At 66.0% G+C, this 57,671-nt stretch carries 45 protein-coding genes and 4 tRNA genes (1 of these 49 running past the window's edge); 27 read left to right on the top strand and 22 right to left on the bottom strand.

All coding sequences use genetic code 11. The features are described 5' to 3' along the window. Together ACJ7C5_RS08950 and ACJ7C5_RS08955 are read left to right on the top strand one after the other, a co-directional pair. On the top strand, positions 1-297 hold a 297-nt coding region (locus tag ACJ7C5_RS08950), incomplete at its 5' end, for a transposase (RefSeq protein WP_412703692.1). After that, positions 294-1,154 carry an IS3 family transposase gene (locus tag ACJ7C5_RS08955; RefSeq protein ID WP_412703693.1) on the top strand — a complete coding sequence of 287 codons (861 nt, stop codon included), beginning with the start codon at positions 294-296 and terminating at the stop codon, positions 1,152-1,154. The genes ACJ7C5_RS08950 and ACJ7C5_RS08955, both read left to right, overlap by 4 nt. 312 nt (positions 1,155-1,466) lie before the next feature. On the opposite strand, the gene ACJ7C5_RS08960 is transcribed toward ACJ7C5_RS08955, so the two are convergent. Continuing rightward, positions 1,467-2,891: a sugar porter family MFS transporter gene (locus ACJ7C5_RS08960; protein ID WP_412703694.1), complete on the bottom strand. Its 1,425-nt coding sequence runs from the start codon at positions 2,889-2,891 to the stop codon at positions 1,467-1,469. Between the two features lie 192 nt (positions 2,892-3,083). Between ACJ7C5_RS08960 and fdxA the strand changes: the two genes are divergently transcribed. Continuing rightward, on the top strand, positions 3,084-3,407 hold the full coding sequence (gene fdxA / locus ACJ7C5_RS08965; protein WP_004153066.1) for a ferredoxin FdxA: 324 nt from the start codon (positions 3,084-3,086) through the stop codon (positions 3,405-3,407). Between the two features lie 173 nt (positions 3,408-3,580). Here the strand turns inward: fdxA and ACJ7C5_RS08970 are convergent, their stop codons facing one another. Together ACJ7C5_RS08970 and dapA are read right to left on the bottom strand one after the other, a co-directional pair. Next, positions 3,581-4,096 (bottom strand): hypothetical protein, encoded by a 516-nt coding sequence (locus tag ACJ7C5_RS08970; protein ID WP_305098759.1) that lies wholly within the window; start codon positions 4,094-4,096, stop codon positions 3,581-3,583. Positions 4,097-4,128: 32 nt separating this feature from the next. Beyond that, on the bottom strand, positions 4,129-5,022 hold the full coding sequence (dapA, locus tag ACJ7C5_RS08975; RefSeq protein ID WP_094000025.1) for a 4-hydroxy-tetrahydrodipicolinate synthase: 894 nt from the start codon (positions 5,020-5,022) through the stop codon (positions 4,129-4,131). 164 nt (positions 5,023-5,186) lie between these two features. Here dapA and ACJ7C5_RS08980 point away from each other — a divergent pair, with 164 nt between their 5' ends. The 10 genes from ACJ7C5_RS08980 to ACJ7C5_RS09025 all read left to right on the top strand — a co-directional run bounded on the left by ACJ7C5_RS08980 (position 5,187) and on the right by ACJ7C5_RS09025 (position 11,094). Next, on the top strand, positions 5,187-5,747 hold the full coding sequence (locus ACJ7C5_RS08980) for a glycine cleavage system transcriptional repressor (RefSeq protein ID WP_005409051.1): 561 nt from the start codon (positions 5,187-5,189) through the stop codon (positions 5,745-5,747). A gap of 79 nt (positions 5,748-5,826) precedes the next feature. Continuing rightward, complete coding sequence (locus ACJ7C5_RS08985; RefSeq protein WP_049445310.1) at positions 5,827-6,306, top strand: peroxiredoxin; 480 nt, start codon at positions 5,827-5,829, stop codon at positions 6,304-6,306. An 84-nt stretch (positions 6,307-6,390) separates the two neighbouring features. Further along, a complete protein-coding gene (locus ACJ7C5_RS08990) occupies positions 6,391-7,791 on the top strand; it encodes a PhoH family protein (RefSeq protein WP_010484287.1) in 1,401 nt (466 codons plus the stop codon). Beyond that, positions 7,788-8,294 (top strand): hypothetical protein, encoded by a 507-nt coding sequence (locus ACJ7C5_RS08995; RefSeq protein WP_097047841.1) that lies wholly within the window; start codon positions 7,788-7,790, stop codon positions 8,292-8,294. Before ACJ7C5_RS08990 ends, ACJ7C5_RS08995 begins: the two co-directional genes overlap by 4 nt. Positions 8,295-8,306: 12 nt before the next feature. Further along, positions 8,307-8,975, top strand: coding sequence for a YoaK family protein (locus ACJ7C5_RS09000; protein ID WP_097047840.1), 669 nt, complete (start codon positions 8,307-8,309; stop codon positions 8,973-8,975). 64 nt (positions 8,976-9,039) lie between these two features. Next, positions 9,040-9,849: a bifunctional hydroxymethylpyrimidine kinase/phosphomethylpyrimidine kinase gene (gene thiD, locus ACJ7C5_RS09005; protein WP_412703695.1), complete on the top strand. Its 810-nt coding sequence runs from the start codon at positions 9,040-9,042 to the stop codon at positions 9,847-9,849. Continuing rightward, entirely contained in the window at positions 9,846-10,772 is a 927-nt protein-coding gene (locus tag ACJ7C5_RS09010) for an alpha/beta hydrolase family protein (protein ID WP_412703696.1), read from the top strand. Before thiD ends, ACJ7C5_RS09010 begins: the two co-directional genes overlap by 4 nt. Continuing rightward, positions 10,763-10,839 (top strand) — tRNA-Arg (locus ACJ7C5_RS09015). Before ACJ7C5_RS09010 ends, ACJ7C5_RS09015 begins: the two co-directional genes overlap by 10 nt. Before the next feature lie 69 nt (positions 10,840-10,908). Continuing rightward, positions 10,909-10,985, top strand: a tRNA-Arg gene (locus ACJ7C5_RS09020). Between the two features lie 32 nt (positions 10,986-11,017). Then, positions 11,018-11,094 (top strand) — tRNA-Arg (locus ACJ7C5_RS09025). A gap of 676 nt (positions 11,095-11,770) precedes the next feature. Here ACJ7C5_RS09025 and ACJ7C5_RS09030 read toward each other — a convergent pair. Further along, positions 11,771-12,691: a LysR family transcriptional regulator gene (locus ACJ7C5_RS09030; protein ID WP_097049880.1), complete on the bottom strand. Its 921-nt coding sequence runs from the start codon at positions 12,689-12,691 to the stop codon at positions 11,771-11,773. A 140-nt stretch (positions 12,692-12,831) separates the two neighbouring features. On the opposite strand from ACJ7C5_RS09030, the gene ACJ7C5_RS09035 reads away from it, so the two are divergent. Further along, a complete protein-coding gene (locus ACJ7C5_RS09035) occupies positions 12,832-13,533 on the top strand; it encodes a pirin family protein (RefSeq protein ID WP_046985863.1) in 702 nt (233 codons plus the stop codon). Between the two features lie 113 nt (positions 13,534-13,646). Here the strand turns inward: ACJ7C5_RS09035 and ACJ7C5_RS09040 are convergent, their stop codons facing one another. Together ACJ7C5_RS09040 and ACJ7C5_RS09045 are read right to left on the bottom strand one after the other, a co-directional pair. Further along, the gene (locus ACJ7C5_RS09040) at positions 13,647-15,851 is read right to left on the bottom strand and encodes a TonB-dependent siderophore receptor (RefSeq protein WP_412703697.1); all 2,205 of its coding nucleotides are present in this window, start codon (positions 15,849-15,851) and stop codon (positions 13,647-13,649) included. A gap of 132 nt (positions 15,852-15,983) precedes the next feature. Then, positions 15,984-16,679, bottom strand: a complete 696-nt coding sequence (locus ACJ7C5_RS09045) for an alpha/beta hydrolase (RefSeq protein ID WP_412703698.1) — start codon at positions 16,677-16,679, stop codon at positions 15,984-15,986. Between the two features lie 184 nt (positions 16,680-16,863). Between ACJ7C5_RS09045 and ACJ7C5_RS09050 the strand changes: the two genes are divergently transcribed. After that, positions 16,864-18,003 (top strand): MFS transporter, encoded by a 1,140-nt coding sequence (locus tag ACJ7C5_RS09050; protein WP_097049882.1) that lies wholly within the window; start codon positions 16,864-16,866, stop codon positions 18,001-18,003. 81 nt (positions 18,004-18,084) lie between these two features. Here ACJ7C5_RS09050 and ACJ7C5_RS09055 read toward each other — a convergent pair whose 3' ends face one another. Next, entirely contained in the window at positions 18,085-19,203 is a 1,119-nt protein-coding gene (locus tag ACJ7C5_RS09055; protein WP_094000035.1) for an alpha/beta fold hydrolase, read from the bottom strand. A gap of 185 nt (positions 19,204-19,388) precedes the next feature. On the opposite strand from ACJ7C5_RS09055, the gene ACJ7C5_RS09060 reads away from it, so the two are divergent. Further along, positions 19,389-20,735, top strand: a complete 1,347-nt coding sequence (locus tag ACJ7C5_RS09060) for a c-type cytochrome (RefSeq protein ID WP_412703699.1) — start codon at positions 19,389-19,391, stop codon at positions 20,733-20,735. Beyond that, positions 20,732-21,658, top strand: a complete 927-nt coding sequence (locus tag ACJ7C5_RS09065; RefSeq protein WP_412703700.1) for a c-type cytochrome — start codon at positions 20,732-20,734, stop codon at positions 21,656-21,658. The genes ACJ7C5_RS09060 and ACJ7C5_RS09065 overlap by 4 nt, the downstream gene beginning before the upstream one ends. Before the next feature lie 12 nt (positions 21,659-21,670). On the opposite strand, the gene ACJ7C5_RS09070 is transcribed toward ACJ7C5_RS09065, so the two are convergent. Further along, entirely contained in the window at positions 21,671-23,200 is a 1,530-nt protein-coding gene (locus ACJ7C5_RS09070) for an OmpA family protein (protein WP_412703701.1), read from the bottom strand. Positions 23,201-23,350: 150 nt separating this feature from the next. Between ACJ7C5_RS09070 and ACJ7C5_RS09075 the strand changes: the two genes are divergently transcribed. Both ACJ7C5_RS09075 and ACJ7C5_RS09080 read left to right on the top strand, forming a co-directional pair. Continuing rightward, complete coding sequence (locus ACJ7C5_RS09075) at positions 23,351-25,729, top strand: TonB-dependent receptor (RefSeq protein WP_412703702.1); 2,379 nt, start codon at positions 23,351-23,353, stop codon at positions 25,727-25,729. Positions 25,730-25,737: 8 nt separating this feature from the next. Then, positions 25,738-27,846 (top strand): phosphocholine-specific phospholipase C, encoded by a 2,109-nt coding sequence (locus ACJ7C5_RS09080; protein WP_412703703.1) that lies wholly within the window; start codon positions 25,738-25,740, stop codon positions 27,844-27,846. 100 nt (positions 27,847-27,946) lie between these two features. Here the strand turns inward: ACJ7C5_RS09080 and ACJ7C5_RS09085 are convergent, their stop codons facing one another. The 4 genes from ACJ7C5_RS09085 to ACJ7C5_RS09100 form a co-directional block, all read right to left on the bottom strand. Continuing rightward, positions 27,947-29,542 carry an alkaline phosphatase D family protein gene (locus ACJ7C5_RS09085; protein WP_412703704.1) on the bottom strand — a complete coding sequence of 532 codons (1,596 nt, stop codon included), beginning with the start codon at positions 29,540-29,542 and terminating at the stop codon, positions 27,947-27,949. A gap of 10 nt (positions 29,543-29,552) precedes the next feature. Beyond that, on the bottom strand, positions 29,553-32,486 hold the full coding sequence (locus ACJ7C5_RS09090; protein ID WP_412703705.1) for a TonB-dependent receptor: 2,934 nt from the start codon (positions 32,484-32,486) through the stop codon (positions 29,553-29,555). A gap of 141 nt (positions 32,487-32,627) precedes the next feature. Further along, a complete protein-coding gene (locus ACJ7C5_RS09095; protein WP_412703706.1) occupies positions 32,628-33,650 on the bottom strand; it encodes a FecR family protein in 1,023 nt (340 codons plus the stop codon). Further along, a complete protein-coding gene (locus ACJ7C5_RS09100; RefSeq protein WP_088025619.1) occupies positions 33,647-34,162 on the bottom strand; it encodes an RNA polymerase sigma factor in 516 nt (171 codons plus the stop codon). The genes ACJ7C5_RS09095 and ACJ7C5_RS09100 overlap by 4 nt, the downstream gene beginning before the upstream one ends. A 138-nt stretch (positions 34,163-34,300) precedes the next feature. On the opposite strand from ACJ7C5_RS09100, the gene ACJ7C5_RS09105 reads away from it, so the two are divergent. Beyond that, positions 34,301-34,600, top strand: coding sequence for a hypothetical protein (locus tag ACJ7C5_RS09105; RefSeq protein WP_412703707.1), 300 nt, complete (start codon positions 34,301-34,303; stop codon positions 34,598-34,600). A 244-nt stretch (positions 34,601-34,844) separates the two neighbouring features. Next, positions 34,845-37,517 carry a pyruvate dehydrogenase (acetyl-transferring), homodimeric type gene (gene aceE / locus ACJ7C5_RS09110; RefSeq protein ID WP_412703708.1) on the top strand — a complete coding sequence of 891 codons (2,673 nt, stop codon included), beginning with the start codon at positions 34,845-34,847 and terminating at the stop codon, positions 37,515-37,517. A gap of 51 nt (positions 37,518-37,568) precedes the next feature. On the opposite strand, the gene ACJ7C5_RS09115 is transcribed toward aceE, so the two are convergent. Then, on the bottom strand, positions 37,569-38,051 hold the full coding sequence (locus ACJ7C5_RS09115; RefSeq protein WP_412703709.1) for a hypothetical protein: 483 nt from the start codon (positions 38,049-38,051) through the stop codon (positions 37,569-37,571). Positions 38,052-38,241: 190 nt separating this feature from the next. Between ACJ7C5_RS09115 and ACJ7C5_RS09120 the strand changes: the two genes are divergently transcribed. From ACJ7C5_RS09120 to ACJ7C5_RS09135, 4 genes are all read left to right on the top strand, one after another. After that, a complete protein-coding gene (locus tag ACJ7C5_RS09120; RefSeq protein ID WP_412703710.1) occupies positions 38,242-39,471 on the top strand; it encodes an MFS transporter in 1,230 nt (409 codons plus the stop codon). Beyond that, positions 39,468-40,625 (top strand): ROK family protein, encoded by a 1,158-nt coding sequence (locus tag ACJ7C5_RS09125; protein ID WP_412703711.1) that lies wholly within the window; start codon positions 39,468-39,470, stop codon positions 40,623-40,625. The genes ACJ7C5_RS09120 and ACJ7C5_RS09125 overlap by 4 nt, the downstream gene beginning before the upstream one ends. A gap of 86 nt (positions 40,626-40,711) precedes the next feature. Further along, positions 40,712-43,207 (top strand): TonB-dependent receptor, encoded by a 2,496-nt coding sequence (locus tag ACJ7C5_RS09130; protein WP_412703712.1) that lies wholly within the window; start codon positions 40,712-40,714, stop codon positions 43,205-43,207. Then, positions 43,207-44,313 (top strand): YdcF family protein, encoded by a 1,107-nt coding sequence (locus ACJ7C5_RS09135; RefSeq protein ID WP_412703713.1) that lies wholly within the window; start codon positions 43,207-43,209, stop codon positions 44,311-44,313. Before ACJ7C5_RS09130 ends, ACJ7C5_RS09135 begins: the two co-directional genes overlap by 1 nt. A 17-nt stretch (positions 44,314-44,330) precedes the next feature. Here ACJ7C5_RS09135 and fauA read toward each other — a convergent pair whose 3' ends face one another. Together fauA and ACJ7C5_RS09145 are read right to left on the bottom strand one after the other, a co-directional pair. Beyond that, entirely contained in the window at positions 44,331-46,502 is a 2,172-nt protein-coding gene (gene fauA / locus ACJ7C5_RS09140) for a TonB-dependent alcaligin siderophore receptor FauA (RefSeq protein WP_412703714.1), read from the bottom strand. Between the two features lie 111 nt (positions 46,503-46,613). Beyond that, positions 46,614-47,552 carry a helix-turn-helix transcriptional regulator gene (locus ACJ7C5_RS09145; RefSeq protein WP_412703715.1) on the bottom strand — a complete coding sequence of 313 codons (939 nt, stop codon included), beginning with the start codon at positions 47,550-47,552 and terminating at the stop codon, positions 46,614-46,616. A 139-nt stretch (positions 47,553-47,691) separates the two neighbouring features. Between ACJ7C5_RS09145 and ACJ7C5_RS09150 the strand changes: the two genes are divergently transcribed. Together ACJ7C5_RS09150 and ACJ7C5_RS09155 are read left to right on the top strand one after the other, a co-directional pair. Next, positions 47,692-50,022, top strand: a complete 2,331-nt coding sequence (locus tag ACJ7C5_RS09150) for a TonB-dependent receptor (protein ID WP_412703716.1) — start codon at positions 47,692-47,694, stop codon at positions 50,020-50,022. A gap of 30 nt (positions 50,023-50,052) precedes the next feature. Continuing rightward, positions 50,053-50,592 carry a DUF4189 domain-containing protein gene (locus ACJ7C5_RS09155; RefSeq protein WP_254919658.1) on the top strand — a complete coding sequence of 180 codons (540 nt, stop codon included), beginning with the start codon at positions 50,053-50,055 and terminating at the stop codon, positions 50,590-50,592. 105 nt (positions 50,593-50,697) lie between these two features. On the opposite strand, the gene ACJ7C5_RS09160 is transcribed toward ACJ7C5_RS09155, so the two are convergent. From ACJ7C5_RS09160 to ubiB, 7 genes are all read right to left on the bottom strand, one after another. Next, a tRNA-Ser gene (locus ACJ7C5_RS09160) sits at positions 50,698-50,790 on the bottom strand. A gap of 78 nt (positions 50,791-50,868) precedes the next feature. Beyond that, the gene (gene csrA / locus ACJ7C5_RS09165; protein ID WP_004152909.1) at positions 50,869-51,072 is read right to left on the bottom strand and encodes a carbon storage regulator CsrA; all 204 of its coding nucleotides are present in this window, start codon (positions 51,070-51,072) and stop codon (positions 50,869-50,871) included. 147 nt (positions 51,073-51,219) lie between these two features. Then, positions 51,220-53,868 (bottom strand): alanine--tRNA ligase, encoded by a 2,649-nt coding sequence (gene alaS, locus ACJ7C5_RS09170; RefSeq protein ID WP_412703717.1) that lies wholly within the window; start codon positions 53,866-53,868, stop codon positions 51,220-51,222. A gap of 109 nt (positions 53,869-53,977) precedes the next feature. Further along, complete coding sequence (recX, locus tag ACJ7C5_RS09175; RefSeq protein WP_295558154.1) at positions 53,978-54,469, bottom strand: recombination regulator RecX; 492 nt, start codon at positions 54,467-54,469, stop codon at positions 53,978-53,980. Positions 54,470-54,579: 110 nt separating this feature from the next. Beyond that, entirely contained in the window at positions 54,580-55,617 is a 1,038-nt protein-coding gene (recA, locus tag ACJ7C5_RS09180) for a recombinase RecA (protein WP_049449560.1), read from the bottom strand. Between the two features lie 204 nt (positions 55,618-55,821). Continuing rightward, positions 55,822-56,457, bottom strand: coding sequence for a transcriptional repressor LexA (gene lexA / locus ACJ7C5_RS09185; RefSeq protein ID WP_057498317.1), 636 nt, complete (start codon positions 56,455-56,457; stop codon positions 55,822-55,824). Between the two features lie 213 nt (positions 56,458-56,670). Beyond that, on the bottom strand, positions 56,671-57,671 hold the 3' portion of the coding sequence (gene ubiB / locus ACJ7C5_RS09190) for a 2-polyprenylphenol 6-hydroxylase (RefSeq protein WP_412703718.1). Its footprint extends 685 nt past the window's final position; the window shows 1,001 of its 1,686 coding nt (coding positions 686-1,686); its start codon lies off the right edge, out of view; its stop codon occupies positions 56,671-56,673.

Consider the following 57,671-nt stretch of genomic DNA (forward strand, 5'->3'; position numbering starts at 1 on the left):
CTTATGTCCCGTATCACCCGTCGTAGCTACACCGATGAGTTCAAGCACCAAGCCGTGGAGTTGGCCGAGTCGCTCGGACCTGCCGCAGCGGCCCGTCAGCTGGAGATGTCGGTCAAGACGCTGGCAAATTGGCTTGACGCGGTCCGTGCTGGCCGGTCGTTGACCTCTGAGGCTCGCAGGCCAGCCACCGACCTGGAAAGCGAGATCAGCCGCCTTCGGGCCGAGAACGCCAATCTGAAGATGGAGCGGGAAATCCTAAAAAAAGCGGCGGCGTTCTTTGCCAGAGAGTCCAAGTGAGGTACGCCTTCGTCGCCAGTCAAAGGACTCACTACCCGACCAGGTTGCTGTGTCGGGTTCTTGGGGTTTCTGTCTCTGGATTCCATGACTACCTGCGCCGGCAGTGTGCCCAAACGTACGATGTCGATTCGGCCCTCCGTACCGAGCTTCGGGCCATTCATGTGACCAGCAAGCGCAGTTATGGGCGACGTCGGCTGGTCAGGGCCTTACGAGCCAGGAATCATCCAGTCGGCCACAAGCGCGTGGCACGGTTAATGGCCGAGGAGCGAATCCAGGGCAAGACCAAAGGCCGATTCCGACCCAAATCCTCCGGCGGCTCATCTCAGCTCGCCCCCAACCTGCTGGATCGGCAATTTGCCCCCGGAACCGGACCGACGGCCTGGGTCGGGGATATCACGTATGTCCCCACCCGCCAGGGATGGCTGCATCTGGCCGTGGTCATCAGCGTCCAGACCCGGCAGGTGCTGGGCTACAGTGTTTCCAAGCGTCTGACTGAAGAGCTGGTGGTGAAAGCATTTGCCAATGCTTGGGCTCTGCATCCACAACGACCCGGCCTGATCTTCCATTCAGATCGTGGTGGGCAGTACTGGGGGAACCAGTTTCGCCAGCTGCTGCAGTCCCATGAGGTGGTCCAAAGCATGAGCCGGCCTGGCAATTGCTGGGACAACGCGGTGGCCGAGAGCTTCTTTGCCACGCTCAAGACAGAAGAGGCTGCCGAGCCTTACGCCAGTAGAGAACAAGCCAGCCAGTCCATCGCTGCTTACATCCACGGCTTCTACAATCCAGCCCGGCTACACTCGGCGCTGGGCTACCACTCGCCTAACAACTACGCCCGGCAGCTCCGGGCTGCCGCCTGAAACGGCTTCATGGCGTCCGTTTTCAGGGGGCCAGATCAAACGGTCCAGTCAAGGGTGACCCACCCCCTCCTGACAGTTTCCCGCGACGGCGGCACGAACAGCCTCGCTCCTCCGCAGCCAATTCAATCCCGACGCGCAGACCTGCGTCCGCCACCCGCAATGTGTCGAGAGGCTGCAGGCCAGCCGATCCAGGACCGTTGGCGCCATGGATGGCGCCATCGAGCCCCCATGGATGGGTTTACGGCGTGTCCTGGATCGGCTGGCCTGCAGCCTCCCCACGGAGAAAGGAGGCGCTGAAACACAGGCCGGCCGTCAGCCTTCCATCTGCTCCAGTTCCTTGCCCTTGGTCTCGCGCACATAGCGGACCACGAAGAAGATCGAAAGGATGGCCGCAACCGTATAGATGCCGTAGGCCCCTGCCAGGCCGATGCCGGCCAGCAGCATCGGGAAGGTCACGGTGATCGCGAAGTTCGAGGTCCATTGCGCGGCACCCGCCACCGCCAGCGCCGGGCCGCGGATCTGGTTCGGGAACATCTCGCCCAGCATCACCCACATCACCGGGCCCCATGACATGTTGAAGAACACCACGTAGACATTGGCTGCAACCAGCGCCAGTCGACCCATTCCGTCGGACAACTGCAGTCGACCATCGGCCAGGCTGCCACTGGCGAAGGCGACCACCATCAGCACCAGCGCCACCGACATGCCGACCGAGCCGATGCACAGCAGCGGCCTGCGCCCGATGCGGTCGATCAACAGCACCGTCAGCAGACAGGCGCCGATGCTCAGCGCGCCGGACAGCACGTTGATCAGCAGCGCATCGCTTTCCGAGAAGCCCACCGCCTGCCACAGCACCGCGCCGTAGTAGAACACCACGTTGATGCCGACCAGCTGCTGGAACATGGCCAGACCAATGCCGACCCAGAGGATCGGGCGCAGCTTGCCGCTGACCGTGTCGCGCAGGTCGGCAAAGCGCGGCTTGTGCTGGTCCTGGGCCAGGCTGGCTTCGATCTCGGTCTGCTTGGCCGCCGCTGCGGCCTCGCCGTACAGCCGCGACAGGACCGCCCTCGCCTGCTGCTGACGCCCCTTCAGGACCAGGAAGCGCGGGCTTTCCGGAATCACCAGCAACAACAGCAGGAACAGCCCCGACGGCAGTGCCTGCATCCAGAACATCCAGCGCCAGGCCTCATGGCCCAGCCACAGCGGCTCGGTCGACGCTCCGGCGGCACGGGCCAGCAGGTAATTGCTGAGGAAAGCTGCGAACAGGCCGCAGATGATCGCCATCTGCTGCACCGTGGCCAAACGCCCGCGATAGCGCGCCGAGGCCACCTCGGCAATATAGGCCGGCGACATCACACTGGCCGCGCCCACCGCGAAACCGCCAAGCACGCGTGCGGCGATGAACAGCCAGGAGGCGTGAGCGGCACCGGCACCCAGCGCCGAGACCAGGAACATCAGCGCCGAGGCGATCAGCACGCCACGACGGCCCAGGCGATCTCCCAGCCAACCGGCCAGGAAGGCACCGATCGCGCAGCCCAGCAGCATCGAGGCGACTTCGAAACCGAGCGCCGCCTCGCTGGAGTTGAAGGCCTGGCGCAGGCCATCGACCGTGCCATTGATGACACCACTGTCGAAGCCGAACAGGAATCCACCCAGGGTGGCCACGCAGCTGATCAGGACGATGAATGCAGTGTTCTCACCACCATGGGAGGCGATGTTGGGCTGGGCTGGGGACATGGACGATCCTGCTGGGAAGGGGGCCGGCCATCCGACGCAGCCGGCTGACCCGCAGCGTCGCACAGGCCTCGCCCTGCCGCCAATGACCGCCACGGCCGCGCCTGCCAGACGTCCGATTTCCGCCCCGCGCCGACACCGGGGGCCAACCTGTTCTAGAATTGGCAGGTTCAGGAATCGATCCACCCCCAGCCCATGCCCTTTGTCGTCACCGAAAACTGCATCAAGTGCAAACACACCGATTGCGTGGAAGTGTGCCCCGTGGATTGCTTCCACGAAGGCCCGAACTTCCTGGTGATCGACCCGGATGAGTGCATCGACTGCACCCTCTGCGAACCGGAGTGCCCGGTCAACGCGATCTTCCCGGAGGACGATGTTCCTGCCGGCCAGGAAAGCTTCGTCGCCCTCAACGCCGAGCTGGCGAAGGAGTGGCCGGTGCTGACCGTGCGCAAGGACCCGCCCGCCGACGCCGGCGAATGGGACGGCAAGCCGGACAAGCTGAAGCTGCTGGAGCGCTGAGAAGCGCCTGCTGCGGCAACGAAAAAGGGCGCCATGGGCGCCCTTTTTCGTTGCTCGGCAGATGCCAACCGCACGATCCGGTAGGTGCCAACCTTGGTTGGCACAGAAGCGCCGACCAAGGTCGGTCTCTGCCAGGCAGGTGCGGACCTGGCCCGCCCCCACCCGACCGGCGCTTACTGCGCCAGCTTCGCCTTCAGCGCGGCGATCAGCTTCACCGGGGCTTCGGCGGTGGCCGGCAGGCCACGCGGGTCGACCGCGGAGATGTAGGCGCCAGCATCGACGGCGACCACGCGGACCAGGAAGTTGCTGCCTTCGTAGGCCACGTCATACGAGCCCAGCAGCTGCGCGCGGCTGGCGATGGTCACGCCTTCCACGCCTTCCAGCGCGGTGCCGACCTTGGCGAAAGCCTCGTCCTTGCCGCCGGCGATGGTGAAACCGGTGTTGCCCACGGCCGGGGCCGCAGCCGCAGGCGCGGCCGGCTTGGTCGCCGATGCCAGCGTCGGCACCTTGTTGTCACCGGTGGTCGCCGGCAGGTTCAGGTCCGGCGGCACTTCCAGCGGACGCATTTCCGGGGCCAGGGCGTAGTCGCCCTTGACACCACGCTTGAAGCAGCCGGTGGTGCCGGCGGCAACGGCCACCGCAAGCAGGGCGTAGGACAGCACGCGGACGGTGGATACGGATTGACGCATGTGAATCTCCTGGGTCAGACCAAGACGGAAGGTCAGTGGCTGGAAAGGGCTTCGAGGGCGGCGATGTCGCCGGCAAGGTGGTCGGCCGCCGGATGATGCGGCGCCGACAGTGGCAGCAGCGGCAGGCGCAGGTCGTGGCCGATGCCGATACGGCGCAGCAGCGCCTTGACCGGGATCGGGTTCGGTTCAACGCCGCAGAACTCATGGAACGGCTGCAGGCGCGCATCCCAGGACTCGGTGGCTTCGTGGTCATGGGCGGCGGCCAGCTCGCACATCCGGCGGTAGGCGCCGGGCAGCACGTTGGAGCCGACCGAGATCAGGCCGTCGATACCGGCCCGGATCGAACGCGCGGCCGTACCGTCGTCGCCGCTGAGCACGGCGAACTGCGGGTTGCGCAGGGCGAGCAGCGCCTGCACCCGGCCGGTGTCGCCCACCGCCTCCTTGATGCCGACGATGTTGGGGTGGCTGGCCAGTTCGGCCACGGTCTCCGGCTGCATGTCGCAACCGGTACGGCCGGGCACGTTGTACAGCACGACCGGCAACCCGCCCTGGTCGGCGACCGCGCGGTAGTGGGCGATCAGGCCGGCCTGGGTCGGCCGCACGTACGGCGGGGTGACCACCAGCGCATGGCTGGCGCCGAGCGCGGCGGCACGGCGGGTCTGTTCAATGGTTTTGGCGGTACCGGACAGGCCGGTGCCGGCCATGACCGGGATGCGACCGCCGATGCGCTCGACCGCGCTGGCCAGCAGCAGGTCGTACTCGGCATCGGTGAGGGTTGCCGCTTCGCCGGTCGAGCCGGCAACGACAACGCCATGGACGCCACCTTCCAGTTGCAGATGCAGCAGGCGCTGCCAACCGTCGGGATCGAGGGCGCCGTCGGCCCGGAACGGGGTCGCCAGCGCGGTGATGAGGCCGGAAAGGGACAAGGACGTGCTGCTCTTGGCTGGGAAGGGAAAACGCCCGCCACGAAAGGCCGGGACTGACCTGAATGTTACTTGCGGCGCGAAAGCACGGGCAAGTATGCTGGACACCGGTGGATCCCCGCCTCTGGCGGGCATTCAGACTAACGCATGCATTACCCGGAATCGCCTTGACCGACACCACCCCGCGCCCCGCGCCGAGCGAAAACCACCTCCTGATCAACGCCTACACGACGCATCCGGAGTCCCCCCTGCTGTCCGTCACCCGCCGCATCGCCGACAGCGGCTGCAATCTGGTGGACGCGCGCCTGGCCACGGTCGGCCGCGATGTCTCGGTCACCGCCCTGGCCACCGGCTCGTGGGATTCGGTGGCCAAGCTGGAGGCGATGCTGACCCGGCTGGAGCGCGAGGAAGGCCTGAAGCTGGTCTGGTACCGCACCGCGGCCAAGCAGGCGCAGTCCAACCTGCTGCCGTACATCGTCGAGGTGATCGCCGCCGACAAGCCGGGCATCCTGTTCCAGCTGGCCGATTTCTTCGACCGCCAGGGCATCACCATCGAGAACCTGCAGAGCACGCGCTACCGCGCCATGCAGACCGGTGCGGAGATGTTCAGCGCGCAGGTCACCATCGGCGTACCAGCCAACATGCACATCGCCGCGCTGCGCGACGACTTCCTTGAATTCTGCGACCACCTGAACCTGGACGCGATCATGGACCCGATGAAATTCTGATTCTTCGCGCGCCTCTCACGGGCGCGTGGCGTTTCATGCAATTGTCGTAGAAAGAACCCAGGCTCGACAGAAGGACCTCATGAACAACGGCGATACCCTGGACAGCACCACCCTCTCCCTGCCGCTGGCGCTGTCCGGTGGCGAACAGGCCACTCTCGGCGACTACGCCGGCCACTGGCTGGTGCTGTACTTCTATCCCAAGGACAGCACCCCTGGCTGCACCACCGAAGGCATCGACTTCAACGCACTGCTGCCGAAGTTCAAGAAGGCAGGCGCGGTGGTACTCGGCGTCTCGCGCGACTCGGTGAAGTCGCACGACAACTTCTGTGCCAAGCAGGGCTTCAACTTCCCGCTGGTCAGCGATGGCGACGAAGCGCTGTGCAGCGCCTTCGACGTGATCAAGATGAAGAACATGTACGGCAAGCAGGTACGTGGCATCGAACGCAGCACCTTCCTGATTTCCCCCGACAGCCGCATCGTGCAGTCCTGGCGCAAGGTCAAGGTTGCCGGCCATGCCGATGCCGTTCTCGCCGAACTGAAGGCCTCCCAGTCCAAGTGAGTCCCACTGCCTACTGTGTCTGCCATCACCCTGCCCCGCAGCAGGCCGTGGTGGTTTTTCCCTGTCCGTAACCAGGAATCGACGATGACCCGAGGCAAGCGCATCTACGTGCTGGATACCAACGTGCTGATGCACGATCCCACCGCGCTGTTCAAATTCGAGGAGCACGACGTCTACCTGCCCATGCAGGTGATCGAGGAGCTGGACAACGGCAAGAAGGGCACCTCCGAGGCGAGCCGCAACGCCCGCCAGGTGAGCCGCTTCCTCAATGAGCTGGTGCAGGAATCCGGCCTGGACAACCTGGCCGACGGCATTCCGCTGCAGCGCCCCAATGGTCTGCAGCTGCGCGGCAAGCAGAGCGCCGGCAAGCTGCGCTTCCAGACCAGCCATTTCGACGCGGGCAAGAGCTTTGGCAAGGTCATTCCCGACAATGCCATCCTCGGCGCGATCCTCGCGCTGAAGGAAGAAACCCCGGACCTGCCGGTGGTGTTCGTTTCCAAGGACATCAACCTGCGGATCAAGGCCGCCATCGCCGGCATCGTGTCCGAGGACTACGAGAACGACCGTGCGCTGGACGATTTCAGCCTGCTCTACACCGGCGCAACCGAACTGCCGGAAGACTTCTGGAAGCGCCACGGCGATGACCTGCGCAGCTGGAGCGACAAGGGCCGCACGCATTACGAAATCCTCGCGCAGGATGGCGAGGAGTGGTACCCGAACCAGTACGTCTACCTGCCCGGCGAAGACGAGGTCGAACTGCGCGTCAGCCGCGTGGTCGGCGATGGCAAGGTGGTGCTGTCGCTGGTCGATGATTTCCGCCACGGCAGCCACGCCGTGTGGGGCATCAGCGCACGCAACCGCGAGCAGAACTTCGCGCTCAATGCCCTGATGGACCCGGAGATCGATTTCGTCACGCTGCTGGGCACCGCCGGCACCGGCAAGACCCTGCTGGCGCTGGCCGCCGGCCTGGCGCAGACGATGGACCAGCAGCGCTACCGCGAGATCATCATGACCCGCGCCACGGTCAGCGTCGGCGAGGACATCGGCTTCCTGCCCGGCACCGAGGAAGAGAAGATGACACCGTGGATGGGCGCGTTGACCGACAACCTGGAAGTGCTCACGCACAACCAGGAAGGCGGCACCTGGGGGCGCCAGGCCACCAACGACCTGCTGGCCAGCCGCATCAAGATCCGCTCGATGAACTTCATGCGCGGCCGCACGTTCCTGTCGCGCTACCTGATCCTGGACGAGGCGCAGAACCTCACCCCGAAGCAGATGAAGACGCTGATCACCCGTGCCGGCCCCGGTACCAAGATCGTCTGCCTGGGCAACGTCGAGCAGATCGACACCCCGTACCTGACCGAGACCACCTCGGGCCTGACCTACGCGGTGGATCGCTTCAAGAACTGGCCGCATAGTGCGCACATCACCCTGCGCCGAGGCGAGCGCTCGCGCCTGGCCGATTACGCTTCGGAGGTGTTGTGAACCGCGGTACCCGTCTGCTGCTGCCCACGGCTGCGATCACCCTCGCAGCCGTGCTCGGCGCCTGCACCACCACGCGCGGCCCGGCCAGCGTGCCGACCGCCGAGCGTACCGGCCAGTCCTGGGTGGTCACCCGCCCGATCATCGCCGCGCAGGTGCTCGACACCTGCTCGCGCGCCAGCCCCGGCCGCGAGGCCGGGCGGGTCAGCGGTTACTGGGCGCCCAGCCGGCAGCAGATCGACCAGCTGGAAGCGCAGCTGTCGTCGCTGGAGGCACAGGTACCGAAGGTGCTGGACTTCGACCGCCAGTACGTTGGCATCGAAAGCGCAGGCAAGCGGCTGATCTACATCAACGCCTTCCATCTGCCCGACGACAGCGGCATCAACCCGGCACGGGAAGCGATCCGCGTCTGTGACGGCGGCACGCAGTTCTGGGGCGCGGTGTTCGATCCTGCCAACAACACCTTCAGCGAGCTGCAGTTCAACGGCGGCTTCGGCGGGCCCTGAGGGGCCCCGCCGATGGGAATACGCCTGCCCACCTGGGTCTGGATCGGCGCGGTCGCGCTTTCATGCGTGGCCGGCATGGTCAACGTGGTCGGCTTCCTGGGGTTCGAGCACCAGGCGGTCAGCCACATGACCGGCAGCACCAGCCAGCTGGGCATGGCCCTGGCACAGGGCGACTGGCGTGCGGTCGGCCACCTGTGGGGGCTGCTGATCGCGTTCTCGCTGGGCGCGATGCTCAGCGGCCTGCTGATCCAGGACAGCGCCCTGCAGCTGGGCCGCCGCTACGGCGTGGCACTGGCACTGGAATCGGCACTGCTGCTGGTGGCCATCCCCCTGTTCGAACAGCATCAGATATGGGGTGCACTGGCCGCCGCCATGGCCTGCGGCCTGCAGAACGCAATGGCCACCACCTTCAGTGGCGCGGTGGTGCGCACCACCCACCTCAGCGGCATGTTCACCGACCTCGGCATCGGCCTGGGCCACCTGCTGCGCGGACTGCCGCTGCAGGTACGGCGGCTGACCCTCAGCGGCCTGATCATCAGCGGCTTCCTCGGCGGCGGCATCCTCGGCGCCTGGCTGTTCATGCGCTGGCAGTATGACGCCCTGCTCGCCCCGGCCCTGCTGACCGGCCTGACCGGGCTGGGCTATGTGCTGTACCAGCAGTGGGCGCGTTGGCGGCATTGAATCAGGGACATCCACGCATGGCGTGGATCTACCTTCCCCAGCGGGACCACGGCACAATCACTGGATGAGCCCGACCACTCCTGTTTCCGCCCTCACCATCGCCGGCTCCGACTCCGGCGGCGGCGCTGGCGTCCCCGCCGATCTCAAGGCCTTCGCCGCGCACCGCGTACATGGCCTGGCCGTGTTCGCTGCACTGACCGCACAGAACACCCGTGGCGTCACCGCCGTGCACGTGCCACCGATCGCATTCCTGCAGGCGCAGATCGAAGCCTGCTTCGATGACTTCGATATCCATGCGGTGAAACTCGGCATGCTGGCCAACGCCGAAGTGATCCATGCCGTCGCCAACGCACTCGAAAAGCACCGCCCGCCACACGTGGTGCTGGACCCGGTGATGGTCGCCACCAGCGGCGCGCGCCTGCTGGAGGAAAGTGCGCTCAAGGCCATGCGTGAGCGCCTGCTGCCGCTGGCAACGCTGGTTACGCCCAATACGCCGGAAGCAGAACTCCTGATCGGCCGGAAGATCAGCAACGGCGATGACGCCGAGCAGGCTGCCTCCACCCTGCTCGACCTCGGTGCCGGCGCCGTGCTGCTGAAGGGCGGCCACCTGCATGAGGGCAATCGCGTGATCGATCGTTACTTCGACGGCGTCAGCAGCGAAGAATTCATCCACGCCCGCCTGCCGCTGGACGCACATGGCACAGGCTGCACGCTGGCCTCGGCCATCGCCGCGCAGCTGTGCAACGGCCTGAGCCTGGCCAATGCCTGCGAAGCCGGTATCGACTACGTTGCGCGCGGCCTGCAGCAGGGCTACGCGCCTGGTCGCAGCGAGGTGCTGGTACTCGATCACTTCGGCGCGGCACCGCACGCATGAGTCTCGCACCGGACGTCGTTGCCGTGCAGTGCACTGATGGCCATCGCTACGAAGTGATCGCCTGCGTGCCCGCACAGCCCGTCGCGCGCCTGCTGTGGCTGCCGGCGCTGGGCGTGGCCGCGCGTCACTACCTGCCACTGGCATTGGCGCTGGCGGCGAAGGGCGTGGCGGTCTACCTGCATGAGTGGCGCGGCAATGGCAGCAGTTCGCTGCGCCCGTCGCGCACGCAGGACTGGGGCTATCGCGAGGTACTCGAACAGGATCTGCCGGCCAGCCAGGCGGTCCTGGCCGCAGTGGATGACGAGGCCGGCGCCCTGCCCTGGATCATCGGTGGACACAGCCTCGGTGGGCAGCTGGCCTGCGTGCATGCCGGCCGCAATCCGCACTACTTCAACCGGCTGTGGCTGGCCGCCAGTGGTTCACCGTTCTGGCGCGGGTTCCCGCCACCGCGTGGCTGGCTGCTACCACTGGTCTACCGCTTCCTGCCGTGGATCGCGCAGCGCCAGGGCGTACTGCATGGCCGTCGCCTCGGCTTTGGTGGCACCGAAGCGCGCGGGCTCATTGCCGACTGGGCACGCGTGGGCCTGAACAACCACTACGCCGCTGCCGGCATGGACGAAGACCTCGATGCGCAGATGGCGCGCGTGCACGGCAGCGCACAGGCGGTGCTGATGGAGCACGACTGGCTGGCACCCACCGGATCGATGCAGACGCTGCTGGCGAAGCTGCCGAATGTGGACGCGCAGCTGCGTGTGCTGTCCGCGCAGGAACTGGGCACGCGCGCCGATCATTTCGCGTGGCTGAAAGCGCCGGAGGCTGTAGCTGACAGCTTTTTCATTCAGTTGGATGAAAATTTTCACAAAACTGTTGACGGTACGCGCCGACATCCGCATAATTCCGCTCCTGTCGCAGGGCGCCCGTAGCTCAGTTGGATAGAGTACCTGGCTACGAACCAGGCGGTCGGGAGTTCGAATCTCTCCGGGCGCACCACTCGACAGGTTTTCAGCATCCGCCGCTGAAAATGCAGTAAAATTAAGCAGTAAGTTGATTGTGTACCGCGCGCCCGTAGCTCAGTTGGATAGAGTACCTGGCTACGAACCAGGCGGTCGGGAGTTCGAATCTCTCCGGGCGCACCATACACAGTCAGCACAACAGGTTTATGTAATTGGCGCCCGTAGCTCAGTTGGATAGAGTACCTGGCTACGAACCAGGCGGTCGGGAGTTCGAATCTCTCCGGGCGCACCATTACACCGAAACAGCAGGCCCCGGCCTGCTGTTTTTTTATGTGTGTTTTTCGGCAGGGCTGCGCCCTGCACCTGCAGCTGCTTCAAGCCAAGGCAACGGCAACAGCAAAAGCTGGCATTCCGTGGGTTGGCGGGGCGACATGGACAGGCAGGACACGCCGTAAACCCATCCATGGGGGCTCGATGGCGGCATCCATGCCGCCAACGGTCCTGCCTGCCCATGCCGCCCCACCTCTGACAGATTTCCGCGATCTGGTAGATCCACGCCATGCGTGGATGACTCCATCGAGTTCGAGTATTTCGATAATTGATCGAAGAGCATCCACGCATGGCGTGGATCTACCGTGTCGACCAAGGTCGACACCTACCAGAGCAGTACGCCGTTCCGACAGGTCGCGGAAAACTGTCGAAGGCGGGGTGGGTCCGGTTGCGGGGGCGTGAGCCGCATGGATGCGGCGACCGAGCTTACATGGGTGAGGGCGCTTTGCTTGCGCAAGCATTGCTTCGCAAGCGCCCGAACGCACAGCCGCCAGCGGCTGGGCCGGGCCCCGGAGGGGGACTTGCAGCGCCCCCCGCAACCGGCCCCACCCCGCCTCCCCACAGGAAACCAGCTTCTGCTGTTGCTGTTGCTGTCGCTCCAGCCCGTAGCGGGTGCAGGGCGCAGCCCTGCCGTACCTCTACCCCTTGGCCATTGACTGCCACCACTGCGACAGCAGCTCCGGCCTGCGCAGGCGCTCGCGCCACCAGCGCAGTGCCGCGCCATCCTCGCCGGTGCGCCAAGCCAGCCAGAAGGTCTCTTCCGGCTTGTGTTCCTCCACCTCACGGATCACCAGCTGGCCACGCGCCACCGCCGCGCGCGCACACGGCTCGGGCAGGAAGCCGAAGCCCACACCTTCGCACTGCAGCTTCAATTTGCTGGCCATGTCGGGCACGGTCAGCATCTCCTGCCCCATCAACAGGCCGACCGTGCGCGGCAGCAGCCGTCGCGCCGAATCAGAGACCGCGATCGCGCAGTGTTCGACCAGCTGCTCGCGACCGAGCACGCCCGGCACTGCAGCCAACGGATGACCGGGGGCGACCGCGAACACGAACTCCACCGTTCCCAGCGGCTCGACCACGTAACCGCCGCCACTGGGCCCCTCGCCCGGTGCGCCGACCAGCAGGTCGGCGCGGCGGTCCAGCAGGGCCTCCCAGGTGCCGGACAGGGCCTCGCCGATCAGTCGCAGCCGGGTCGGCGCCTCGGCCTCACGAAACGCAGCGATGTCCGGGCCGAGCAGCCAGGTCGGGAACACCGAGTCCACCGCCAGCGTCAGTTCGGTCTCCCAGCCCGACGCCACCCGGCGCACCCGCAGCTCCAGCTCGCGGGCGGCGCGCAGCAGGTGCCGGCCCTCGTCCAGCAGGGCGCGTCCGGCCTCGGTCGGCTCGGCACGCGGGCCAACCCGGTCGAACAGCTGTACGCCCAGGTCCTCCTCCAGCTTGGCCACGGTGTACGAGATGGTCGAGGGCACTTTGTGCAGGGCCTTGCCGGCGCCGGCAAAGGAGCCGCGGCGGTCGATGGCATCCAGGATCTGCAGGGCATCGAGGCTGAGCTTGAGCATTCGAATTTTTCGATGATGGCTGTCAAAACTATCCGTTTTTCAAACCCCGGGCGCAAGCGGATACTTCTCTCCAACGGGGAAATACGGCGGCTACAGCCCCACCCCGCCCCATCGAAACCATCGAACAAGGAGATTCCATCATGCTGCAGATCCGCAAGAGCGCTACCCGTGGCCTGGCCGAGCATGGCTGGCTGTCCTCACGCCATACCTTCTCCTTCGCCAACTACTACGACCCGCGCTACGTCAGCTTCGGCCCGCTGCGGGTGATCAACGAAGACAAGGTGATCGGCGGCCAGGGCTTCGGCACCCACAGCCACAGCAACATGGAGATCGTTTCCTATGTGCTGGGCGGCGCGCTGGAGCACAAGGACTCGATGGGCACCGGCTCGGTGCTGCGCTACGGCGACGTGCAGCGCATGAGCGCCGGCAGCGGTGTCAGCCACAGCGAGTTCAACCATTCGGCCGATGAGCCGGTGCACTTCCTGCAGATCTGGATCTTCCCGGACGCGGAGAACATCACGCCGTCCTACGAGGAGACCCACTTCGCGCCGGAGACCAAGCGCGGCCAGCTGCGTCTGATCGCCTCGCCGGACGGTGCCGACGGTTCGCTGCGCATCCACCAGGATGCCCGCATCTTCGCCACCATCCTCGATGGCGGCCAGAAGCTGCACCACGCCCTCGGCAACGGCCGTGGCGCCTATGTGCAGGTGGCGCGTGGCCAGCTGCAGGTCAATGGCATCACTCTGGAAGCCGGTGATGCGCTGCAGGTCAGCGACGAAGCGCAGCTGACCCTGGAAAACGGCAACGACGCCGAAGTGCTGGTGTTCGACCTGCCGCTGTAACGACAACGCCCGCGATGCCGAAAAGCATCGCGGGCGTATGTGTAGAGCCGAGCCCATGCTCGGCTGCGGTTTGACAGCCAGCCGAGCGTGGGCTCGGCTCAACAAAACCGGCGTCAGAACCTGTACGTCATCGCCAACCGCACGTTGCGCGGCTCACCCCAGGTGTAGGTGCTGTACCAGCTGAAGATCGTGTAGTAACGCTTGTCCAGCAGGTTGTTGACGTTGAGCGTGGCCGACAGGCGATCACTGAATTCATAACGCGCCATCGCATCCAGCAACCAGTACGGTTGGGTGCGATGCACCACTTTGGCCTGCGTGGCCGGGTTGGTGATCTCACCGAAAGTGGAATCCTGCCAGCGCGCACCACCGCCCAGCGTCAGGCCCTTCCAGTCGCCACGCAGGCGATAGCTGGTGTGCAGGCTGAACTGGTTCTCCGGCTCCAGCGTGGTGACCTTGGCACCAGCCTGGCGGGCGATCTTGTGCGAGAACCCACCCTGCACCTGCCAGCCTTCCGCCAGCTGGCCCGACATTTCAAGCTCGTAGCCCTTGGTACGCACGCCCATCAGGGCGCGATACGCATCCTGCCCGTCCGGCGTCTTGCCGCCGGTGGGCTGGGCGAAGTTGTCCTGGTCGAGCTGGAACAGCGCCGCACTGGTGTTGAAGCGGCCATCGAAGAATTCCGCCTTCAGACCCATCTCGTAGCTGCGCCCTTCCAGCGGATCCAACGCCTTGCCCTGCTCGTCGCGTTCGCTGTGCGGCTTGAAGATGGTGCTGTAGCTGGCATACACCGAGTAGTGCTCACCAAGGTCGTAGACCACGCCGGCATACGGTACGAACACGCCGGTCTCACGCGTCTGTGGCGAACGGTAGCTGGCCAGGCGGCTGCCAACGATCACCTTCAACGGATCAGCCACGTCGAAGCGGCCTACCACGTAGACGCCATTCTCGCGGGTCACTTCATTGTTGTCGTAGGTGCGCTGCCACTGCGGTTCGGCAATGTCGCCATTCCAGCTTCGGTAGTCCGGCACGGTGTCCGGAAAACCCTCCTGCGGCCCGTAGCCGGTGTTGGTCCAGCGCTTGCGCGACGCGCTGCCGCCGACCACCAGCTCATGCTCGCGCCCAAGCAGCCCGAAGCGCCCGCTGACGTAGAAATCGGCGGCGTTGCTGACGGTCTTGCCAACGTACTTGCCGAGCCACAGGCTGACGCCCTCGCCGGTCAACGGATCGGGATTGCCGGCGGCGGCACCGGCCAGTGCGGCGTCATAGCCATTGACCTGATGGTTGAGCTGCAGCTTGGCAACCCACTCATTGTTGAACGTGTGCTCCAACGTGGCGAAGCCGGTGCGCACATACTGGCGCCAGCCACTCCAGCGCGTGCCGTTGTTGAACGAGCGCGGCATGTCATTGAAGTTGCCGGCACTGTCCAGAAGTGGGATGCCACCCCAGGTCGAGCCCTTCGGGTCGCTGTCCATCGCATCGCCACCCACGGTCAGCAGCGTACGCTCGCCCACATCGGCCTCCAGCACCGCATAGCCCACCTTGCTGGTGCGCTGGTAGAAGTCGAGATTGGAATGCTTGTCCTGCCAGGCGCCCACCGCGCGACCGCGCACGCGTCCATCGGCGGTCAACGGGCCGCCAACATCGATCTCGGCACGATAGTCATCCCAGCGGCCGACACCCAGCGTCGCACTGCCGGCGAACTCCTTGCCCGGCTTCTTGCGCACCAGGTTGATGGTCGCGCCCGGATCACCCATGCCGGTGAGCAGGCCAGTCGCGCCCTTGAGCACTTCGATGCGGTCATAGATCGCGGTATCGCTGAGCGTGTTGCCCGCCGAATAGGCCGAGTCGCGCGACATCGGGATGCCGTCGTACTGGAAGTTCTGCACGGCAAATCCACGCGCGTAGTATTCGGTGCGCTCGCTGTCGTAGGTCACGATGCTGATGCCCGGGGTCACCCGCATGACGTCATCGATGCCGTTCAGGCCGAAGTCGTCCATCTGAGCGCGGGTAATGACGCTGATGGTCTGTGGCGTCTGCCGTGGGGTCAGCACCAGGCGGGTGGCGGTGGCGATGGTGCCGGGCGTATATGCGCCGCTGCCCTCGGTGATGGTGCCGAGCAGGTTGGCGGTGACCTGCACGGTCTGCAGGGTCTGCGATGCCGGGGCCTCGGCGGCCTTGTCCGGCTCCGTGGCGGACTGCGCGGCTGCGATGCCGCTGCTGGCCAGTGCGGTGATCAGCAGGCCCTGGGCAAGCGCCTGCGGCAACGCACGGCGACGCGGCAAGGGGGACGGAATACGGGCATCAGGCACAGACAGCACGAGGGGACCTCCACGATCGGGTGGGATCCTCTGGCGGCGGCTGGAGGGAAGACGGGGACGCGACCGGATGGCCGCAGGCGCAGGAGTGTACTCCCCTGCGCCCCGGCTGTCGTGCGGTGTGCTGCCGCGGGATCAGCCGCCGATGGCGGCGCAGGCCTCCAGGATCAGCGCGGTCACTTCCTTCGGCTGCGAGGCCAGCGAGGCATGGCTGGCGTCCAGCTCAAGCAGTCGCTTGGGCTGCATGCGCGTGGCCATGGCCTTCTGGTTTTCCGGCGCGATCATGCGGTCGTGGCGGGACAGCTGGTACCAGCTCGGCCTGTGCTTCCACGCCGGGTCGCTGACTGCGTCACCAAAGGTGCTGGCCAGTGGCGCCTTCTGGGTCACCGCCATCACCCGGCCCTCGTCTTCGCTCAGATCCTGGCAGAAGCTCTCATGGAACTTGTCCGCACGCAGCCACAGGTAGCCATCGCTGTCCGGTGCCAGGTTCGGCGCCGCCTCCGGCAGGTGCTGCTGGGTGATGCCACCGGGGCTCTCGCCGGCATCAGGCGCGAAAGCGGCAATGTAGACCAGGCCCTTCACGTTGGGCTCGTTGCCGGCTTGGCTGATCACCGCGCCGCCATAGGAGTGGCCGACCAGCAGCACCGGCCCGTCGATCTGCCGGATCATTTTCTGGGTGCGTCCTGCGTCGTCGGCCAGGGAGGTCAGCGGCAGTTCCACCGCCTGCACACGGTCGTGGCCGTTGCGATGCAGTTCCAGGATCACCTTGGCCCAGTGTGCGGCCCCGCCCCAGAATCCATGGACGAGGAGGATGGTCGGTGTCGTGCTCATGTACGGATCTCCGGCAGCGGCCGGCGGGATGCCGACCGTGCAGCCACTGTCCGTGGGCGACGTTAATCACCAGTGACGCGATCGGGTCACTGCAATCGTATGCGTCGCCCGATGTCACGCATGGCACTTGCCGAGCCGATCTGAAAACGTTTTCATAAACATCCCCTGGAGCTTTGCATCGCGCATGACGCCTTCATCCCCACGTGCCCAGCAGCACGCCACCCGCGCCGCCTTCTTCATTCCCGGATTCGCCACCGCCGCGTGGGCGCCCATGGTGCCCTACGCCAAGGCCAAGGCCGGGCTGTCCGACGCCAGCCTCGGCGCCGTGCTGCTGTGCCTTGGGCTCGGCTCGCTGCTGGCGATGCCGTTGGCAGGTGCACTGACCGGGCGGCTGGGCTGCCGCCGGGTGATGGTGATCACCTGCGCGATGATGCTGTGCGCACTGCCCTTGCTGGTGCTGGCGCCCTCGCCGGTGGCACTGGGTGCAGCCTTGTTCGTGTTCGGCGCCGGCGTCGGTGCGCTGGATTGTGCGATGAACATGCAGGCGGTGGCGGTCGAGCGCGACGCAGGGCGCGCGATGATGTCCGGCTTCCACGCCTTCTACAGCATCGGTGGCTTCGTCGGCGCCGGCTGCATGACCGGCCTGCTGATCCTGGGTACGCCGCTGTGGCTGGCCGCGCTGGTTTCGGTGGCGGCACTGCTGCTGGTCGCGGTGCTGTCGGCGCCGCACTGGCGACCGCAACGGATCCTGCACGAAGGCCCACTGCTGGCGCTGCCGCACGGCGTGGTGCTGTTCATCGGCGTGCTGGCCTTCGTGGTGTTCCTCGCCGAGGGCTCGATGCTGGATTGGAGCGCGGTGTTCCTGGCCGAAGTGCGGCAGGTGCCGCGTGATCAGGCCGGCGCCGGCTTCGCGCTGTTCACCCTGGCGATGACCGCGATGCGCCTGTTCGGCGACGGCATCGTCGAGCGCCTCGGCCGGACCCGCACCCTGGTCTTCGGCGGCATTACCGCCGCAGCCGGTTTCACCTTGGCCACGCTGGTACCGTCGTTCCCGGTGGCGCTGGCGGGCTATGTGCTGGTCGGGCTGGGCTGCGCCAATATCGTGCCGGCGCTGTTCTCGATGGCCGGCCAGCAGCGGGTGATGCCGGAGAGCATCGCCATCACCGCGGTGACCACGCTGGGTTACGCCGGCATCCTCGCCGGCCCGGCAGCGATCGGCGCACTCGCACACGCCACCAGCCTCGGCTTCGCCTTCCTGTGCGTGGCCGCATTGCTGCTGGGCGTAGCCGCATCCGCGCGATCACTGGCACGACGAGTGGCCTGACAGAAAAAGGGGACGGAGGGGATTAAGTCGTTTCTAGCGCAAGTGTGCGGGAAACGACTTAATCCCCTCCGTCCCCTTTTCTCAGCTGCGCGTCAGCCACTCGGCCTGGGCCGGCAGTTGCGGTGCCGGGCACGCACTTGGCGGATGGTGCTCGTCGCGCGCCATCCAGTCGTCGACCACTCCCGCCAGCAGATCCAGCCGCAGTGGCAGGGTGATGTGGTCCTCGCCGCGCATCTCGATGTAGTGCGCGCGCGGATTGGCCTGGGCCAGTTCGCGGCCCTGGCTGACCGGAATGTGCTGGTCGCCCTGCCCGTGCAGCAGCAGCACGCAGGCGCGGGTATCGGCCAGCGCGCGCGCCACGTCCACGCGGTCCAGGTCAACGTCGATGCGGCGGCTGGCGGCGGCGATCACCTGGTTGATGTCCTGGCCGCCGTAGCGCCAGCGCGCGTACGACGCCACCGCCTGCGCCTTCAGGCCTTCCGGCTGCAGTCCCATCAGGTGCGGGATCATCGTGCGGATCGCCACACCGGCATTGGCGAACGATTCCATCGCCACCACGCCTTCCACCTGGTCACCGAGCTTGTCGGCGGTGAACACCGCCGTGGCCGCGCCGTAGGACACACCGAACAGGTACAACGGACCGGTCACTTCACCGCGTGCACGCAGCTCGCTGATCACATCAACCACGTCATCGGATTCGTAGGTGCCGTATCCGGACGGACCGGCACCGGACTGGCCATGGTTGCGCAGGTCCAGGGTGATCACGCGGTAGCCGGACTCGGCCAGCTGCAACGACCACGGCAGCATCGAATCACCATTCATCATCCAGCCGTGCAGCAGCACCACGGTGCCGCGCGGTGCCTGCGCACGGAACGGTTGCGGTACTGCCAGGCTCAGGCCGGTATCCAGCGGCAGGCCGTTCTCGTGGCGCTGCGGCAGGTAGTGGTAACGCGCGCCGTAATCGCCGGGATCGAACACACGCCAGAAGATCGGCACGCCATCGCGGCCCGGCGCGAAGCCGTGTCGGTTGGGCAGTTCGGCGATGGCCGCGGCAATGCGCGGGCGATCGAGCAGGGTCGACACGCCACCCGGTGCGATCAGCCGATCGGCGAGCGAGGTGGACGAGGCATTGATGGAGGAGGAGCATGCAGCCAGCCACAGGCCGGCGCACGCCAGCAACAGCAGCAGCAGGCGCTTCATATCACGTCATAGGGGTGAATCAGACAGGCTGGGACGTTAACGCCTCGATAGACCGGCCATCTATCGCGCGCGGATGACGGCTTGATGACAACGCAGGAACGATTCAGCTTGGTGTACAAGCTGTATCCGTTCAGTCATTGATCCGGATCAATGAACGCGCGTGCGCGATTGCCCACAGTGCCGCCATGCGCACCTCGTTCAAGCTCGCCATTGCCCTGGCCGCCACCGTGGCCGCCGCCTACGGCATCGCACGCACCACGCCCTACTGGTTCGCACCGCGACAGACGGCGCAGGTCGACATCCACGATCCGGCATTGATCGCGCAGGGGCAATACCTGTCGCGCGCGGCCGACTGCGCGGCCTGCCACACCGCACCGGGCGGCAAGCCGTTCGCCGGTGGCCTCGGCATGCAGACGCCGATGGGCACGATCTACTCGACCAACATCACCCCCGATCCGGACACCGGCATAGGCGCCTACGACTACGCCGACTTCGAGCGCGCGGTCCGTCGCGGCATCCGTCATGATGGGCAGCCGTTGTATCCGGCAATGCCGTACGCCTCGTACGTGATCGCCAGCGATGCCGAGATCAAGGCGCTGTACGCCTACTTCATGGGCTCGGTGCAGCCGGTGAAGCAGGATAACGCCGACAGCACGATTCCGTGGCCGGCCAACATGCGCTGGCCACTGGCCTGGTGGCAGCTGCTGTTCGCACGCCCGCGTACGTTCAACCCGGATCCGTCGCTGGATGCCAGCCAGCAGCGCGGTGCAGAACTGGTGGAAGGCCTGGCCCACTGCGGCGCCTGCCACACGCCACGCGGGCTGGCCTTCCAGGAAAAGGCGATGGCCGACGATGGCAGCCGCCAGTTCCTGTCCGGTTCGGTACTGGAAGGCTGGTACGCGAAGAACCTGCGCAATGAATCGACCGGCCTGGCCAGCTGGAGCGAGGGCGAGATCGTCGACTTCCTGCGCACCGGCCGCACCGATCGCTCGGCAGCCTTCGGTGGCATGGCCGATGTGGTCGAGCACAGCACCCAGTATCTGTCCGACGCCGACCTGCTGGCCATGGCGCGCTACCTGAAACAGCTGCCGGCGCGCGAGGGCCGCAGCGCACAGTGGTCGCCGGGTACCGACACCACCACCGCCGCACTGCGAAGTGGCGACTATCGCGTGGCCGGCTCGCTCGCCTATGCCGAGCATTGCCAGGCCTGCCATCGCGCCGACGGGCGCGGCATGGCCCGCGTCTATCCGGCGCTGGCCGGCAACTCGATCGTGTTCGCCGATGACCCCAGCTCGCTGGTGCAGGTGACCCTGATCGGTGGCCGCACGCCGCATACCCCGCATGACCGGATGGCCTTCACCATGCCCGGCTTCGAACAGCTGCCGAATGCGCAGCTGGCACAGATCCTGACCTTCATCCGCAGCAGCTGGGGCAACCAGGCCAGCGCAGTGAGCGAGGTCGACGTGGCGCGCATGCGCCGGGTGGTGCGCGACAAGCCGGTGCACTATGTTCCGCAGGAGGCCGCACGATGAAACGTTCGCGCAAACGCTCCCGCCTGCTCGTCGGCAGCGTGGTCACCCTCGTGCTGCTGGCCGGTGCCGGCACCCTCGCCTATCGCTATCTGTACCCGGACCTGGATGCTGCCGTAGCCAGCACGATCGATATCCTCGATGCGCAGGGCAAAGTGGTCGGCCACTACCACGCCCCGAGTGCCGAGGAGATCGCCGGGCTCGGCAATGCCGAATCGGTGATGCTTGGCCGCCGCATCCTCAACGAGACCGCACGGCTGCTGCCGGACAACGTCGGCAACGATCTGAACTGCAATTCGTGCCACATGGCCGAGGGCAAGCGGCCTTTCGGCAATCACTACTTCAACACCGGCGGCGGTGCCTATCCGCGTTACATGCCGCGCCCGGGCAAGGTGATCGGGCTGACCGAGCGCATCAACGGCTGCCTGCAGCGTTCGATGAACGGCAAACCGCTGCCGAAGGACGCGCCGCAGATGCGCGCGATGCTCGACTACATGGCGTGGCTGAGCAGTCCGGTGCCAGAGGGTGCAAAGGTGGCCGCCCCCAGCGAGGGCCCCATCGACAGCACGCTGACCCCGGACCCGATCCGTGGCCAGGCGCTGTACGCCGTGCAGTGTGCCGCGTGCCATGGCGACAACGGCGAAGGACGGCGCGACGCCAGCGGTGACATCGCCTCCCCGCCGCTATGGGGCGACCACAGTTTCAACATCGGCGCAGGCATGGCGCGCTTGTACAAGGCAGCCGGCTTCGTCAAGCACAACATGCCGCCGGCGGTGACCCGTGAGCCGCCACTGGGCCAGCAGGTGATGCCCGACCAGGATGCGGTGGACATCGCCAGCTACTTCATCAACCAGCCCCGACCGGACTTCGCCAACAAGGCCAAGGACTGGCCGCGCGACCCGAAACCCAAGGACGCGCGGTACTGAGGAGGGCGTGGTTCAGCGCTTGACCAGCTCGACCCGGCGATTGCGCGCCTTGCCTTCCTCGCTGCCATTGTCGGCCACCGGCTTGTCGGCGCCGAAGCCGGCCGCCTGCAGGCGGTCGGCGTTGACCCCCTTGGCGGTCAGCGCCGCCACCACCGAACGCGCCCGATCCTCGGACAAGCTGCGGTTGTGCGCGGCCGCACCGCTGTTGTCGGTGTGACCTTCGATCGACAGTTTCAGCGACGGGTCGGCACGCAGCAGGTCCAGCACCTGCGCCAGCTGTGGTTCGGACGTCGGCAGGATCTGCGCGTTGTCGGTGGCGAAGTTGACCGGGATCGCCACGCGGCCGTCGCTGTCCAGCTTCTTCTTCAACGCATCGGCCAGCAGCAGCGCCGCGGTCTGGGTGAAACCCTTGCGCTCGGCCACCACCCAGCCTGCGCTGAGGTATTCCAGGCGCGCATGCACCCACACCTGGCGACCATCAGCCAGATCGGCGCGGTAGACCACGGTGTTGTAATTGTCCCAGCTGTAGCTGGCCGCATTGCCGTAGGACGACTGCACCTGCTTCGGCACGCCCTCGGCCGCCTCGTGCGGGATGCGCCCCTCGAACACCTTGGTGCCGTTGACCTGGGCCATCATCGCCTCAAGATTGCGACGGACTTCCTGCATCGAGTATTCGCGCTCGCCCTTGTCGAAATCGGCAGCGAAGGTGCGGCCCTCAACCTGTTCGAACTGATCGCCGGTCCAGAACGGGAAGGCATCGAAATCACGCTGCTCGGGTTTGTTCCGGTCACGATAACCGGCCGGCAGGGACAGGTGCGGGAAGCTGTCCGACCACTGCGCGGTGGCCTTGAACGGCACGTCATCCACGACCACCAGTCCAGCGCCATTGCTGTCCACTGCCAGCTGCACCCACACGGTGCGGTTGGCCTGGCGCAGCACGTAGACTGTGGTGGGCGCGTCCTGTTCACCGTTCACCGCATCGATGAAGCCACCACCGATCTCGCCTTCCAGTTGCGGGCCGTAGTAGATGTCGCGCAGCAGCGTGCCTTCAAAAACCTTGCGGCCACCGGCGGCGGTGATCACACCGTCGAAGTTGCGCTGCACTTCCAGCGCGGAGAACGCCTTGTCGGGGGCCGCTTCACTGTCGGTCACGATGCGTGCCGACCAGCTCGGGCCTTCCACCCAATGCACACCATCACCCATGCGGAACGGGAAACGCGCCCAGGCGCGCGGGTGCGGCGCGTTCTGCGGTGCATATCCCTGCGGCAGGCTGAAGAACGGCAATTCGCCCAGCGGGGCGTCGCTCAGCGGCACGCTGGCTGGGTCGAAGGGCACCAGCGGCACAGCCTTGCCCTCACGGTCGGTGAGTGCGGCGCCATCGGCGGCGGCTGTTGAACCGGCTGGGTCGGCGGCCGGTGTTGCGGCCTCGTCCGCCGTAGCTGGCGCAGGCGGTGCCACTCCTCCATCCGAGGGCGTCCGGTTGCATCCTGCCAGCAGCACCACGGCTGCACCACTCAACCAGATCTTCGATCGCTTCTGCATCGCCACCACCTCAGGTCCATTGAAGCGCCGAGCATACCCGAAGGCCGTGACCGCCCCCACAGTGCCATCGTTCCTGCGCTGCCACGTCATGCCGATGTCATTGCCGCTGCCGACACTCCGGGGTTTCCTCCCTCTGAAGGTCCGGTTTCGATGCGAACGATTGCGCGTTTTCCCCGTGTCTCGCTGCTGGCCCTGCTGATCGCCCCCGCCCTGGACGCCCTCGCAGAAGCACCGCAGGGCGAGACGGGCGAAGCGCGCAGCAGCGATGCACGCACCCTCGACCAGGTCCAGGTGATCGGCCAGGCCACCAGCTACGCCAAGACCTCGGTACGCGCGGAGACGCTGAACCGGCAGACCGTGATGAGCAGCGTCAACGACGCGCTCAACGAAGTGCCCGGCGTGGTGGTCAGCGAGGCCGATGCCACAGGCTCGTCGGTGTGGGGCACGCAGATCAGCATGCGCGGCTTCGTGACCAACCGAGATACCCAGCAGATCGGCACCACCATCGACGGTCTGCCCAATGGCGGCTCGGGTTACGGCGGCGGTTCGCTGGCCAACCGCTACATCGATACCCTGGACCTGGAGACGGTGGAAGTCAGCCAGGGCACCGCCGACATCTCCTCGCGCTCGAACGAGGCCCTGGGCGGTACCCTGAACTTCCTCACCAGCGATCCGCTGCAGGACAGCCGTCTGCGCTTTGTGGTCGGCGCCGGTGACAACGAGGCACGCAAGTACTACGTGCGCTACGACACCGGCCTGCTCGGCGGCCACACCCGCGCCTGGGTCAGTGCCTCGTCGGCACGCGTGCACGACTGGATCGATGGCAGCGGCAAGACCAGCAACGACCACATCGCCGGCAAGTTCATCACCGAGCTGGACCGTTGGACGCTGACCGGCTACCTGTCCTACAACGATGCCGACGAGCCCGAGTACACCAGCGTCTCGCCGAAGGGCTTCGCCACCAATCCGGACCGCGACAACCTGGTCGGCACCCTCACCGGTATTCCCTACCTGGACCAGAACTACCGTTCCGGCTCGCGTGCGCTGCGCGAGAACACCTTCGGCTACCTGCGCGCGGCCTTCGACGGCGGCAGCGGCTTCAAGGCCTCGGTGGCCACCTACGGGCACCGCATGGAAGGTCGTGGCGACTGGCTGCCGCCGTACCTGGCGCAGGTCAGCGATGATGGTGCCGGCCGCCCCGAGTCGGAGTACATCGGTGGAAAGACCGTGTACGGCGGCAGCAACCGCGGCCAGATCTTCTTCGTCAATCCCGATGGCAGTGCCGCGCAGCGCCTTGCCAGCTGCAGCCCACGGCTGGGCTTCACTGCCGAGTACGATCCGAACTGCTATGCCGGCAACGTGCAGGGCGCGCAGTCGTATCGCCACACCCACTACGACAACGACCGCATGGGCGTGACCGCCGACGTCGAATGGCGCCAGACCTTCGGTGCGGTCGACAACACGATCCGCGGCGGCCTGTGGGTGGAGAAGCTGGACCGCTCGGCGCGCCGCGACTGGCACCGCCTGCTCAACGTTGGCCAGGACATCGCCTTCGATCACCAGCCTTACTGGGTGCAGTTCGAGGACAAGTACAAGGTCGACGAGCAGATGTACTACGTCGAGGACGTCGCCCGCTTCGGACCGTTCAGCGCCCGCCTGGGCGTGAAGCAGTTCTTCGTGGACCAGTCGCGCCGCCGCGTGATCGGTGCCAGCGAGCACGTCAAATCCGATTCCAAGTCCGATCCGCTGCTGTCCACCGGCTTCACCTGGGCGCCCGGCGTGGAAGGCATGGAGCTGTTCGCTGGCTTCTCGCAGAACTTCGCCGCCATTCCCTCCGGCGTGCTCGGCGAGACCGACCCGCAGCGCTTCCGCAACGTCGAGCCGGAAACCGCCGACAACATCGAAGTGGGCATGCGCATCAGCCGCTGGCCACTGACCGCTTCGGTCACCCTGTACAACATCAAGTTCGACAACCGCATCGTCTATCTGCCGGCCGGCTTCGTCAGCGGCATTGACTACCTGGGCGAGACCGACGGTGTCTACGAGAACTTCGGTGGCGTGGAAAGCAACGGCCTGGAAGCGGCGTTCGGCTATGGCTGGGACAACGGCTGGCGCCTCAACGCCGCCTACACCTACAACCGCTCCAAGTACCTGGGCAGTGGCGATGCCGCACGTGATACCCAGCTGGGCATCGTCGACGGCGCCAAGGTGATCGGCCAGCCCGAACAGACCCTGGTCCTGTCGGCGGACTGGCAGGGTGAGAACTGGAACTTCGGACTGTCCGGTCGCTACCTGGGCACGCGCTACCTCGATGCCGCCAACGTCAACAAGCTGCCTTCGGCCACCGTGTTCAACGCCAACATCGGCTTCGACCTGCAGGGCCTGTCGCCGCGCCTGAAGGGCATGGGCGCCAACCTGGTGGTGAGCAATCTGACCGACAAGCGGTATCTTGCAGGGGTGGACGGCCGCGACAACGCCTTCATCGGCGCCCCGCGCACCGTCGGCATCTCCTTCCGTGTGGACCTGTGAGTGAGCCCGTGACCGATATCGGCCGACGCCGGTTGTTGCAGGCCGGCGTTGCCGCTGGCCTTTCCCCGCTGCTGCCCAGCATCGCCCGGGCCGCAGCGATCGCCCCCGCCGCGCAGACGCGCAGCCTCGAAGACCTGCAGCACATCGTGGTGTTCATGCAGGAGAACCGCTCGTTCGACCACTACTTCGGCACGCTGCCGGGCGTACGGGGTTTCGGCGATCGCTTCGTGACTCCCGCGCCGGCACTGCAGGCCGGCGGCCGCACGCGCAGCCTGTGGCTGCAACCCGATGCCAACGGCACGCGCGCGATCGCACCGTTCCCGCTGGATACCGCTGCGCACTTCGGCTACATGCGGGTGGAAGGCACGCCGCATACCTGGCCCGATGCGCAGCGCGCCTGGGACCATGGACGCATGGGGCAATGGCCGAAAGCCAAGCAGAACCACTCGATGGGCTACTTCCAGCGCAGCGACCTGCCCTTCCAGTTCGCCCTGGCCGATGCCTTCACCATCTGCGACGCCTACCACTGCGCGATGCAGGCAGGCACCAACCCCAACCGGGTGTTCCTGTGGACTGGCCACAATGATGCACACGCGCGTGCAGGTGGCCCGGTGATCGCAAACTCGCACGACAACTTCCCCGAGCACGGCGGGCATCCGGCGTCGTATCGCTGGACCAGCTATGTAGAACGCCTGCAGAAGGCGGGCGTGTCCTGGCAGATCTACCAGGACATGGCCGACAACTTCACCGACAACCCACTGGCCGGCTTCGAAGCTTTCCGCCAGGCCTACCGCGCTGCGCCGGGGCATGACCCGCAGTTGCGCGCACGCGGCGTCAGCACGCGTGGTCTGGCGCAGCTGCGCCAGGACGTGATCGATGGGCACCTGCCGCAGGTCAGCTTCATCATCGCCGATGCAGCCGGCAGTGAGCATCCGGGCCCGTCCAGCCCAGCGCAGGGCGCGGCCTATACCGCGCGCGTGCTGGATGCGCTGACTGCCGATCCAGAGGTGTGGAGCCGTACAGCGCTGTTGCTGATGTTCGACGAGAACGATGGCTTCTTCGACCACATGCCACCACCAGCACCGCCTTCACCGATGGGCACCGACTGGGCAGGTGCGTCTTCGGTCAGTACCGAGGGCGAGTACCACCGCCATCCGGCCCCGGGCGACGAGAAGTACGATGCCGCCGAACTGCGCGGCCGCCCCTATGGGCTGGGCCCGCGCGTGCCGCTGTATGTGATCTCGCCGTGGAGCCGCGGTGGCTGGGTCGATTCGCAGGTGTACGACCACACCTCGGTCATACGGCTGATCGAACGCCGCTTCGGCGTGGCGGCACCAGACATCTCACCGTGGCGCCGCGCGGTCTGCGGGGACCTGAGCAACGCCTTCGACTTCGCCCAGCGCGATACCCGTCCGTTCGTACGCGGCCTGCCCGACGTGAGCGCGGTGGCCGCACGTGCCGCCGCCCTGCCGGGACGCACCGTGCCGGCGTTGCCGGACGGACTGAAGCCGGCGAAACAGGAAAGCGGCGTACGCCCGGCGCGTGCCCTGCCCTATCGGCCACAGGCATCGATTGCTGCGATCGACGCCTCGGGTGTGGATCTGGCGCTGTCATGCGAAGGTGCGGCGGCGGTGTTGCATGTCTACGACCGGCTGCGGCTGGATGCGGTGCCACGCCGCTATACGCTGCTGCCCGGTACGCCGCTGCGCGAGCGCTGGCCGCTGGACGCCCAGGGCCGCTATGACCTGTGGCTGCTCGGCCCGAACGGCTTCCACCGCCACTTCCAGGGAGCGGCCAAGGCAGCCGCCGTGCAGGCTGCGGTCGAGCCTGCGGACGGCCAGCTGCGGCTGCACCTGCGCAATCTGGGTGACCGCGCGCAGCAATTGCGCGTGCATGCCGGTGCCTATGCCGGGCACATGCCCGAGCAGACGCTGGCACTGCCCGCGCAAGCAGAGACTTCGTTGGCGTGGGATGCAACGCCTACCGCCGGCTGGTATGACCTGCAGGTCAGCGCAGGTGAGAGTGTGCTGCGCCTGGCGGGCCGTGCCGAGGATGGTCGCCCCGGCACCAGTGATCCGGCGATGGGCAGCGAACCACTGCGGTTCGAACACGATTGAAGGATCTCTATAGAGCCGAGCCCATGCTCGGCTGCTTTTCCGGTCAGCTATCGAAGAGCAGCCGAGCATGGGCTCGGCTCTACAGGGTAGACCGGTAGATTCAGGCCTCCTGCAACCCCGGCCGGCCGTGCTCCACCGCGTAGCGCTTCCAGCTCTGCACGGTACCGTTCGGCCGCATCACGGAATCCAGCGTCTTCATGTCGCCGATCCATGCATCACGGGTGACATCGCACAGCACATAGCCACGCTTGTCGGTGGTCGCCTTCAGATAAGGGCTGTGCGCAAGCTGGTTGCTGGCGTATGCGTCCACGCCCTGGCCATCGGCGCCCGAGGTGATCGAGGTGGCGAGGAACTCGCTGGAGATAACGCCCGAATCACGATGGTCCTGCGCCAGGTCGCTGGCGTAATGCCGGTGCGCGTCGCCACAGGCAGTCACCACGTTGCCGAAACCCACCTTCTGGATGTGGTCAAGCAGGCGCCGGCGGCTGTCCAGATAGCCTGACCACTGGTCGTCGGACGACTGCACCACGCCGTCCTTCTCGCGCATGTAGTTGCCCAGCGCCACCTGGTGGGCGATGGTATGCCAGCGCGGTGCGGCATCGGCCAGGCCGTCGAACAGCCAGCGCTCCTGCTTCGCACCCACAATGCTGCGCGCCGGCGATTCCACCTCCTCACGCAGCGCCATGTTCACCTGCTTGCTGCGGTACTGGCGGGTGTCGAGCAGGTGCAGGTCCATCAGCGTGCCGTAGCGTGCGCGCCGGTACATCTGCATGTGGCCATCGCGCGGGAAAGCCGAACGGCGCAGTGGCATGTTCTCGTAGTAGGCCTGGAACGCCTGTGCGCGGCGCAGCAGGAACACTTCGCTGGGCGTACCGTCCTGGTCTTCGGCACCGGCCCAGTTGTTGTCCACCTCATGGTCATCGAAGGTGACGAACCACGGTGCCGACGCATGTGCGGCCTGCAGGTCGGCATCGCTCTTGTACTGGGCGTAGCGGCGGCGGTAGTCGTCCAGCGTGTAGGTCTGCGGCCCCACATGGTTACGCAGGTTGGTGAACGGCTGACCGTTCATCTTCCGCAGGCCTGGCTGGCTTTCGCCTTCGTAGATGTAATCACCGTAGTGGAAGACGAAATCCAGCGGCTCCTCGGCAATGCGCCGCCACGCGGTGTAGTGACCTTCTTCGTAGTGCTGGCAACCGGCCACCGCAAAGCGCACGCGATCCACCGCGGCTGTGGCTGCGGGCAACGTGCGTGTGCAACCGACCGTACTGGCGTGCCCGCCTACGGTGAAGCGATACCAGTAGGGCCGTCCGGGCGCCAATCCGTCCAGCTCCACGTGCACGGCGTGGCCGAGTTCGGGATGCGCCATTGCCGAACCCTGGCGTACCACCTTGCGCATGCCATCGTCTGCTGCCAGTTGCCACTCGACCACCATCGGCCGGGTCGGCATGCCGCCACCGAACACCAGCGGCTCGGTCGCCAGCCGTGTCCACAGCACCATGCCATCGGCCGAAGGATCGCCCGAGGCCACGCCCAGGGTAAACGGCGTGCTGGCGAACCGCGGCGAGGCCAGCAGGTTGCGCGGGTTCAGCGCGGTGGCATCGGTCTGTGCGGCCAGCGCGTGCGCCGTGCCCATCCAGGCGCCAGCAGCGGACAGGCCGGCCAGGGCCAGGAATCGCCTGCGATTGATCGTATCCACGGCTGCGCCCTCAGTTGTAGATGATGTGGAAGTAGAAGAAGCGGCCGTAGTCGTCGATCTCGGTACGGAAGCGCCCGTTCGGACCGGTGCTGTAGGTCGGCTGCGTGTTGAACAGGTTCTTGGCCTCGTACTTCAGCGTCACGTGCCTGCTGACCTTGTGGCTGAAGGCCATGTTGAAGGTCATGTACGGGTCGTAGTAGGAATCCAGCCATTGGGTATCACCAAAGTCGACCAGCATCCGGCTGCGGTAGGTGCCGGACAGGCGCAGCTGCGCACTCTTCCACGGCATGCGCCAGATCACCGAGCCGTTGAGCGACCAGTCCGGCTGGTACAGCAGACGGTCCAGGCGACGCTCGGTACCATCACTGATGCGGTAGTTGGTCTGGCCCTCCAGCCGCGTGGCGTTGAAGTACATGTCGAAGCGCTGGCGGCCCCATTGCAGGTTGCGGTTGGCCACCGCGAACTCGACACCGCGCAGCCTGGACTCATCGGTGTTCATCGGCTGGGTGACCCGGTAGCGCGTGTCACCCACGTTCTCGAAGGTGGTCAGGGTGTAGATGTCGTCCTTGATCACCTTGTCGAACAGCGCGATCGAGACCAGGCCGTTGTTGCCGTTGAAGTACAGGTCCCACGCCAGGTCGATGTTGGTGGAGCGCCGCGGCTGCAGGTTGGCGTTGCCCTGCTTGATGGTGCAGAAGCCCCTGCCCTCCTCGTCATCGCCACAGCTGGTGGTGGTGGCCTGGGCGATGTTGCTTGGCGTCGGCCGGCCCAGCGTTCGGCTGGCGGAGAAGCGCAGGCGCTGGTCCTCGGTGAGCTTGAACGTCGCATTCAAGGACGGCAGCAGGTTGTTGTAGCCGCCGCTCGTCTTGCGGAAGGCAGACGTATAGGTGGTGCCGCCATCGTCGCTGAACGGGCTGTACGCATCGAAGCGGGTGTGGTCGTAGCGCAGGCCACCGATCAGCAGCAACCGGTCCCAGGCGTAGTGCGCGGATGCATAGGCATTGGTGATGTCCTCCACGTACTTGTAGTCACTGGTGAAGTTGGCATTCGGATAGGCCGCGTTGTTGCTGCCCAGCGTCGGCGCCAGCTCCTCGTTCCACTTGCGGTTGTCGATCAGCGGGAAGCCCGGCACGCTGCCCAGCAGGGTTGAACCCGGGTACAGGTAATCGTTGAGCGTCGCACTGCTCTTGTAGTAGTCGAAGTCGATGTCCTGCCAGATCTTCAGGTGACGGTACTCGGCACCGGCGGCCAGGCCGAAGCCACGCGCGTCGGCGTCGATGTTGTAGCTGAAGTCGGCGCGCAGGTTGTCGATGCTCTCCTTGGCATCCCGCGGCGAGACATAGGCCTGTGCCGGGTTGAGCTTGAACGCCGAGCTGGTCAGCAGGCTGGAATCGGATACCGCCACTGCATTGGGAAAGCCGTGGCTGTCATTCTCGTAGTCGACGAACAGGTTGCTCGGGTAGGCGCGTACCCCCCAGTAGACCTGGCTGTTGTGGAAGGTCTCTTCGGTGTGGCCACCGCGCAGGGTCAGCCGCGAGCGGTCACCGATATCCCAGTTGAAGCTGGCGATGGCGCCGCGGTTGCTGCGGTCCCAGCGGTCGTGCCGGTTCTTGATGTAGATGCTGTTGATCTGGGTGGTGCCGCTGTCTTCGGTCTGGTTGCGGATCGGAAATTTGGCGTTGCCGTACAGATCGGTCTTGTTCATCGTCGAGTTCTCGTAGAACCGGTACGAGTACAGCAGCAGCGACGCGTAGAACGGATCGTTCGACGGCTTCCATTCCAGCTTGGCCGAGCCACCGAAGTTGGTGATGAAGTTGGTGTAGGTGCCGGTGCTGAAATTGCCGGGCGCACGCAGCCCGTTCCAGCCCTTGGCCTCGTCCGGCCCGGTGGTGCCGTCGGTGAGGTACTTGCCGGCGTCGTTGTAGTAGTAGTTCGACTCCACCCAGCGCTTGACGCTGTTGCGCGAACGCTGCTCATAACGCGCCACCGCGACGATGCCGAATTCCTGGTCGGCACCAAACTGGTTGGAGAACACCATCTTGGCGCTCTTGCCGAAGTGCCCCAGGGTCTCGTGGTTGCCACCGGCGCTGCGCTCGACATTGGTCTCGGCCGTGGAGTAGATACCGGCCACGTCGGCAAACACGTACTTTCCGGAACGGTCGAAGGCGCTGCGGCTGATGATGTCGATCACGCCGCCGATCGCGTCCGGCGCCTGCTCGGCGCTGAAGCTCTTGTAGATGTCGGTGCGGGTGCCGATGTCGCTGGGAATCAGCTGCAGGTTGTTCATGCGCTCGCCGGAGCCACTGCCACCCACGCTGGCAATCGCGATGCCATCGATGGTGGTGTAGTTGAGGTTGGCCTGTACGCCGCGCACGGTCACGTAACGGGGCTCACCGGCATCCTCCACCGCACTCAGGCCCGGCGCGGCCATCAGGCTTTCGGCCAGGGTTTCGTCGCCATAGCTGTCCATCTCGTCGTAGACCACCGAATCCTTGATCACCGGCGAGGTCTTCTTCTGGTCGATCACCTCATGCGCGGCAATCACCTTCACCGTGCCCAGGGTCGGCGCCACCACCGCCTCGGCCTCGCGCGGCTTCGGCGCGGCCGGCTTCGGTTCGTTGCGTGCGGGCGCCGGATCGATGGCGATGACGTTGCCATCCATCACGGTGTAGCCCAGGCCGGTCCCTGCCAGCAGCGCGTCCAGTGCCTGCTTGACGGTGGCACCCCGCGGCACCGCCCCGGCCACGTGCGCTTCACCGCCGCCCGAGTACAGGAACTGCACGCCGGAACTGCGCGACAACTGTTCCAGCGCACGCGCCAGCGGCTGCGCCGCGATCGGCGCCGACACGCGGGCCTCCAGGCCATCGACGGTAGCCGCAGACGCCAGCGGAACGCTGCAGGGAGACAGGGCGAGGATGATCGACAGGTAGAGCGTGTTGCGCATCACGGGTCCTTGAAAGAGAGAATGCAGCAGGTGCCGCTGTGCGGATCGTCAGCGGCTTCTCCCAAGTAAGAGCCCGCTTCCACCGAAGTGGAGAACGCGGATTCGATGAATCTTTTTTGACAGTGCGCGGCCACGTCGCCTTCAGCGACTGCCGACCCGCACCGTGTCGCCTTCGCGACGGACGACAAAGCGTGGATCGCGCTCGAGGAAGGCCTGCAGTGCGCCGATGCGATGCGCGTCCAGGCTGCCGGACAACCGCGCCGACGCCGCGCCTTCATCCAGCACCCGCACCTGCACCTGGTTGTGCCGGTTGAAGGCGGCAGCCACCTCATCCAGTCGCTCGTCCAGGAACGACACCTTGCGTTGCTGCCAGTCCAGCAGCATCGACAGCGGCACATCCAGCGACTCCACGGCATGACTGCGCGCGTCGACCTGCACGACCCGGCCTTCGCCCAGCTGTGCAAGGCGCCGCGCGTCCGTGCCCTGGCTCCATACTTCCACCTCGCCGGAAACCACGCCGATGCGCGTACCCTGCAACCGTCGGGACACATCGAACACCGTGCCGATATCGCGGATCTGCAACCCGTTCACCTGCACTTCGAACGGGCGCCGATCGCGTGCGATGTCGAACGTCGCCTCGCCCTGCAGCAGTTCCGCCTTGCGGCTGAACCAGCCCATGCGTACCCGCAGTCGGCTGTCCGCATTGAGCCGTACCTGTGTCCGGTCGGGCAGCACCAGGTCACGCAGTTCACCATGGTCGGCGCTGTACAGCTGTTCGGTGGGCATCAGCTGCGGAACCAGGCCCACGCCGAGCAGGGCGACACAGGCTGCGGCAGCCAGCGCCCACCAGCGCGCGCGGCCGCGCCGCGGCGCAGCGCGCGGCGCGGCCGGTGCGCTACCGAACAGCGGCACCACCTTGGCGGCCGCCTGCCGTTGCGGCACCGGCGCCTCTTCAGGCAATGGCGATTGCAGTGCCTCCCCGACCTGCCGGTGCAGCGCGAGGGCGTGCATATAGGCGCGCACGTGTTCGGGCGAGCGCTTCATCCAGTCCAGGAACGAAATCCGCCCGGCCTCGTCCAGCACTCCCTCGCGATTGCGCAGGAACCAGTCCATGGCCTCGCAGGCGATCGTATCGTCGGCCACGGGCGATGCGTTCCGGTTCATGTGTGCTCCCTGGCGCCCAGCGCCTTCCTGCAGGCCTCCAGCCCCTTGCCGATGTGCTTGCGCACCATGTGCACCGACACCTGCAGCTGCTGGCTGATTGCCGGGCAATCCAGCCCGTCGCGGTAGTGCAGCTCCATCACCCGTCGCGTGGTCGCCGGCTGTCGTGCGATGGTGGTGCGGATATCGTTCCAGCGCTGTGCGCGCTCGAACTCGCCTTCGATGTCTTCTTCGCTTTTCAGCACTTCCGCAAGCAGATCAACGTCTTCCAGCGGCGGCAGCGACGAACGCGCGCGCGCGTGCTCGCGTGCCAGGTTGGCCGCCACGGTGAACAGGTAGGCTTCCGGGTTCTCGACCGCGTCGGCGTGCTCACCGGTGCTGCGCAGCAGACGCAGGTAAACCTCCTGCGCCAGATCCTCGGCATCTTCGCTGGCAGAACCACGGCGCAGGAAGAAGCCGCGCAGCAGCCGCCGCCGCAGCGCATAGCTCTTCTCCCAGATCCTCACGCTGTTCACGGCCGGCCAACCACCCCGAGGCTGGAAAGCCCCGCAGGGTGACGGCCATCGATGACAGTGGCGTTTCAACTGCCGGCACGCAGCCGCTAGAATGCCGCCCCTGCAGTTTCCGGCAGCCGGCACAAGGAGTGCCCCGCAATGAACTCCCGCACCGCCATCAATACTCTCAGCAGCCTGCTGTTCCTGCTGCTGGTCGCGCATACCACCGCCTACCAGCAGCAGATGTGGCCGCCCAGCCGGGTCGTCCACGTGCATCCGGTGGTTGTCGCCCTCGCCTACGCGCTCGGCCTGCTCACCCTGCTGCTGTGGATTGGAGGACGCCGCTTGCCGGAACGCTGCCAGCAGCTCGCAGGTTGGCTGCCGGTTGTGGCCTGGTGCCTGCTGGGCGTTGGTGTGGCGATCATCCCGATGTTCTTCCCGGGCCTGTCCCCGGCCTGACCAGCGGCCGCACCCAGCACGCCCGCCCATGATACGGCGCGCCGTGCCAACCCTTGCTTGCCAGAGACCCAAGCCCTGCCCGCCTTTCGAAGCCGGGGGGGCGGGCCTACGCTTGTCCTCTCGGTGACCGCCACGGTCGCCCTTCGCGTCACGGCCCCGCCGTTGCGACCCCGCTCCAGTGCTGTGCGCCCTGCCGGTGTTGTCGCCCAGGCAGAAGTCCGACCGGCGCCCTCTGGAGACAGTCATGAACCAAGCCCTGATCCCCTTCGATACCGACCCGCTGGAAACCCGCGAGTGGCGTGAATCGCTGGAGGCGGTGATGCAGGCCGGTGGCCGGCCGCGCGCGCACTACCTGATCGACCAGCTGAGCGAGCTGGACGCCCAGCAGCATGGCGACCTGCATACCCGTGCCTGGACCGCCTACGTCAACACCATCCCGCCCGAGCGCCAGCCGGCCTACCCGGGTGACCTGGCCATCGAGCGCCGCCTGAATGCGATGATCCGCTGGAACGCGATGGTGATGGTGCTGCGTGCCGGCAAGCATTCCAACGTCGGCGGCCACATCGCCACCTACCAGTCGGCGGCAGTGCTGTACGACGTGGGCTTCGATCATTTCTTCCGTGGCCGTACCGACACCTTCGACGGCGACATGATCTACATTCAGGGCCACTCCGCGCCGGGCATCTATGGCCGCGCGTACGTGGAAGGCCGCATCGATCCGGCGCGCATGGACAACTTCCGCCGCGAAGCCGGTCGCGAAGGCCTGTCCTCGTATCCACACCCGCGATTGATGCCGGAGTTCTGGCAGTTCCCCACCGTGTCGATGGGGCTGGGCCCGCTGACCGCCGCCTACCAGGCGCGCTACATGCGTTACCTTGAGTATCGCGGTCTGAAAGAACACCAGGGCCGCAAGGTCTGGGCCTTCCTCGGCGACGGCGAGATGGATCAGCCCGAATCGCTGGCGGCAATTTCCCTGGCCGGTCGCGAGCGGCTGGACAACATCGTGTTCGTGGTCAACTGCAACCTGCAGCGCCTGGACGGTCCGGTGCGTGGCAACGCCAAGGTCATCCAGGAACTGGAAGGCACCTTCCGAGCGGCCGGCTGGAACGTGATCAAGCTGATCTGGGGCAGCGGCTGGGACGACCTGCTCGCCCGCGACCACAGCGGCCTGCTGCGCCAGCGCATGATGGAATGCGTGGACGGCGACTACCAGACCTTCAAGTCGCAGAACGGTGCCTACGTACGCGAGCACTTCTTCGGCCGCTATCCCGAGCTGCTGGAGCTGGTCGCGCACATGAGCGACGACGACATCTGGGCGCTGGCGCGTGGCGGCCATGATCCGCAGAAGGTGTTCGCCGCCTACCAGCAGGCAGTGAACACCAGCGGCCGGCCGACCGTGATCCTGGCCAAGACGGTCAAGGGTTTCGGCATGGGTGAAGCCGGTGAAGGCCAGAACATCAACCACCAGTTGAAGAAGATGAGCGCCGATGCGGTGCGCGCCTTCCGCGACCGTTTCAACCTGCCGGTCAGCGACGAACAGCTGGAGGAGATGCCCTATCTGCGCCCGGAACCGGGCAGCGCCGAGGCGGCCTACTTCGCCGAGCGCCGCCGCATCCAGGGTGGGCAGCTGCCGGCGCGCCTGGCCAAGGTCGATCCGCTGCCGCTGCCGCCGCTGTCGATCTTCAACACCCAGCTGCAGGGCAGCGGCGATCGCGGCCAGTCCACCACCATGGGCTTCGTGCGCATCCTCACCAGCCTGCTGAAGGACCCGGAACTGGGCAAGCTGGTGATTCCGATCGTGCCCGATGAGTCGCGCACCTTCGGCATGGAAGGCCTGTTCCGCCAGATCGGCATCCATTCGTACCTGGGCCAGCTGTACACCCCACAGGATGCCGGCCAGCTGAGCTACTACAAGGAAGCCAAGGACGGCCAGATCCTGCAGGAAGGCATCAACGAATCCGGCGCGATCTGTTCGTGGATCGCCGCCGGCACCGCCTACAGCAACCACGGACTGGCGACGATCCCGTTCTACATCTTCTACTCGATGTTCGGCCTGCAGCGCGTCGGTGACCTGGCCTGGGCCGCCGCCGATGCGCGTACCCGCGGCTTCCTGCTCGGTGCCACCTCCGGCCGCACCACGCTGATGGGCGAAGGCCTGCAGCACGATGACGGCCACAGCCACGTGCTGTCGTCGGTGATCCCGAGCTGCGTGTCCTACGACCCGACCTACAACTACGAGCTCGCGGTGATCATCCACGACGGCCTGCGCCGCATGTACGTCGAGCAGGAAGACATCTACTACTACATCACCGTGCTCAACGAGAACTACCCGCAGCCGGCACTCCCCGAGGGCGCCGAGGCTGGCATCCTGAAGGGCCTGTACCTGCTGCACCCGGCAGCCGCCGATGCCGCCTCGCAGCCACGCGTGCAGCTGATGGGCAGCGGCTCAATCCTGCGCGAAGTGGAAGCCGCGGCGGAACTGCTGCAGCAGGACTTCGGCGTCGCCAGCGATGTGTGGAGCGCGACCAGCCTGACCGAACTGCGCCGCGACGGCCTGGCCGCCGAACGCTGGAACCTGCTGCATCCGGCCGAGGAGCCGCGCGTACCCTACGTGCAGCAGTGCCTGCAGGGCCACGACGGCCCGGTGGTGGTGGCCACCGACTACATGAAGATCGTCGGCGACCAGATCCGTCCCTTCATCAACGACCGGCGCTTCATCGCACTCGGTACCGATGGCTTCGGCCGCTCTGACACGCGTGAGTCGCTGCGCACGTTCTTCGAAGTGGATCGTCACTTCATCGTGCTGGCCGCCCTGAAGTCGCTGGCCGACGAAGGGCGCATCGAGCGCTCGCGGATGCAGGAAGCCATCGACAAGTACGGCATCGACACCGGCAAGCGCGATCCGACCGCGGTGTAAGGCTGCGGCATTCACCACACCCGTACTGCGGGCGTGGTGCCGGCGGCAACGCTAGGGCATCCGCTTGAACAGATTGGTCTGCAGGATCGGTGTACCGTCGTGGCCGTAGAACGCCTTGGTCTCGGTCATCGTCGAGCGGTCAGCCGCCACGGTATAGATACGGGTGGAGGCCGGCGTGCCGTGGTCCACCAGCTGCATCACCAGGGTGTTCGGCGCTGGCAGTTTCAGGTTGGCCTTGTCCGCGCCATAGGTGCCGGACAGGGCGCCCGGCGTACCGTCCAGCGCCAGCGTGCCGTCGGACTTCATGGTCTTGCCGTCGTGCAGGACGATGTCCACGTATGAACTCCAACGCCCGGCACCGGCGTCCTTGAACTCCAGCACCACCTGCTTCGGGCGCTGCGCCTCGGGTAGCGCCGAGGTGGCGATATCCAGCGACCAGCGCCCCAGCAGCGGTGAGGGCGAAGCTTCCACTGCCAGCGCCGGAACGGCGGGAAGTGAAAGCGCAGACAACAACACAGCGGACAACAGCTTCATACATTGCTCCGTTCCTGTGAAGAAGACTCTGCGTGAGGCGTTGTGGGGCGCAGCACGACGAATGCTGCGCGCCCAAGGCCTGTGGTGCAAGCCACTCGCTGAATGGCCGACCACGCGCCATGTCAGGCCGCTGTCACACAGGGGTAGTAGAACGATCCCGGATCTCCGGCCTCCTCCCCCCAAAACAGCGTTGAACGCGCAGCCATCGCCGCGGCAGCTCTATGCCGCCGGCCACTTCGCCCGCACTCTGTCCTGGTCGTTCGTGGACCTGGCGCTGGGCTACTACCTGCACGTCCGGCTGGGACTGCCGGCTGACCACACCGGCCAGCTGCTGGCCATCTCACTGGCCTACAGCAGCGTGCTCGATCTGCTGTTGGCCGCCGTGTTCACGCGCCTGCACGACCAGCGTCGCCTCGCCTTGCGCCTGCAGCTGGTCGGCGGCCTCGGTACTGCGGCCAGCGCCTGCCTGCTGTTCAGCCCGAGCACCGCGACCGAACCGGCCTTCCTGCCGCTGCTGGCCGCCTCGCTGTTGTTCCGTACGTGCTACGCGGTTTACGACGTGGCCCAGAATGCACTGACTTCGCTGTTGCCCCGCGACGAGAACGAGGCCATGCGCTACGTTTCTGCCCGCGCGGTAGTGGTACCGATCTCCAAGCTGTGCATCGCTGCAGCACTGTTCGGCGTGGTCGGTGCACCTGAATCTGCAGGCAGTGGCAGCGCGCTGCTGATCTGCATGATCATCGGCATCCTGATCGCGGCCGCCGCGCTTCCCCTGGCCTGCATCGCCACGCCCGCACGGCCCGCCACAACCAGCAGGCCCGTTGCCGGCGCCCTGCCGCTGCCGGCACTGCTGCCGGTTCTGCTGGCTGCAGCGGCAGAAACGGCACTGGTGGGCCTGGCCGGGCGCTTGTTTCCCTTTGCCGACCAGGGCGCAGCGCTGACCTTCGCCATGGTCGCGGGCATGGTAGTCGCGCCTTGGCTCCATCTGCGCCTGCGCCCCCCACTGTGCAGCGAGACAGGCCTGATCGCGCTGATGTCGGTGCTGGCCATCGCTGCCGTCTGCGTTTACCAGGCCAAGCCCTCCCTGCCTGTAGCGATTGCGTGTGCCGCTGCCCATGGGGCGGCGGTGGCCAGTGTCGGCCTGGTGCTGTGGCGGCGCACCGCGCTGATCGCCCGTCGCCATGCCGCCCGCAGCGGACGTGAGGATGACCTGAGCTGTTTTGCCCTGCTCACTGGAACCATGAAACTGTCCATTGCCGCCTCCTCATTGCTGCTGGGCCAGCTGCTGCCCGGCATACAGGCCGGTGATCCGGGGACCTCTGCCGCACTGGTCTCGCTGGTTGCCGTCGGCAGCCTGCTGTCGCTGGCCGCATTGGCCTGGCCAGTCGCGCTGCCGCGTACCGAGGGCCTGCACCCATGAACCTGGCTCCCACATCGCGGCTGCGCCGCAAACCGCTGATCGCGCTGGATGCCGACCACAAGCGCATCATCTGGCTGTTGCGCACGATGGGCGCGGTTCCCCGTATCACCATCGCCCACCAGCTGGGCATGCACAACGGCGCGTTGACCCGCCTGGCGCGCGAACTGCTGATGCTGGAAGTGATCGAGGAACAGGGACAACTGTCCGATGGCCAGCGCGGCCGACCCTCGGTGCCACTGGCGCTGTCCGGTAGGGGCGGCTATGCCGCCGGTGCCACGGTGCATCCCGGTTGGCTGGAGATCGCGCTGGTGGATTTCGCCGGCCAGGTCATCGCCCGCGACGCAACCGCATTCGACAGCGCAGATCCCCTCGATTTCGTTCATCGTGTGGACCAGCGCCTGCGCAGCCTTACCAGCCGCACCGGGCTCATGCGCGCGCGCTTCCTTGGCCTTGGCGTGGCGGTTCCCGGGCCCGTGGTCGAAACCGGTCCTGCGCGCAGGCACGCGGTGGACTGGCTGCACGGTTGGCGCGATATCGACAACGACCAGTTCTTCGAAGATTACTTCGGTTTCCCGGTCTGGGTGGAGAACGATGCGACCCTGGCGGCGCTGGCGGAGTACTACGACAGCGGACTGATCCGCGAGTGCGCGTCGGCGCTGCTGCTGTATGTCGGCCACGGCGTGGGCGGTGGTGTGATCCATCGACGTGATGTGATGCGCGGTGAATTCGGCAATGCCGGCGACATCGGCCGCCTGTTCCGCATGGACGCGCCGCGCCCCTCGGGCATCGACCTGCTGGCCACGTTGCGCGACGCCGGCGCTGGGATTCCATCGCTGTTCGAACTGGAGGCCTGCCTGGACACCCACGCCGACACCATCAATGCCTGGGCCGAACGCGCGGGCAACCAGCTGGGCGCGGCAGCCAATACCGGTGTGGCATGGCTCGATCCTGGCGCCGTGATCCTGTCCGGCTCACTGCCGCGGCGGGTACTGGAAGCGTTGGGGCAACACCTGCAGCAGCCTGCACGCTGGAGCAGTGCGCTGGACAGCCTGCGCCTGCCGCAGGTGCATGTATCACGGCTGGGCGGGGCCGCTGTATCGGTGGGCGCGGCCCTGCTGCCGATCCATCAGCTCGGCGCCGACGCCATCGTTTAATTGTTTATTTCCGCCGAAGTAAACAATTCCGTCATCGGCCGGACCTACCGTGCAGCGGTCCCCCTTCCCTGCATGGCCGCCCTCCGATGAACATCAGCCCCCTGGTCCTGGGCATCTCCCTGGCCCTGATCTCCCTGCACGGCAGCGCGTCTGCGCAGGACGCCCCCGTCCAGAACAAGGACAGCGCCGACGCTGCAACACTGGATGCGGTGGTGGTCACCGGTGCGGCACGCACCCAGCGTCGTTTCGATGCGTCCTTCGCCGTCAACTCACTCAGCCGCGAGGATGTGCAGAAGCTCGCGCCGAAAAGCTACGCCGACCTGCTCGGCTCGGTTCCCGGCATCCATGTCGAGGCCACCGGTGGCGAAGTACAGAACATCACCCGGCTGCGTGGCATTCCCACCGATCGTGGCTTCATCGCCTTCCAGCAGGATGGCCTGCCGCTCTACCAGGAACTGGATGGCCACTTCTTCAATTCCGGCGACGGCATGAACCGGTTCGACGTGATGAACCAGCGGGTGGAGATCGTGCGCGGCGGGCCGGCGCCGATCTATGCCAGCAGTGGTGGTGCCATCGTCAACAACATCCTCGCTGAGGGTTCCGAAGACACCCACGGCAAGGCGCAGCTGACCATCGGCGATACCGGGCTGTACCGCGGCGAGATGTACCAGTCGGGCGCGCTCGGCAAGGACACGTTCTACGCTGTCGGTGGCTTCCTGCGCCAGCATGACGGCTACCGCGACAACGGCTTCCCCAACGACAAGGGCGGCCAGATCCGCGGCAACATCAAGCACTACTTCGACGACACGAGCTGGTTCAAGGTCAGCGGCACCTTCGTCGACGACCACAATACGTTCTACCTGCCGATCCCGGTCGCCGACCCTCGTAATCCCAGCGTGTCACTGGATCCCTACATCGACTACTTCGACGGCACGCTGAACTCGCCGTCACTGCGCAGCGTCAACCTGAAGTACCTCGATGGCGGCGGTGTCCTGCAGGGCATGAACCGCGACCTGGCCGATGGCCGGCACATGCGCTTCGGCAACATCGGCTTCCAGTACGAGAATACTGCCAGCGACTGGACGATCTCGCTGAAAACCGGCTACACCAAGGGCCGCAATACCTTCGACGCGCTGTACTCGACCACCAACCCGGTCGATGCACGCAGCTTCGCCAACAGCTACCTGGGCGCGGCCCGCAGCGCCTTCGGTGCCGGCGTCGCGCGGATGGGCTACGCACTGGCCGGCAGCAATGGCACCAGCGCCTACGATCCCTACGCCGACTCCGGCCTGGTGATCTCGGCCCAGTACCGTGCCGCAGATTCGGACTTCTACTCCGGCCAGGCCGACTTCAGTGCGACACGGCTGTTTGAAACGGCCTGGGGCAGCCACGATCTGAACATCGGCGCATACACGGCCTTCTTCGGCACCACCGCTTTCAGCCTGTACCAGGACATGCTGATGGAGATGCGCGGCAAGCCACGCCTGCTGGATCTGGTGGCCTACGGCAACGATGGCACGCCGCTGGGATATGTCACCGACAAGGGCACGCTGCGTTATACCACCACCCTGAATCGCGGCAAGGTCGATGCCCGCATGTTCGCGGTCTACGCCAATGACACGTGGGCGCTGACGGATCGCTTCAAGCTTGATGCCGGCATCCGCCATGAGCGCTACCGCTACGAAGGCTACGCGGAGCAGACCGCCCAGGTCGACCTCGGCGACCGCAATACACTGGCCGACAACACCACGCGCCGGTTCACCGGCGTCGTCCAGAACCATCGCCTGAACCCGACCGCGACCAACTGGACCGTGGGTGCGAACTTCGATTTCACCCCTGCGGTGGGCGCCTACGCGCGCGTGTCACACATGGAGATCGTTCCCAATTCGTCGGTGGCGCGCTCGATCGATCCCACCATCGTGCAGACCCAGCTGGACCAGTACGAGCTGGGCCTGAAGGCCGGGTTCGGCCGGTCCTACCTCTACCTGACCGCGTTCTACACCAAGTTCGACCCGCTCAACGCCTCGTTCGTGGCGTTCAATCCGACGACCGGCCGCAATGACCAGTCGGTGCCCTTCATCGGCACCGCCGTCTCCAAGGGCATCGAGCTGGATGGCATGTACCGGCCGCTGGACTGGTTCAGCATCGCCGGCTCGATCACGGTCAGCGATCCGCAGTACGACAGCCTGCAGAACGATTCCGGCGCCGATCCGGCCGCCGTCAACGGCAAGCAGATCGTTCGGGAACCCAAGCTCTACGGCAACCTGCGGCCGACCTTCAGTTTCCAGCATGGCCAGGACCAGTTCGAGACCTGGCTGCGCTATGACGTAGTCGGCAAGTCCTACGTCGATCTGTTCAACCAGACAGCGCTGCCTGCCTACCAGACCCTGGGCCTGGGCGTTTCATGGAAGCGCGGCAACTGGGGCGCACAGCTGGTGGGCGACAACCTGACCAATGAAAAGGGGCTCACCGAGGGCAACACCCGCACCGACGCCCTGGCCGGACAGGGTTCGGCCGAGGCAATCTATGGACGGCCGCTGTTCGGCCGCAATGTCCGCCTGATGGTCAGCAGGAGCTGGTGATGCACCAACGATTGAGCTTGTCCCTCGCCCTGCTGGCCACGGCTGTGCTGCCGCTTGCGGCCGCCGCTGACGACCGCGACAGCGCCGCGCTGGCCGCACGCCTGTTCCCGACCCTTGTACAGTTGAAGCCTGATACGCTGCCCGGTCGTGCGCGCGCCGCCCTGGCCGAACGCATGCAGCAGCTGGCGGGCTGCCGGACCACTGCCTGCACACTCGAGGCCGCACGCTGGACGCCCACGCAGGCGGGCCTGTTGAGCGCCGCGGTTCCGGCGCGGGCTGCAGCCGTCGAAAGGGAGCTGGCGGGCCTCAACAACATCCTCTCCGTCTATGGCCAGGGCCAGCCGCCCCGCTACGACGCCATCGACGGCCCGGTCGGCGCGGCGGGCAGCACGCGCCTGGCAGGCGATGTTGCCATTGCCTTGCAGATGAGCGAGGTGGACGCCGCTGCGGCCTATACCGCATTCGATCGCAGCATCGCGGTGGCGGTGGGCCTGCTTGATGCCAATGACCGCCTCGATGCGATCCGCTTCGAGCCCATCAGCGCGGGAATGAACGCCGCGCCATTCGCGCGCGCGCGGCAGCTGGATTGGAACGCGCATCCGTACACATCGATCATCGTGCTGGGCCAGGGCCCAGACGAACTGACCACCCCACTCAGCGCCGGCAGCAAGCTGCGCCTGAAGGCGGCTGCACAGCGCTACGACGCAGGTGATGCTCCCTTCATCATCGTCTCCGGCGGCGCCGTGCATCCGCGCGGCACCCGCAGCGTCGAAGCCCTGCAGATGCGCGAAGCGCTGATCGCGCGCTTCGGCATTCCCGCAGAGGCGATCCTCATCGAGCCCTATGCCCGCCACACCACCACCAACCTGCGCAACGCAGCGCGGTTGCTGGCGACCCTGCAGGCACCGCCGCGGCAACCGGCACTGGTGGTCAGCAGCCCATCGCATATCGATTCGGTCGCCAGCAGCGGATTCAGCGAGCGCAACCGTCGTGAGCTGGGCTACGTTCCCGGCAAGGTCGGTTCACGCATTTCGCCGTACGCGATCACCTTCGTGCCAGCGCCCGAATCACTTCGCATCGACCCGATGGATCCGCTGGATCCCTGAACCGCGCCACTGCCGCCTCAATAGCCGACCTTCAGCGTGAACATCACGTTTCGCGGTGCACCGTACCAGCCTTGGTTGTAGAAGCCGATCTGCGAGTAATAGTGGCGGTCGAACAGGTTGTTGATGTTGACCGCCGCAGAGACGTGGGAACTGAACTGGTAGCGCGCCATCAGGTTGACCAGTGCGTAGCTGGGCTGCTCCACCGGCACTCGGCGATTCCCGGGCGCGGTGGCGGTCTGGTACATGCGGTTCTGCCAGTCCACGCCACCGCCGATCGTCAGGCGGTCCCAGGCACCCGGCAGCCGCCAGGTGGTGAACAGCTTGAACAGGCTGCGCGGCTTGGCAGTGTTGATCGCACGGCCCTGCGCGTCCTGCGCGATGAAGGTGGTGAAGCTGGTTCCCAGGCTCCAGCCCGGCAGCGGCTCGCCGGCCAGTTCCAGTTCCAGGCCGTCCACCGTTGCGCCCTTCACCGCACGATAGGCCGCCTGCGTGCTGCCTTCGACCAGCCCACCGGTGGCTTCGGCAAGGTTGTCCTGCTGGGTGCGGAACAGCGCTGCCGACGCATTCAAGCGTTCCTGCAACCAGCTGCCCTTGAGGCCCAGCTCGTAGCTGCGGCCGCTGACCGGGTCGAGGATCTGTCCGGATTCATTGCGGTTGTTCTGCGGCTTGAAGATGCCGGTGTAGCTGGCGTAGACGCTGCTGTAGCCGTTGAGGTCCCAGACCACACCTGCATACGGCACGAACTCGTTGCGGTAGCGGTACTTGCGCTTGCTGCCGAAGTAGACCTGGTCGGTCTCCCAGTTGCTCAGGCGGCCACCAACGATCACGTGCAGCGGATCGGCCAGCGACAAGCGCGCCACCGCATAGGCACCGCTCTGATGGTTGTCCAGATCATCGGCCTGGGCCTTGCTGCTGGCCCACACCGGTTCCGGCGTACCGGGCCCGTGCCAGTCCAGATAGCTGGCCAACGGCGGCAGCGGCGCCAGCGCGCGGTACTGGCCGAGCGCGATCTCGTCACGCGAACGCGACCAGCCGATGGACGCAGTGTGCTGGCGGCCGAACAGCTGGAACGGACCGGTCAGGCTGGCGCTGATCGCTTCGCGGCGCACCGGACCGTCGTAGCGGGTGAAGCTGTTGCCTGTGGGCATCGCACCGGTAACCGGATCGGGATAGCCGCCCCGGTAGAGATGCTTCATCTCCATATCGGTATGTGAGCGGCTGTAGGACACGCGCGCCTGCCAGTCGTTGCCGAAACGATGGTTGAAGTCGAAGAAGCCGTTGCGGGTGTCGGTGGTCATCCGTGCCCACGGCGCGGTGGCTGATACCGAGCGGTCGAAACGGGTACGCGTGCCGTCAGCGTTGAACAGCGCGAAGCCACTGCCGAAGCCACGATTGTCGTTGCCCTGATAGGAGATACCGGCGATCAATCCGGTGTCCTCGCCCAGGTCCACACTGACCACGCCGTAGAGTGTCCTTGCGGTGCTGTCCAGGCCAGCGGTGTAGCTGTCGCCCTCTGCGTGCGCCGCCACCAGGCGACCACGCACGCGTCCTTCCCGGCTCAACGGGCTGGACACATCCGCCCACGCGCGCCGTGCGTCCCAGCTGCCGAGGCTGATGCCACCACTGGCAGCGAACTCGCGCAGCGGGCGCTTGCGCACATAGTTCACCGCCGCCGAGGGATTGCCGGCGCCGGTCATCAGGCCATTGGCACCGCGCACGATCTCGATGCGGTCGTACACCACCATGTCCAGATTGTTCTCGCCGAAGTTCCATGGCGACAGCACCGGCATCACCACGCCATCGAACTGGTAGTTGTCGATGTCGAAGCCGCGTGCGGAGAACGAGTAGCGGTTGGCATCGCTGCGTGTGACCGAGATGCCCGGGGCGGTCGACAATGCGTCGGCGGTGCTCAGCAGCCCGCGGTCCTCGATCTGCTGGCGGGTGATGACGCTGACCGACTGCGGCGTCTGTCGCGAGGTCAGCGACAGGCCGGTCGCCGTGCCCATGGAATCGGTGGTGTAGGAGCGCGAGCTTTCGGTGCTGCCATCGAGGTCGGCCGTGACCTGCACGGTTGGGAGCTGGGAAGGCGTTACAGAAGGAATGCGTTCGGCGGCGTGGGCAGCGTTGAACAGCGCCAGGGTCGTGCCGATGGCGGTGGCCAGGGCACACGGGCGGAAACAGGCAGGCATGGGAGATCCAGCGGGAGGGAAAGGCTGGATGAGAATTATTGTCATTTGAACGTGAGCGCACGTATGCACGCACGCAGCAGGCGTATGCGCACTGCCAGCCGCGATCCGGACTCAGCGGATCTGGCTGGGGGCGATGCCGTAGCGCGTCCGGAACGCAGTCGCGAAATTGGTGGCATGCCGGTAGCCGACGAAATGCGCGGCCTGCTGCACGCTGCAGCCCTGCCGCAGTTGCTCGCAGGCCAACTGCAGGCGTCGCTCGCGCAACCACGCGAATACCGAACAGTGGTGCACCTGCTGGAACTTCAGGCGCAGGCTGCTCGGGCTCATGCAGGCCACGCGGGCCAGATCCTCGAGCCGGTGGTCGGCCGCAGGTGATGCCTGCAGGCAGTCGATCACCCGTTGCAGCATGCGGCGATCGCGCGGTGAAACACGCAGATCCGGCAGCGCGTCCTGTGCAGACGTACCCAACGCCATCGCCAGCATCTGCAGGCCCACACCCTCGCACAGCAGCGCATGCATCGCGCCCTGCCAGGTCCCCGACAGCAACTGTTCGGCGGCGTGTTCAAGATGCGCGGGTACCTGCCAGCTGTGCAGCCGCCGGCGACCATGGCGACGAGCCTGCAACAACAGTTCGCTGATCACCGGATCATCCATCTCGGCCGGTGCATCCAGCGAGACATTCAGACTGCGCATCCGTTGGCCGGCCGGATGGATCGCAGTCATCGGCGCGGCATCGGCCAACACCATCGCGCCGGCGCCGCGGTTCATGCCGATCACGGCCTGCCCTGCCAGGCGTGCTCCGGCACGACCTTCCAGCATCACGATCGCAGCGAACGGCGGGGGTGCCTCCGAAGTCGCCTCGAACGGCTGGTGCGCGACCACGTCCGACAGCGCCAGGCTGATGCCAGGGCGCAAGCAGCGTTGTTCCACCCTGCCCTCGACCACGCACAGCGCGCCCGAATCGGCGGCGGACGCAAGTGCTGGCAGCCGATAGCGGAAACCACTGCTGCGGCCCAAGCGGTCCAGGTCGGCAAGGGTAAGGGTGTGCATGGGGCGCCTACGGGATATCCAGCGCCATTGTCATATGAGAACCGCTCTCATCTCCAGCCTTCCCGGCAAGGCCCGATCTGCCCTTGCCGGCATAAATAGTTACGTTATAACATTTCACATATTTTTCACGGAGCGCCCCATGCGTCGCCACCTGCTTGCTGCCGCCATTCTGTTCGTCGTTCACAACGCCCAGGCTGCGGACGAACCTACCCTTCCCACCCTCCAGGTGCAGGCCTCGCAGCCCTCCCGCATCGACAGCCGAGTCACCGTGGACAACCCGCAGGCCCAGAACCGCACCCTCGGCGGCCTGCTCGAACACGTCTCCGGTGTGCAGAGCAGCGCCTTCGGGCCGAATGCGGGCGCCCCGGTCATCCGCAGCCTCAGCGGCAACCGCGTGCAGATCCTCCAGGACGGCCAGTCCATCCTGGGCATGAACGCGATCAGCGGTGACATCAATATCCCGTTCGATCCGCTGTTCGTGCGAAGCGTCACCGTCAACAAGTCCTCCGACACCGTGCGCTATGGCGGCAATGCGATCGGTGGCAGCGTGGAGATCGACTCGGGCCTGATCTCGCGCAGCATGGAAGACAAGGACCAGTCGATGGAACTGGTCCTGCGCAAGGGCTTCAACGCGGCCGACGCGCAGGGCTTCCGCATGAACTTCAACAACCAGCGCAACATCTCCACCAACCTGCAGGTGTCGCGACAGCGTATCTCGCACTACGACATCCCCGGCAACAGCAAGGCCAGCGTCTGCAACACCGGACTGTTCCCGGCCGGCGGGGGCGTCAACTCGGCGCTGGCCGACGCCTGCCAGAAAGAGGCGCGCGTCCAGCAGATCTACAACAAGGCCTCGCAACCCTACATCGACCAGTTCATGACCGAGAACCCGGACTGGGCCGATGGTGATTTCTCCTTCTACACCAACAATCCGACATCGGTCTGGCAGCGCCGTACCTACGTCAATCCGGTCAACCCGGCCTACGTTGCAGGCACGCCTTCATACGTGCAGAAGCAGATCAACAACGATGTCACCCCCGACTACCACCACCGGCTGGGCAACAGCTATGCACGCAATTCGCAGGTGGCCTTCGGTTCGACGCTGTTCTTCGACCGCGGTTACGTCGGTGTCAGCATCGATGCCAAGGACAGCGAGTACGGCGTACCGGGCTTTTCGATGCAGAACCTGTCGTTCGGCTCCAACTACGCCGATGGCCTGCCGGTGGGCGTGGTGATCAAGCAGCAACGCTACGCGCTGGAAGCCCTGCTGCGCGATCCGTTGCCCTACGTTGAACGCGCCGAGCTGCGGGTCTCGAAGCTGGACAACACCTCCGGTGAGCGGCTGGGCGCAAAAAAAGCCAACGACTACGACTTCGAGAGCACCCAGGCCGAGCTGCTGCTGAGCCACCAGCGGGTCGGTCCGCTCAGCGGCCTGCTGGGTTTCAGCCACCAGTCGCGTGATGTCACCGGCAGCGGCTCGCTGCGCTACCTGCCCGACGTCGACAGCCGCAGCAACGCGGTGTTCCTGAAGGAAACGCTGGACTTCGGCTGGGCCAGCTTCGACGCAGGCGTGCGCCACGAACGCGTGGATCACGAGCTGCAACCCAGCCGCTTCAAGACCGCGCGTAATGCTGCCAACACGAATCTGCAGGACCGCGACTACCGGCTCAACAGCTACAGCCTGGGCTCGTATGTCGAGCTGGGGCCGATGTTCGCGGCCAAGGTGCGTTACTCGTCTTCGCAGCGTGCCCCGGAGATCAACGAGCTGTATGCAAGCAATGCTCACTATTCGGTGATGACCCAGGAAGAAGGCAACCAGAATCTGGAACCGGAACGCGCGAAGAACCTGGAACTGACCGGCCTGTTCCATCTCGGCGGTTTCGAGCTGTCAGCCACCGCCTATCGGATGAAGTACGAGAACTATCTCTACCTCGGCTACTCCGGCCTGCAGACCGCCAACCGCCTGCCGCTGAAGTACTGGAAGCAGACCGACACCACGGTGAAGGGCTTCGAGATCGACGTGTCGCAGGCCTTGGACCTGGGCCGCTATGGTTCGCTCAACGTCTCCGCCTTCGCCGACCTGGTGAAGAACAAGGCCGACCACCCCGATTCGCTGCGTGCCCACAATGACGGCGAGTACCTGCCGAACATGCCGACCAACCGCTACGGCGCCAACCTGCAGTGGCAGCGCGAGGGCTGGAAGGCGCAGCTGTCCAGCACCTACTACGACACGCAGAAATACCTCGGCCGCAATGTCAGCGAGGAAGTGCCACTGGATGCGTTCAACCTGGTCGACCTGCAGGTCAGCCGTGAGCTACCGGTACGCAACAGCTACATCGCCGGCATGGAGGTGTTCGTCAACGGCAGCAACCTGCTTAATGAAGAAGCACGGCCGCACAACTCGCCGTTGAAGTACATCGCACCGTTGCCGGGGCGTGGTTTCCAGGTGGGTGTGACGGTACGGCTCTGACGGCCAACCGATAGCGCCGCCCGCGGTTCGATGAACTGCGGGCTCGGCGTAGTGGCTGCGACGTTGCGCTTCAAAACCGTTCTGATCCACCATCAGCAGAAAATGGAGATGGCAATGAACTGGATGCACCCCCTGTCACTTGGCCTGTTGCTGTGCCTGTCGTCCAGCGCCAATGCGGCCTCCGCGATCGTCTACGACGAGGATGGCCGCTACGGATACTCCTTGAACCAGAGCACGCTGTCTGCAGCGATGCAGCGCGCACTGCAGCACTGCGCCGTTCGGTCCCACAACTGCGCGCAGACTGCCACGACCACCGCGGTGGGATATTCGGCGATCGCTACCGGCACCGTCGCCATGGGCTTTGCACTTGGGGAAAAGACGGCGGACGCCGCACAACGCAAAGCGGAAAGGATGTGCAGGCAACGCGCCAATGACTGCACACTGGCAATTCTCTGGCGCGAAACGCCGAGCGGCATTGCACCACCCACTCATCCAGGTCATGTGGTGCCGGAGCCCAGGCTCTACTCCTCGCCCGAAGTCGGCCAGGACGCGGCTGGCAGCACCCACTAGGCCTGCACGACGCCCGCGCGGCGCGGCGCGGCGCGGCGGTGTGTTACCGCGTTGAACAAAGAAAAACGCCTGCAGATCGAGGATCTGCAGGCGCTTCTTTGTATCTGGCGGAGTGAGAGGGATTCGAACCCTCGATAGAGCTTTTGACCCTATACTCCCTTAGCAGGGGAGCCCCTTCGGCCACTCGGGCATCACTCCGGGGTTTTCTCCGCGTCTGGTGCGTTGCACCTCAGCGGGGCGTGAATCATAACGTTAATCGAGTGCGAAGGTAAAGCGTTATTCGGCAGAATTTTCGCTACCGGTGCCACCGGCTTCGTCACCGCGCTGGATGCGCTGATAGATCTCTTCGCGATGCACAGCGACGTCCTTCGGCGCGGTGATGCCGATACGCACCTGGTTACCCTTGACGCCAAGCACGGTGACGCTCACCGAGTCTCCGATCATCAGGGTTTCGCCGACGCGGCGAGTCAGGATCAACATTTTTGTAAGTCTCCATGGAACCGTGTGGAAGGGTATCCCCCACCGGCTTGACGCTCCGTCAAGAAGCGCTACCACGACAAAGGGAAAAGATTCGCAATGGTACCGTCAGCCGTCCCGCTCCTACAAGGAGGCGGACGGCCAGGTTCATCACAGGCGGGGGCTGACCCATTCGACGACGGCAGCCAGCGCAGTGGCAAGGGCGGGCCCGTCCTCGCCACCACCCTGGGCGAGGTCCGGGCGTCCGCCGCCCTTGCCCCCGATCTGACCGGCGATATGGGACAACAGTTCCCCGGCCTTGACCTTGCCCATTGCGCTGCCGTTCACACCCGCGACCAGGGCGGCCTTGCCGTCCTGGGCACCGGCCAGCACGATCACCGCGTCGCCCAGCTGCTGCTTCAGGCGGTCCATGGCGTCACGCAGGGCCTTGGCGTCGAAGCCCTCCAGGCGGGCCGCCAGCACCTTCACGCCAGCGACTTCGACAGCCTGGCCGGACAGGTCGGCGGTAGCACCCGCGGCAACCTTGGCCTTCACGGCCTCCAGCTCGCGCTCAAGCTGTTTCTGACGCTGGCCAAGGGCACGGATCTTCTCGACCACGTCGGCAGCGCTGCCGCCGAGCAGGTCGGCGGCCTCGGCCAGACGGGCCTCTTCGGCGTCCACATAGTCCAGGGCGCCCTGGCCGGTAACCGCCTCGATGCGGCGCACGCCGGCGGAAACACCGCCCTCGGAGGTGATCTTGAACAGGCCGATGTCGCCGGTACGGTTGACGTGGGTGCCACCGCACAGCTCGGTGGAGTAGTCACCCATCTTCAGCACGCGCACGTGCTCACCGTACTTCTCGCCGAACAGGGCCATCGCGCCGAAGTCCAGCGCTTCCTGCATGGCCATCGTGTGCACTTCGGCGGCGTTGTTGGCACGCACCTGCTGGTTGACCTTGCGCTCGATCACCGCCAGCTCTTCCGCACTGATCGGCAGGAAGTGCGAGAAGTCGAAACGCAGGCGGTCCGGCGCGACCAGCGAGCCCTTCTGCTGCACGTGGGTGCCCAGCACTTCGCGCAGGGCGGCGTGCAGCAGGTGGGTGGCAGAGTGGTTGAGGATGGTGGCGCCACGGCGCTCGCCATCGACCTGGCCGGACAGCACATCGCCGACCTTCAGGCCGCCTTCGGACAGGGTGCCGACGTGGCCATGGAACTGGCCGGCGAACTTCTGGGTGTCTTCCACTACCAGGCGCACGCCGTTGCCGGTGAGCACGCCGGTGTCGCCGACCTGGCCGCCGGACTCGGCGTAGAACGGGGTCTGGTTGGTGATCACGATGACCGCATCACCGGCATCGGCCGACTGCACCGGACGACCGTCCTTGAGCACGGCCAGCACGGTCAGGCCGTCGGCCTGCAGGCGGTCATAGCCCAGGAACACGGTCGGGCTGAGGGTCGCCACCAACTCGGCCGGCAGCGTCACGCCGCCGCCGAACTTGCCGGCCGCACGTGCGGTCTCGCGCTGCTGTTCCATCGCGGCATCAAAGCCGGCGATGTCGACCGTCAGGTCGCGCTCGCGGGCGATGTCCTGGGTCAGGTCGAGCGGGAAGCCATAGGTGTCGTACAAGCGGAATGCGTCAACGCCCGGGATCACGCCGTTGCTGGCCTTGCCGGCCACGTCCTCGAAGATCTTCATGCCGGCATCGAGGGTTTCGGCGAAACGCTCTTCCTCAGCCTGCAGCGCACGGGTGACGGTATCCACCGCCGCCGGCAGCTCCGGGTAGGCCTCGCCCATCTGCTCGACCAGGGTCGGCACCAGCTTGCTGAAGAACGGCTGGCGCACGCCCAGCATCCAGCCGTGGCGCAGGGCGCGGCGGATGATACGGCGCAGCACGTAGCCGCGGCCTTCGTTGGACGGCAGCACGCCGTCGACGATCAGGAACGAGCAGGCGCGGATGTGATCGGCGATCACGCGCAGCGACTTGTTTTCCAGGTCGGCGGTGCCGGTCAGCTCGGACGCCTTGCGGATCAGAGCCTGGAACAAGTCGATCTCGTAGTTGGTGTGCACGTGCTGCAGGATCGCCGCCAGGCGCTCCAGGCCCATGCCGGTATCCACGCACGGTGCCGGCAGCGGCACCAGGGTGCCATCCGGCTGGCGGTCGAACTGCATGAACACCAGGTTCCAGATTTCGATGAAGCGGTCGCCGTCTTCATCCGGGGAGCCCGGGGGACCGCCGGCGATATGGTCGCCGTGGTCGTAGAAGATCTCGGTGCACGGGCCGCACGGGCCGGTGTCGGCCATCTGCCAGAAGTTGTCCGAGGCGAACGGTGCGCCCTTGTTGTCGCCAATGCGCACGATGCGCTCTTCCGGGATGCCGACCATGTCGCGCCACAGCGCGTAGGCTTCGTCATCGGTCTGGTAGACGGTGACCAGCAGACGCTCGGCCGGCAGCTTCCAGACCTGGGTCAGCAGTTCCCAGGCCCAGGCGATCGCGTCCTTCTTGAAGTAGTCGCCGAACGACCAGTTGCCCAGCATTTCGAAGAAGGTGTGGTGGCGTGCGGTGTAGCCGACCTGGTCGAGGTCGTTGTGCTTGCCGCCCGCGCGCAGGCAGCGCTGGACGTCGGCCGCGCGCACGTAGCTGCGCTTTTCCGCGCCAAGGAAGACGTCCTTGAACTGCACCATGCCGGAGTTGGTGAACAGCAGGGTCGGATCATTGCCCGGCACCAGCGGCGCCGACGGCACGATGGTGTGGCCTTTGCCCTTGAAGAATTCAAGGAAGTCGCTGCGGATCTGGGAAGTCGTGAATTTGGCGGATGCGTTCATTGGGGGCTGGCAGTCTGCGGGCCGGCGGGCCCGGACCACCGGCCGCGTTGGCCAGGGTCGCGAGGGACCGCCGAAAACCTAAAGGGTATCAGGCCCGGCGCCGCCAGTCTCAGTCATCCGGGTCGTAGCGGGTCGCACGGCGGATGCTGTCGCCGTCGAAGCCACGTCGGGCCAGCAGATCGGCGGCCTTGCGCCGCTGCGTCAGGTCCTGTGGGCCGGCCTCGCCGAAGCGCCTGCGGACCAGATCACGGGCGTTCTCCTGCCAGTCGCCTTCGTAGCTGTCCATCGCCGCGGCAATTGCGGCACTGTCCAGGCCGTGGGTCCCCAGCTCGGCGCGGACATGGATCGGCCCATAGCCGGTGTTGGCGCGCATCCGCACCAGGTTCTCGGCAAAACGGGTGTCGTCCTGCCAGCCGGCCTCGGTCAGCTTGGCGACAGCGGCCTGCGCGGCTTCGTCTTCGATGCCGCGAGCGGTCAGCTTACGGGTGAGTTCCCTGCGCGAGTGCTCACGGCGGACCAGCAGGCCCAGTGCCCGTTGCACGGGCGTCTGCTCGCGCGGCCGGCGTTTGCGGCCGCTGGGAATGTCGTCAGCGTCGGACATCGGTGCTCCAAGGGTGGCGCCATCCGTGGCGCCCAGCCCATCCCTGGGCGATTCGAACCTGCGGGACAGGGCGACGTCACTGACGGCGCCGCCCTGCCCCACAGCAAGTCTTACTCGTCGTCGCCTTCGTCGTCGCCTTCCTCACGGGTGGCTTCGGTCGGCTGGAACTTCTCGCGCAGCTCAGCTTCGAGCTTCGCAGCAACCGTCGGGTTGTCGCGCAGGTAACCACGGGCGTTGTCCTTGCCCTGGCCGATGCGCTCCTCACCGTAGCTGTACCAGGCGCCGGCCTTCTCGACCAGCTTGGCATCCACACCCATGTCGATCAGTTCGCCTTCGCGGCTGATGCCTTCGCCGTACAGGATCTCGGTGATGACCTGCTTGAACGGAGGCGCCAGCTTGTTCTTGACGACCTTGATCTTGGTCTGGTTGCCGATGATCTCGTCGCCCTTCTTGATCGCGCCGATACGGCGGATGTCCAGGCGCACCGAGGCGTAGAACTTCAGCGCGTTGCCACCGGTGGTGGTTTCCGGGCTCTGGCCCGGCATCATCACACCGATCTTCATGCGCAGCTGGTTGATGAAGACCACCAGGGTGTTGGAGCGCTTGATGTTGCCGGTCAGCTTGCGCAGCGCCTGGCTCATCAGGCGGGCCTGCAGGCCCGGCAGCTGATCGCCCATCTCGCCTTCGATTTCAGCCTTCGGGGTCAGCGCGGCGACCGAGTCGATCACCAGGATGTCGACCGAACCCGAACGGACCAGCATGTCGGCGATTTCCAGCGCCTGCTCACCGGTATCCGGCTGCGACAGCAGCAGGTCGTCGACGTTCACGCCCAGCTTGGCGGCGTAGATCGGGTCCAGCGCGTGCTCGGCGTCGATGAAGGCCGCGGTGCCGCCCATCTTCTGGCATTCGGCGATGGCCTGCAGGGTGAGCGTGGTCTTGCCCGAGGACTCCGGCCCGTAGATCTCAACGACACGGCCCTTCGGCAGACCGCCAATGCCCAGCGCGATGTCGAGCATCAGCGAACCGGTCGGGATGGCTTCGACGGGTTCGACCACGCGATCGCCCATGCGCATCACCGAGCCTTTGCCGAACTGCTTTTCGATCTGGCCCAGAGCTGCAGCGAGGGCGCGCTTCTTGTTCTCGTCCATCGGATTGGTCCTTGCGGAGGTCGTGTCGTTGGGGGTGCTGTCTTTGGGGGTCTTCTTTGCCATGGGTTCACTTTAAGTCGGACGTATCGCACAGGCTGAGATTCTGCCCGGCGCTCTGAAAAGAATTATCGGACATCCGTACCAACCTCAGTGGAACCAGAGAATCGCCACAAAAGACCGCGGGGTACTGCGCTATGGAACGGGTCAACGGTTGGGCCGCAGCAGGCCGCAATAGAGGCCTTCGATCGCGAAGTCCTGGTCCGGCAGCACCTCGATCGGCTTGTAGTCGGGGTTGCGCGGCAGCAGGCGGATGCGGTCCTTGGCGATCTTCAGCAGCTTGACGGTGATCTCGTCATCGATGCGGGCCACCACGATCTGCCCGGAATGGGCGTCGCGGGTGCGGTGGACGCCGATCAGGTCACCATCGAAGATGCCCTCGTCGATCATCGAATCGCCCTGCACCTTCAACAGGTAGTCCGGCGCTGGCGAGAAGAACACCCGGTCCAGCACCACGAAATCATCCGAGCCGATGTCGGCGCCGATCGGCAGGCCGGCTGCGACACGGCCCAGCACCGGCAGGCGCAGGACGCTGTCGGGCAGGCCCGGCTCGGCCAGTTTTTCGACCGCCGGTGCCTGCACCAGGCGGATGCCGCGGGCCTGGCCGGGGATGCGACGGATTGCACCGGCCTGCTCCAGGGCCTCCAGGTGGTACTGGGCCGCGCGCACGCCCTTGAAGCCGAACGCACGTGCGATTTCAGTCTGCGACGGCGGTGCGCCTTCGCTCTCGATACGCTCGGCGATCAACTGCAGGATCGCCTGCTGGGTGTCGGTCAGGTCCATGGTTAGTAGTATTACTACTAACGGACGGGACTGCAAGTGCCGGGGGCGACACGGCAACATCTGTAGTGCCGAGCCATGCTCGGCAAGCGTCGCCGGCTTGGCCCGGCTGGCAGAGACAAAGGCGAGAGCAGAAGCAGCCGACCAGCGGTCGGCTCTACAGGAATCGCGCAGCGATTCCGCGGTTCCCGTTGGGAACTGCTGCGGTAAACACACTCAGGTGTGTTTACCGCTTCTCCATATCGAGAACAGGATCCAGACGCCACAGAAGCCTGCGCCGATGAAGCCGCACACGCCCAGCGCCAGCAGCCAGCGGCTGGAGACGCCCCCGACGCTATGCATCACGATCGACGAGCCGATGATCAACGCAGCAGTGACGATGCCCATCACCAGCCGGTTCGCGGCGCGGTTGACCTGCTCGCCGAAGCCCTGCAGTGCGCTGGTTTCCACCTTCAGCTGCAGCCGCCCACGGCGCGCGGCCTGGACCAGCTTGCGCAGATCGCGGGGCAGTTCACCGGCGAAGTCGACCAGGCCCAGCAGGCTGCGCCGGCCGCGCTTGAGCAGCGCCCTGGGCGCATAGCGCTGCAGCACCACCCGTTCCAGGAACGGGCGCGCGGCGCTGGCCATGTCGAAATCCGGGTCCAGCTGCCGCCCCATGCCTTCCAGGGTGAGGAACGCCTTGATCATCAACGCCAGGTCAGCTGGCAGGGTCAGGCTGTAGCTGCGCAGCAGCTGGGTGATGTCGCCCAGCATCAGGCCGATGCGCAGGTCCTTCAACGGCACGCCACGGTACTGGTCGACGAACTGGCTGATGTCGTGCTGCAGCCGGTTCTCGTCCACTTCCACGCCACCCGCCCAATCCAGCAGCACGTCGGCCACGCCCTGCGGATCCTGCTCGACCAGCCCGTGCAGCAGCTGCGCCACCTGGAAACGCCGGACTTCGGACAAGGCGCCGACCATGCCGAAATCAATCACGCCGATGCGGCCATCCCGCAGGTAGATGATGTTGCCCGGGTGCGGATCGGCGTGGAAGCTGCCGTCCTCCAGCACCATCTTCAGCACGATGTCCGCACCGCGCCGCGCCAGTTCGCGCCGGTCCAGTCCTGCCGCGTCGACGCCAGCCAGGTCACGCCCGGGAATGCCGTCAACGAAGTCCTGCACGTTCAGGCTTTCGCAGGTCCACTGCCAGTGCACGCGAGGAATCAGGATGTCATCGC

Origin of the sequence: Nocardiopsis yanglingensis (genome assembly GCF_045809185.1) — a bacterium.
Lineage (GTDB): Bacteria > Pseudomonadota > Gammaproteobacteria > Xanthomonadales > Xanthomonadaceae > Stenotrophomonas > Stenotrophomonas yanglingensis.

What these genes read in the sequence shown, in the direction of transcription:
- ACJ7C5_RS08960 (WP_412703694.1), bottom strand. Translation starts at nt 2,891, where the DNA reads ATGTCCCCAGCCCAGCCCAACATCGCCTCCCATGGTGGTGAGAACACT.
- fdxA (WP_004153066.1), top strand. Translation starts at nt 3,084, where the DNA reads ATGCCCTTTGTCGTCACCGAAAACTGCATCAAGTGCAAACACACCGAT.
- ACJ7C5_RS08970 (WP_305098759.1), bottom strand. Translation starts at nt 4,096, where the DNA reads ATGCGTCAATCCGTATCCACCGTCCGCGTGCTGTCCTACGCCCTGCTT.
- ACJ7C5_RS08985 (WP_049445310.1), top strand. Translation starts at nt 5,827, where the DNA reads ATGAACAACGGCGATACCCTGGACAGCACCACCCTCTCCCTGCCGCTG.
- ACJ7C5_RS08990 (WP_010484287.1), top strand. Translation starts at nt 6,391, where the DNA reads ATGACCCGAGGCAAGCGCATCTACGTGCTGGATACCAACGTGCTGATG.
- ACJ7C5_RS09000 (WP_097047840.1), top strand. Translation starts at nt 8,307, where the DNA reads ATGGGAATACGCCTGCCCACCTGGGTCTGGATCGGCGCGGTCGCGCTT.
- thiD (WP_412703695.1), top strand. Translation starts at nt 9,040, where the DNA reads ATGAGCCCGACCACTCCTGTTTCCGCCCTCACCATCGCCGGCTCCGAC.
- ACJ7C5_RS09010 (WP_412703696.1), top strand. Translation starts at nt 9,846, where the DNA reads ATGAGTCTCGCACCGGACGTCGTTGCCGTGCAGTGCACTGATGGCCAT.
- ACJ7C5_RS09030 (WP_097049880.1), bottom strand. Translation starts at nt 12,691, where the DNA reads ATGCTCAAGCTCAGCCTCGATGCCCTGCAGATCCTGGATGCCATCGAC.
- ACJ7C5_RS09035 (WP_046985863.1), top strand. Translation starts at nt 12,832, where the DNA reads ATGCTGCAGATCCGCAAGAGCGCTACCCGTGGCCTGGCCGAGCATGGC.
- ACJ7C5_RS09045 (WP_412703698.1), bottom strand. Translation starts at nt 16,679, where the DNA reads ATGAGCACGACACCGACCATCCTCCTCGTCCATGGATTCTGGGGCGGG.
- ACJ7C5_RS09050 (WP_097049882.1), top strand. Translation starts at nt 16,864, where the DNA reads ATGACGCCTTCATCCCCACGTGCCCAGCAGCACGCCACCCGCGCCGCC.
- ACJ7C5_RS09055 (WP_094000035.1), bottom strand. Translation starts at nt 19,203, where the DNA reads ATGAAGCGCCTGCTGCTGCTGTTGCTGGCGTGCGCCGGCCTGTGGCTG.
- ACJ7C5_RS09060 (WP_412703699.1), top strand. Translation starts at nt 19,389, where the DNA reads ATGCGCACCTCGTTCAAGCTCGCCATTGCCCTGGCCGCCACCGTGGCC.
- ACJ7C5_RS09065 (WP_412703700.1), top strand. Translation starts at nt 20,732, where the DNA reads ATGAAACGTTCGCGCAAACGCTCCCGCCTGCTCGTCGGCAGCGTGGTC.
- ACJ7C5_RS09070 (WP_412703701.1), bottom strand. Translation starts at nt 23,200, where the DNA reads ATGCAGAAGCGATCGAAGATCTGGTTGAGTGGTGCAGCCGTGGTGCTG.
- ACJ7C5_RS09075 (WP_412703702.1), top strand. Translation starts at nt 23,351, where the DNA reads ATGCGAACGATTGCGCGTTTTCCCCGTGTCTCGCTGCTGGCCCTGCTG.
- ACJ7C5_RS09090 (WP_412703705.1), bottom strand. Translation starts at nt 32,486, where the DNA reads ATGCGCAACACGCTCTACCTGTCGATCATCCTCGCCCTGTCTCCCTGC.
- ACJ7C5_RS09095 (WP_412703706.1), bottom strand. Translation starts at nt 33,650, where the DNA reads ATGAACCGGAACGCATCGCCCGTGGCCGACGATACGATCGCCTGCGAG.
- ACJ7C5_RS09105 (WP_412703707.1), top strand. Translation starts at nt 34,301, where the DNA reads ATGAACTCCCGCACCGCCATCAATACTCTCAGCAGCCTGCTGTTCCTG.
- aceE (WP_412703708.1), top strand. Translation starts at nt 34,845, where the DNA reads ATGAACCAAGCCCTGATCCCCTTCGATACCGACCCGCTGGAAACCCGC.
- ACJ7C5_RS09115 (WP_412703709.1), bottom strand. Translation starts at nt 38,051, where the DNA reads ATGAAGCTGTTGTCCGCTGTGTTGTTGTCTGCGCTTTCACTTCCCGCC.
- ACJ7C5_RS09125 (WP_412703711.1), top strand. Translation starts at nt 39,468, where the DNA reads ATGAACCTGGCTCCCACATCGCGGCTGCGCCGCAAACCGCTGATCGCG.
- ACJ7C5_RS09130 (WP_412703712.1), top strand. Translation starts at nt 40,712, where the DNA reads ATGAACATCAGCCCCCTGGTCCTGGGCATCTCCCTGGCCCTGATCTCC.
- ACJ7C5_RS09135 (WP_412703713.1), top strand. Translation starts at nt 43,207, where the DNA reads ATGCACCAACGATTGAGCTTGTCCCTCGCCCTGCTGGCCACGGCTGTG.
- fauA (WP_412703714.1), bottom strand. Translation starts at nt 46,502, where the DNA reads ATGCCTGCCTGTTTCCGCCCGTGTGCCCTGGCCACCGCCATCGGCACG.
- ACJ7C5_RS09145 (WP_412703715.1), bottom strand. Translation starts at nt 47,552, where the DNA reads ATGCACACCCTTACCCTTGCCGACCTGGACCGCTTGGGCCGCAGCAGT.
- ACJ7C5_RS09150 (WP_412703716.1), top strand. Translation starts at nt 47,692, where the DNA reads ATGCGTCGCCACCTGCTTGCTGCCGCCATTCTGTTCGTCGTTCACAAC.
- ACJ7C5_RS09155 (WP_254919658.1), top strand. Translation starts at nt 50,053, where the DNA reads ATGAACTGCGGGCTCGGCGTAGTGGCTGCGACGTTGCGCTTCAAAACC.
- csrA (WP_004152909.1), bottom strand. Translation starts at nt 51,072, where the DNA reads ATGTTGATCCTGACTCGCCGCGTCGGCGAAACCCTGATGATCGGAGAC.
- alaS (WP_412703717.1), bottom strand. Translation starts at nt 53,868, where the DNA reads ATGAACGCATCCGCCAAATTCACGACTTCCCAGATCCGCAGCGACTTC.
- recX (WP_295558154.1), bottom strand. Translation starts at nt 54,469, where the DNA reads ATGTCCGACGCTGACGACATTCCCAGCGGCCGCAAACGCCGGCCGCGC.
- recA (WP_049449560.1), bottom strand. Translation starts at nt 55,617, where the DNA reads ATGGACGAGAACAAGAAGCGCGCCCTCGCTGCAGCTCTGGGCCAGATC.
- lexA (WP_057498317.1), bottom strand. Translation starts at nt 56,457, where the DNA reads ATGGACCTGACCGACACCCAGCAGGCGATCCTGCAGTTGATCGCCGAG.